The sequence below is a fragment of the Mycobacterium sp. UNC410CL29Cvi84 genome, from assembly GCF_000686745.1.
In the GTDB taxonomy this organism is placed as follows: Bacteria; Actinomycetota; Actinomycetes; order Mycobacteriales; family Mycobacteriaceae; genus Mycobacterium; species Mycobacterium mucogenicum_B.
Genome location: NZ_KK366011.1, coordinates 204,880 through 261,962, shown reverse-complemented (window position 1 = coordinate 261,962; position 57,083 = coordinate 204,880). Strand labels below are relative to the sequence as shown.

Sequence of the window (57,083 nt, the reverse complement as noted above, 5' to 3'; positions counted from 1 at the left end):
CCCTGGCCGCACTGGACCTCGACGACGTCGTCATCGTCGGCAATGACACCGGCGGTGTGGTCACGCAGCTGGTCGCGGTCCACCACCCGGAGCGCATCGGCGCCATGGTGCTGACGAGTTGCGATGCGTTCGAACACTTTCCGCCACCGATCCTCAAGCCGCTGATCCTGGCGTCGCGCTCCAAGGCAGTATTCCGGGCGGGCTCGCAGGTGTTCCGGATCCCCTTGGTCCGCAAGCGCGCCTATGACGGACTCGCGTACACCGACCTCGACGCCCTGACCCGGGAGTGGGTGCACAACACGCAGTCCAAACCTGCTGTCGCCGAGGATCTTCGAGTGTTCACCAGCTCCCTGCGCACCGAGGTCACCACCGGCGTCGCAGCGCGGCTGCACGAATTCGACAAGCCCACGCTCATCGCGTGGTCGGCCGACGACCTGTTCTTCGAAGTCGGCGACGGCGAGAAACTGGCGAAGATCATCCCGAACTCGCGCCTCGAAATCATCGACGGCGCACGGACATTCTCGATGCTCGACCGCCCGGACCGCCTCGCCGACTTGATGTCGACCCTCGCGGTGCGTGCCTAGCTCGCGAGAGAACTAGATGGTGACGACGTCGTAGGCGCCGTCGGCGTACCGGGCGCGGATGGTCTTCTTGTCGTACTTGCCGACGCTGGTGCGCGGCACCTGGTCGATGAACGTCCACCGCTCGGGCAGCCACCAGCGAACCACCTTGTCCGCCAGGAACTCTCGAAGTTCATCAGGTGTCGCCGAGGCGCCCTCGTGCAGCACGACAGCAACCAAAGGCCGTTCCTGCCAGCGATCGTCGGGCACCGCGACCACGGCGGCTTCCAGCACCGCGGGGTGCGCGATCAGGTGGTTCTCCAACTCGACCGAGGAAATCCATTCACCGCCGGACTTGATGACGTCCTTGGCCCGGTCGGTGAGCGTGACGAACCCGCAGTCGTCGATGCGTCCGACATCGCCGGTACGCAGCCAGCCGCTGTCGAACTTGCTCGCGTCGTAGCCCAGGTAGTAGCTGCCGGTGATCCACGGGCCGCGAATCTCGATCTCCCCGACCGCTTCTCCGTCGTGCGGCAGCGGGCTGCCGGCGTCGTCGACGATCCGAATCTCGACACCGCACATCGGACGGCCGGCGGTCGCGCGGGAGGCCCAGTACTGCTCCTCGGACACGTTCGGCAGCGGCTTGGCGGTGGTGGCCAACGGCGAGGTCTCGGTCATCCCCCAGGCCTGGCGGATGTGCACGCCGTAGCGTTCCTGGAAGATCCGCATCATCGACACCGGCACCGCCGAGCCGCCGCAGCCCACGATCCGCAACGACGAAATGTCGTGTCCCGGATTCTTTTCCAGGCAGTTCATCACGTCGTTCCAGATGGTCGGCACCGCGCCGGCGATGGTCGGGCGGTGCGTCTCGATGAGGTCGATCAGGGAAGCGCCGTCGAGGAACCGGTCCGGCATCACCAGGTCGGCACCGGCCATCAGGGCGGCGTACGGCAGCCCCCAGGCGTTGGCGTGGAACATCGGCACGATGGGCAGGGTCACGTCGTCGCTGCCGACGTCCAGCGCATTGCTGGTACACGTCGCCATGGCGTGCAGAAAACTCGAACGGTGGCTGTAGACAACGCCTTTCGGATTCCCGGTGGTGCCGCTGGTGTAACACATCGCCGCCGCGGACCGCTCGTCGATCTCCGGCCAGTCGAACTCGACGGGCTGGGCGGCCAACAATTCGTCGTACCGCAGTACCGTTTTTCCGGAGGCTTCGAGCGGCGCCAAATCCCCTGCGCCGATGGCGATCACCGTGTGCACCGTGTTCATCTGCGGCAGTACCGGGGCCAACTGGGCGGTCAACGAGAGATCGGCGATGACGACGGAGTCCTCGGCCTCGTTGGCGATGTAGGCGATCTGCTCCGGCGACAACCGGATGTTGAGGGTGTGCAGCACCGCGCCCATCGACGGGATGGCCAGATAGGCCACCGTGTGTTCGGCGTTGTTCCACATGAACGTGGCGACCCGCTGGTCGCCGGTGATGCCGAGCCCGCGCAACGCGTTGGCCAGCTGCGCGGACTGCCGGCCGACTTCGCCGTAGGTCGTGGTGCGGTACTGCCCACCGCCGAGCGCCGTGGTGACGGTTCGGCGGGAATTCTGACCGGTCGCGTGCCGCATGATCGTGGTGATCGTGAGCGGGGCGTCCTGCATCGTACTGAGCATCGTGAATGTCGCCTCTGGGTTGCTGCCGCTGGGATGTCGAGATGCTAGCCGACCCTGCCAGGTAGGAGGATGATTAGCGTTGGCACGACAGGAGAAAATCATGCGCAGAAATTGGACGCTCGCCGCGGCGACTGTCGGCGGGGTGGCCGCGATGCTGGCGCCGGCCGGATTGGCCGCGGCCGAATCGGCGCAGGACACGATCAACCGGCTGCAATCCGAGGGCTACGTGGTCACGATCGACAAGCTCGGGACGGCACCGGTGTCCGAGTGCACGGTGACCAGTGTGCGCAATCCACAGCAGACGACGCAGTTGGTGCCGTGGGTCGGCCCCGGGCTGGGCCGCAACAGCAATTCCATCCTGCTGCCGCAAACCAGCAGGACCATTTCGGTGTCACTCGACTGCACGGGCAGGCAGTAGTCCCCGGATACCAAAAACGCCCCCGCCGGCCGGCGGGGGCGTTTTTGTGGACTGACTAGACGGTCGCGGGCTCCAGCGCGCGCACCTCGTTCATGGCGACGGACTTGGTTGCCATGAACTGCGAGTAGAGCAGCGGCTTGGGGGCCTCGACGGCGACCGCGGTGACGTCACCGACGACGTCCGCGACGTACAGCCGCGAGCCGTCACGGCTGACGGTGACGCACGACGGCTGAACGTCGGCCGCGATGGTGTCGACGACCGTGTTGGTCTGGGTGCAGAACACCGAGACGCGGTCGTAGTCGACGACGTAGGCACGGGTGCCGTCGGCGCCGAGCACCAGCTGGGTCGGGGCGTCGCCGACGGCGAAGCGGCCGGTCACGCGACCGGCGGCCAGGTCGACGACGTGCACCTCACCGCGGGCGGTCAGGTCCGAGGTCAGCACGTAGGCGGTGTTGTCCGGGCCGAGCGCCAGGCTGCGGATCGGGGCACCGATGACGATGGTGTTGCGGATGCGGGTGGTCTCGGTGTCGACGACGACCAGCTGGCTGCCCACCTCATCGGTGGTGGCGACGTAGAGCCGGCGACCGGTGTGGTCGACCGCGAGGGCGTCGATGCTGATGGCGGCGCCGGTGGCGATCTCGATGGTGCCGACGCGGTCGGCGGTGATGTCGATGACGGCGACGTCGATGTAGGTGTCGCCGGCGCGGCCCGCGAACACCCGCTTGCCGTCGGGGCTGACGGCGAGGGCACTCACGCCCGAGGCCAGCGGGTAGGCGGCCAGCTCGGCACCGGTGGCGACGTCGATGACGGCGACGCCGTCGAACTCGGCACCGGACACGGCGACGTACGCCCGGTCGGCGGTGGCCACGACCGCGAACGGCTCGCCGTCGACGGCGATATCGCGGATGCTGCGGCTGCGCGGCTCGATCAGCGACACCATGTTGTCGGCGTAGCTGGTCGCGACCAACTGACCCGCACTCTCGGCGATGTCGGCGATGGTGCCGCGGCCAACCTGCGCGATGTCCATGGTTCCGCGCAGCGCCTGGGCGCCGGCCCGCTTCGCTTTTGCACGAGCGTTATTATTTGCCACGATCTTCGGTACCTCCGCCAGCGCGGCAACGCGCCGGTAGTCGATTGCCCGTCCGGGTGCGCCCGGATGAGCGCTGCTTTCAAGAAGTGTAGTGATCCCCACCGACATTCCGGACGGCTTCAGCGACGCCTCGTCACGAATTGATCAGAAGCTCTTAGGAGTTACTTATGTTGTGAATTGTTATGCACTTGTTATCAATGGTGATCGATGCCCCGACCTGCGTAAACAACGGTTGAATTCAAATTGAGCAAACATAGGTCCGCCTCATTCCTGAGGGTTTCCAAGCAGCGTTTCCTGGCATTCCCTGGCAAAGTGAGCGAAACATCACACCGCGACACGAACGCAAACAATCCCATCCGTCTCACCCGCACGATAAAACCCAGGTTCCACTTCCGTCCATCAAGATCACGACAGCCCGGAGGCCCGCCTGAGCGGGCCCCGAGATTCGCTGTTATCGACGAATTCACATTTTGTTCATGATGTGAGTGCCGTCACACCGGTGTTGCCCGACGGGTGCTCGACACCCGAATCGAGCATCGTCAGCTCATCGAACGGATCGGCGCCGTGCAATACGGCTGCGGCCTTTGCCCGGTCGAGTGTCCCGGTCCACGATCCGATCAGCACCGTGGCGACGGCGTTGCCCGAGAAGTTGGTGACGGCCCGCGCCTCCGACATGAACCGGTCGATGCCGACGATCAGCCCGACGCCGTCCAGCAGGTCCGGCCGGTGGCTCTGCAGGCCACCCGCCAGCGTCGCCAGACCCGCGCCCGTGACGCCGGCAGCACCCTTGGAGGCGACGATCATGAAGGCCAGCAGCGCCAACTGCTCCCCGATCGCCATCGGCCGCCCCATGGCGTCGGCGATGAACAGCGCCGCCATCGTCAGGTAGATCGCGGTCCCGTCGAGGTTGAACGAGTAGCCGGTCGGCACCACGACGCCGACGGTGCTGCGGTCCACACCCAGGTGCTCCATCTTGGCGATCAGCCGAGGCAGCGCCGACTCCGACGACGAGGTCGAGAAGATCAGCAGGTACTCGCGGGCCAGGTAGCGGACCAGCCGGAAGATCGACATCCGGGTCACCGACCACAGCAGCACCCCGAGCACGCCGAAGACGAAGACGACGCAGGTCACGTAGAACCCGAGCATCAGGGTCAGCAGCTGGGTGACGGCGCGCCAGCCGGTCTGGCCCACGACGCCGGCCATGGCACCGAACGCGCCGATCGGCGCCAGCCACAGGATCATGATCAGCACCCGGAACACCAGCTTCTGCAGGTGCTGGACGCCCCGCAGGATGGGTTCACCGGCCGTACCCATGGCCTGGACGGCGAAGCCGACGAGCAGGGCGATGAACAGGGCCTGCAGCACGTTTCCGCTGGTCAGCGCCGACAGCAGCGTCTCGGGGATGATGTGCGAGACGAAGTCCATGAGGCCGCCGGCCTCGTGCGCCTTCTGCGCCAGTTTCGCGCCCTGACCGGTCGCCTGCGCCGACAGGTGCAGGCCCGATCCCGGGCTCAGCAGGTTGCCGACGACCAGCCCGATCGCCAGCGCCACCGTCGACATGGCGAGGAAGTAGCCGAGCGAGAGGCCGCCGATCTTGCCGACCGTCGCGGCTTTGCGCACCGAACCGATGCCCAGGACGATCGTGCAGAAGATGACCGGGGTGATCATCATCTTGATCAGGTTGACGAACAGGGTGCCGAGGACCGCGATGTCCTTGCCCACCCCGGGCGCGATGAGGCCGACGGCCACACCGCCGACGACGGCGACGAGCACGGCGATGTACAGCCAATGGGTGCGGTCGCGACGGGGCGCTTGATCAGTCATGTCGGGCAGTCCTCCGGCCTCGTTGTCGAAAACTTCTGCAAGGATGTTTGTCCAGAACGTGAGGCACGTCACGCATATGTTCATTTCGTTCACCGAAGTTCACCGCCGACGCGAGCAGGCGGACTACAGAAGGACGCAGTGATGCGCAGTTGGCCGGCCGCGCCACGCTGGTCCCTGGCCGGCCAGATCGTCGCCCTGCAGATCGCGATCATCATCGTGGTGGTGGCGGCCGGTAGTGCCCTGGCCGTGGTGCAGTCCCGCCGCACCAACGACGCCGCCGCCAAACAGCTGCTCACCGGCATCGTCACGGCACTGGCCGACGCACCGTCGACGGCTGCCGCCATCCGGGCGGGCAACGCCACGGAAGTCCTGCAGCCGGTCACCGAAACCGTTCGGGCCCAGACCGGCATCGCCTTCATCACCGTCATGGCGCCCGACGGCACCCGGTTCACCCACACGGACCCGCGCCAGATCGGCGGCCACTACCTGGGCACCACGGAGCAGGCCCTGAAAGGCCAGACGCACACGGAGTTCTACACCGGGACCCTGGGCCGGTCGGTGCGCACCATCACCCCGGTGCGGGACGGCTCCGGACAGATTGTGGGCCTGGTCGCCGCGGGCATCACCGAGACGACGCTGACCGCGCAGTGGCGCCATCAGATCCCGATGATCGCGGTGATCAGCCTTGCCGCCCTTGCCCTTTCGCTGCTGGGTACGTGGTTCATCCGGCGCCGGCTGCTTCGTCAGACCCACGGGCTGCGGCCGGACCAGTTGCGCGTGATGTACGAGCACCACGACGCCGTCCTGCATTCGGTGTCCGAGGGCCTGCTGGTGCTCGAGAAGGGGCGCGTGGTGCTGGCCAACGACGAGGCACGGCGCCTGCTGGCCCTGCCACCGGGCGCGGTGGCCCTGTCCGACCTGCCGGAGTTCCTGCGCGCGGCCGATCCCGGTGTGCGCGACGAGGTCCACGTGACCGATGACCGGGTGCTGGTGGTCAGCCGCTCCCCGGTGTCGGGCCGGGCGGGTTCGGAGGTCGTGACGATCCGGGACCGCACCGAATTGCAAAGCACCCTGGGCGAACTCAGCTCGCTGAAGGTCCTCACCGACTCGTTGCGGGCGCAGGCACACGAAGCGGCGAACAAGTTGCACACGGTGATCACCATGGTCGAGATGGGCCGCCCGTCCGACGCCGTGGCCTTCGCCACCGACGAACTGGAGCTGTCGCAGCGACTCGTCGACCGGCTGTCCAGCGAGGTCCACGAGCCCGCCCTCGTGGCATTGCTGCTGGGCAAGAGCGCCCAGGCCCACGAACGTGGCATCGACTTCACCGTCACCGTGGACTCACAATTACCTTCGGACACTTCACAGCTACCGCTGAGCGGGCCGGAAATGGTGACGGTGCTGGGCAACCTGATCGACAACGCGATGGACGCATGCGACCGCGACGAGCCGTGGGTCGAGGTGACGGTGCGGTGCGAGCCGGGCGCCGAACTGCACATGCGGGTGGCCGACAGCGGCACCGGCATGGACCCGGCGACGTTCGAAAACGCCATGCGCCGTGGTTATTCGACGAAATCGGCGCCGGGACACGGGCTGGGCCTCGCCCTGGTGGCACAGGTGGTCAACCGACACGGCGGCACGCTGTCGTCCGATGTCAATTACGGTTCGGTGGTGTCGGTGACGATTCCGGCGGCAGCCTCATGACCACCGTGCTGATCGTCGACGACGATCCCCTGATCGCCGAGGCGCACCGCACGTATGTCGAACGGCTGGAAGGGTTTTCCGTCGCCGCGGTGGCCCACACGGCACGCGAGGCCATCCAGGCCGCGACCCGGGCGACCACCACCGACGAGCCCATCGACCTGGTCCTGCTGGACCTCGGGCTGCCCGACGCCAGCGGCATCAGCCTGGCGTCGGCACTGTCCGGGCTGCGGCCGGCGCCGGACATCATCGCCATCACCTCCGAGCGCGATCTGGAGATGGTGCGCGCCGCCGTCGCGCACGGCGCACTGGCGTATCTGTTGAAGCCGTTCACCTTCGCGGCCTTCCGGGACCGGCTGGACCGCTATCAGCGGTACCGGACGGCCCTCCCCGCCGGGGTGGACGCCGCCAGCCAGGCCGAGGTGGACCGGGCCCTCGCCGAATTACGCACCAGCGCAGACAAATCCACGGCCCCGAAAGGTGCCGCGACACTGACGAACGACGACATCGCCCGCGCGGTGCGCGACAGCCCCGACGGGCTGACGGCCGACGAGGCGGCCAAAGCCGTCGGAGTTGCCCGGGTGACCGCGTGGCGCTATCTGGAACGGCTGGCCGACGACGGAACCGTCACGCGCCGAAGCGAATACGGCGGGACCGGCCGGCCCAAGACCCGCTACCTGTGGCGTTGAGTTCGCCGGGTGTGACAGCATCGGATCATGAGTCGCGACGACGATCCAGAAGCCCGCATCCGCGAGCTCGAGCGCGCGATGAACGAACAGGCGCGGGCCTCGGAGCTGACGGAGCCCGGCCACGCGTGGTCCTCCCGCGCGGCGGCGCCGAGCAATCCGTACCCCGCCCAGTACCACCGGCCCCAAACGACCTGGCCGCCGCAACCGTTGCCGCCGGGCGTGCCGAGCACCGCGGCACGCCGCATGATCTTGGGCGTCGTCGTCCTCGCCGTCATCGTCGGCCCGGTGGTCGCCGCCATCATCTTCGTCACCAACTTGACCGGCAAGAAGCACCCGACGTTTCTGACGCCCAACCCAGGGGCCCCGCCCAGCGTCTCGGTCGCCGTCCCGACCCCGCCCGGTGACGAATCCTCGGTGGTCGTCAACGGCACCACGGTCATGTCCGGTCCCGGCCTGGTCGAATTGCCGCCGCAGTCCGACGATCCCAACCGGCCCATTCAGGTCGCGGGCGTCCGCGGCCACCGCACCGTCGCGTGCAACGACCGGCCGATCACCATCAGCGGGGTGTCCAACAGCGTCACCATCACCGGGCACTGCTCGACCGTCGAGGTCTCCGGCATCGAGAACACCGTGACGGTCGACTCCGCCGACAAGATCGTCACGTCGGGCATGGACAACCACGTGACCTACCACTCCGGGAATCCGGAAGTTCCTGATCCGGGCCGGTCCAACACCGTCAGCCGCGGCTGACGCGGCCCAGGACGCCGGCCGTCAATTTCCCCCGAATCGGGGGACGACGCGCCCTCGCCGCGTCCATAATCTCGTTGCCATGGCGCACAACGGAAATGACGATTGGACCCAACCCGCAGCTCTGGCCGTCCCGAAGGAGGGCTACTTCGAGCTCACTCGCGGTCGCTACGGGCCGGTCTTCCCACGCACCCCGGCGTGCTACGGCTTCAACATCATCGCCAAGGTGCTCGACGGCCACGAGCAGGCGATCCGCGACTACGGCAAGCAGCTCGAGGCGGCGGTCGCGGCGCAGCCCGACGTGCTGGCCCCGCTGAAGCTGCACTACCTGCGGTGGAACCTGTTCGACGTCGGTTCGGGCCTGCACTTCCAGTACCAGGGCATCTTCGACACCGACTTCGACAAGTACACCGAGGACGCCGTCAAGCTGTTCAGCTCGACGGGCATCACCACGGCGTTCACCCATCTGGAGGGCTTCCCGGCAGATTGGAAGACCAACCCCGAGGCGTTCATCATGTTCGTCCGCGAGCACCAGGTGCCGAGCTTCCTCGAGTACGGCGAGTACCCCTACGTGACGGCCGTCGAGATCAAGAAGGCCCTGCGGCTCAAGGCCGCGTTCTCCGACATGTTGGACCAGATGCAGTGACAGCACTCGAATTCGACGATATTCAGCACATCATGCTGACCGGCACACCCCACCTCACCGGTCGGTACGAGTTCCTGTCGTTCGACACCCCCGAAGCCGGGCAGGCCTGGCTGGCCGAGATGGTTCCGCTCGTACAGTCGGCCACCGACGTCCGCAAGACCGTCAACATCTTCAAGCGGTGGGTGAACCTCGCGTTCACCTGGAACGGCTTGCGTGCGTTGGGACTTGACGAGCAGACGCTGGCCACCTTCCCAGCCGAGTTCCGTGAGGGCATGGCCGCCCGCGCCGACATCCTGGGTGACACCGGCGCGGCCGCACCGGAGCACTGGGCCGGCGGGCTCGCGGGCGACGACCTGCATGCCATCGTCATCCTGTTCGCCCGCGACGAGGACGAACGGGTGCGGTGCGTCGGCGAGCACGACGCGCTGTTGGCCCGGTGCCCCGGCGTGCGGTCGCTGTCGCATCTCGATCTGGCGGCCACTGCGCCGTTCGAGTACGACCACGATCACTTCGGCTACCGCGACCCGGTATCGCAGCCGCAGATGGCCGGTTCCGGTGAGACGCTGATCCCCGGCGCCGGCGGGGCACTGGCCCCGGGCGAGTTCCTCCTCGGCTATCCGGACGAGGAGGGCTTGGTCTCGAATCAGCCTGCCCTCGAGGTCCTTTCACGCAACGGCAGCTATATGGCGTACCGCCGGCTGGAGGAACATGTCGGGACCTTCCGCGACTACCTGAAGCAGAATGCCGAGGACGCCGAGGGCCAGGAACTGCTGGCCGCCAAGTTCATGGGCCGGTGGCGCAGCGGCGCGCCGCTGGCCCTGGCGCCCGAACACGACGATCCGGACCTCGGCGCGGATCCGATGCGCAACAACGATTTCGACTACGCGACGATGGATCCGCACGGCTACAAGTGCCCGGTCGGCTCGCACGCGCGTCGGCTCAACCCACGTGACACCGAACCGAATCCCAATCGGCGCAGGATGATCCGGCGCAGCGGCACCTACGGCCCGGCGCTCCCTGAGGGCGCCGCCGACGACGGTGTCGAGCGCGGTGTCGGGATGTTCCTGATCTGCGCGAGCCTGGTGCGGCAATTCGAGTTCGCCCAGAACGTGTGGATCAACGACACCGCGTTCCAGGAGCTCGGCAACGAACACGACCCCATCTGCGGCACGCAGGACGGCACGCTGGACTTCACCATCCCCAAGCGACCGATTCGCAAGGTGCACAAAGGGTTACCGGCATTCACCACGCTGCGCGGCGGGGCATATTTCTTCCTACCCGGCCTGACCGCACTGCGTTACCTGTCAACACTCGGACAGCAAGGAGCATCATGAGTTCTTACGCCCGCACCTACAACCAGGCCCACATCACCCGTCCCCACAACGGCAACCGTCGCGTCAGCATCTACTGGTCGTGGAGCTACCCGTGGGAGGCCCAGCGGGACCCGGCCCTGCTGTACAACCGGTTCTCCACCATGACCGAGGTGCGCGCGGCAACGTGGCCGGCGTACGAAGGCGCCGAATACAGCGCGCGGGAGTTCCTGCAGGGCGTCGACGGCACGCTGGAGCTGTTCCACCGCTCCTCCCTGTCCTTTCAGGACGTGGCCGGTGCGGCGACCGGCCATCCGGTGGCGGTGTTCCAGCGTGTCGATCAGGCCGGCTACCGGCTGCCGATCGACGAACGCATCCTGAACGACACCGACACCCTGATGATCTTCGGGCTGGACCACCTGCTCGGCGACGAGGAAGCCACCCTGGAAGAGGTGGCCGCGATCCAGCAGTGGCTGAAGCGCGAGGGCACGTGCCTGATGCTGGCCCCGCACCACGACGTCGGTTTCACCGACGACAAAGCGCAGCAGCAGATGGAGTACCTGCATCACGGTGACCCGCTGACGCCACGCGTCCAGAACTTCAGCGGCTTCGCGCGGTCGCTGCTGAAGGGACTGAACATCCCGGTGCACAACACGTGGGGTCTGCGCCCGGCGACGGTCGAGGGCACCAAACAGATCGTGCCGCTCACCGCTTTCCGTGATCTGGATTCGGCGGGCCTGCTGCGCGACGTCACCACCCTGGCCCTGCACCCGCACCTGCCGCACTACCAGCTCACCGCCCCGGAGAGTGCCGACCTTCGGGTGCTGGGCCGCCAGTTGATCGACCAGACCCGGCCGCACCCGTTCACCCTGGCGGGCAACACCGAGTTCAACGCGCTGATCCACATGCCGCCGACCGGTGACCGCGCCGGCGACATCGTGCTGGTCGACTCGACGCACTTCACCACCCTGTTCGGTGCCAGCGACAGCCTGAAGTCGTTCTGGCGCAACCTGGTGACGATGTGACGGTTGCCGATCTGGCGGCGCGCAGTTCCAACATCGCCGTCGTCCTGTTCGTGGTGTCCAGCACCCTGGGTGTGGGGCTGAGCCTGACCCCGGCCCAGATTCTGGCGCCACTCAAGGACATTCGGGTGGTGAGCCTGACCCTGGTCGCCAATTTCGTTGCGGCGCCGCTGGTTGCGCTCGCGCTGTGGCGGCTGCTCGACCTCGACGAGCCGCTGGGCGTGGGCCTGCTGCTGTGCGGACTGGCCGCGGGCGCACCGTTCCTGATCAAGCTCGCCGAGTTCGCCAAGGCCGACACCGGGTTGAGTGTCGGCCTGATGGTGCTGCTGATGATCACGACGGTGGTCTATGTGCCGATCGTGCTGCCGATCTTCCTCAAGGGGTCGGCGGTCGATCCGCTCGCGATCGCGTCCTCGCTGGTGATTCTCATGCTGATCCCCTTGGCGATCGGGCTGTTCTGGCGCAAGCAGGCTGAAGCGTCGGCAGCGCGCGTCAGGCCGGCCATCGGGTTGCTGAGCACCGTCAGCATGGTGCTGGTGGTCGTCCTGACCATCGTCGCCAATTTCCGGGAGGTGCTGTCGGTGTACGGCACGCGGGGCATCCTGGCGGCCATCGTCTACACCGCAATCTGCGCCGGAATCGGCTGGGCCCTGGTGTTTTTCAGCGCCACCGCGCGGCCCGTACTCGCGTTGGGCACCGCGCAACGCAATGCGGCGGCCGCCTTCGTGGTGGCCGGCCAGAACTTCGGCGATCCGCGCGTCACGGTGATGATCACGGTGGTGCTGATCGCCGAGTTCACGATGCTGATCCCGTTCGCCCGCTTCCTCGCCCGCAAGGCCTGACGGGTCAGGGCTGGTCGAGCAGACCGAGGCGCGCCGCCTCGGCGACGGCCTCGGCGCGCGACGACACCGACAGCTTGCGGTAGATCGCCTTGGCCTGACTCTTCACGGTTTCCCGCCCCAGGTGCAGTTCGCCGGCGATCTTCTGCAGGGACAGGTGGGTCGCCAGGTGCGGGAGCAGACGCAGCTCGGCCGCGGTCAGCGATGGCCGCGGCCCGTGCCGCGCGTGTGCGGCAAGCAATTCCCGAACGCGCGCCAACCGTAGGTGCACCGACGCCGCATCGGGCTCCCGCCGGGCGGCCAACAGCCCCGCGTCGAGATGCCGCCGGCACAGTTCCGGGTCGTCGATCTCGAGGGCGGTAGCCGCCGTCAGCGCATGTCCCAGTGCCGCCGTGCGCGCCGCCAGGTCGCCCAGCCGGTCCAGCAGCCGTTCGGTGCCCCGCACCGCATCTCGCGCCCCGGCGACGTCGCCGCGGTGGCTCCGCACCAACCCGTCCACCGCGTACACCAAGACGATGGGCACCAGGTCGCACAGGTCGCGGGAGTCGACGATGCTGCGGGCCTGGGCGCTGCGCCGCGCCGCGGACTGCGGGGCCCCGTCGTCGAGGTCCAGCAGGGCCAGATGTGCCAGCGCCACGGCCCGGAAGCCGGGAAGGTCGTCGAGCACCGGGAGCGACGATTCCAGTGTCGCCCTGGCACTTTCCGCGTCACCGGCCATCGACAGTGCACCGCCCTTGACCGAGGCCGCCGCGCCCCACCACGGGTTCACGAGGTGATTGCCCGCGGCGCAGACCGTGTCGGCATGCCGGACCACCTCGAGCACCCCGCCGATGCCGACGAGTGAACCGACCAGGGCGGCAGCCACTTTCACCGACGGTGCACCGTCCGCCAATGGCGCACCACGGTCGGCGGCCGCGGCCAGCAACAGGGACCGCTGGATGAGATCGGCGTCCCCCAGCGTCAGCCCGAACCAGGCCCGGGCGATCGCGGCATCGGGATGCTCGGCGAAGACATGCTCGTCGAGCAGGCTCAGCCGGCGCTCCAAGATGCCCGCGCGGCCGTCGAATCCGAGACGTACGGCATCGCGTTCCACCAGTGCCGCGGCGTGTGCCGGGTCGTCGGCCGCCAGTGCCTGCAGGAGGGCACCGTCGGTGTCGCCGGACCGCTCGAGATGCTCGGCCGCCCGGGACGCCAGGGCGCGGAACCGCTCCGGATCGCGATTGCGCAGCCGCGCCCGCAGCAGATCGGCGAACAGCCGGTGGTACCGGTATTCGATGCCGTGCGCGTCGAGTGAGATCAGGAACAGGTTGCCGGAGGCATGGATCGCGCTCAGCATGTCAGCTGAATCTTCGCGCTGCAGAACGTAGTTCAGATCGTCGTCGGTGAAGTGGTCGAGCACCGCGGATTCCACGAGGAATGCTTCGACGGCCGGGTCCAGCCGGCCCAGTACTTCTTCGACGAGATAGTCCGCGACCAGGCGGTGACGTCCGGTGATCGCGTCGGCAGACGAACCGTCACGCAAGGCCATGGCCGCCATCACCACGCCGGCTGCCCAGCCCTCGCAGCGGTCGACCACGAGCGCGGCCGTCGGACCGACCGGTCCGCCGACCGAGCCGAGGGCCGATTCCGCCTCTGTCACCGAGAGTTTCAGCTCCTCGGTACCGACATCCAGCACGCCGCCCTGCAGCCGGCGCCGCGCCAGATCGAGCTGCGGCGCGGTGCGGCCGATCAATGTCAGCGTCGTCGATTCCGGGGCGAGTTGGACCAGGGCGCGCAGGGCCGACACCGCCGCTTCGTGTGTCAGCTCATGAATATCGTCCAGCACCAACACAATCGGCCCGGCGGACTCCAGCGCCGCGATCGCCGCGGGAACCAGTTGGGTATCGACGGCCCGGCCGGCGCCGCGCAGGTACTGGAACGTCGCGGGATCGACTGGGGCAACCTGGTCCACGGCGGTCACCAGATGCAACAGCAGGTGAGCAGGGTCGTTGTCGAGATGGTCGAGCCGCACCCAGGCGAACTGCCGGGTGTCGGCGTCATCCCAGAGCGCCACCGCCGTGGTCTTGCCGTATCCGGCGGGCGCGATGACCACCACCAGTTCCGCAGCCGAGCCGGACAGCAATCCGGTGATCGCCGGCCGCGCGATGACCGCACCGCCCAGCCGGGGCGGGCCGTAGGTGGCCGTCGGGATGTGCGCTACCCAGCCTTCCCCTGCCACCTTGGCATCGTAGGTGTGTCCCCCTGGTCCACCCAACCGCGCCATTTTTGACCACAGCGTCGAATACGTTGATACGGTGCGCTCGAGGATGGGAGCGACCATGGGCAACACAATCCGCGCCGTGACAGCGACGGCAGCAGTGCTCGGCCTTGTGGCGGGCTGCGGCGGCAAGGCCGACTCCGGCGCCAAAGGATCGTCGAGCTCCGCATCGACCAGCACCTCGGCACCAGCGCCCGCCGAACTGCAGGCGCTGGTCCCGACACCCGGCGGCACCGCCCAGACCTGGGGCCCAGACACCATCGCGGACAACGGGATTCACCTCAGCTTCAAGGTGACGGGCGCACCCACCGAGGTCGTGACGGCGTACAAGGCCGCGCTCGAGGGCAAGGGCTGGGCCGTCACCACCATCGTGTCGTCCGACGGCGGACCGGGAGGCGGTGGCGGTGCCACCTACACCGGCACGCACGGCGACAGCTACGCCGTCTTCGATGGCGGCGGCATGGGCACCGAGACGTACCTCAACGTGTGCGCCTGGCCGGCCAAGCCGGCCCAGCCGAACTGCAGCCGCAAGCGCTGACCGCGCCGAGCACTCCGACAGTCGGCCTTGTGACCGGGCTGTCTCCAATTTTCCGGTCATAAGGCCCACTGTCGGCGGAATCCAGCAAACCCGTTTCTACCACGCGTCCAGCAAAAGTGACGGCACCGTCAACGACGGTTTCACTCCGCCGTCACCGGGTAGCCATCTAGCGGGGTCGAGATCCCTCGTGACTCGTCCTCATCGAAATCCCCTGAAAGAACTAGACTGAACGCACCGATGCTGGAAGTGAGTGGGCGTGATGGCCGACCGAACGACTCACGGTGGCGGGAGCCGGTGACTGAACCGCTGCATATCAGCGCACCTCTCTACGGCGGGGGTGGCGAGTACACATTGGTCTGCACCGGCGTGCTCGACAGTCTGTCGTATCGCACATTGCGTGACAGGGTGGTCAAGGCGGCGCTCGACGAACCCCGGGTGGTGATCGTCGATGTCAACGAGTTGCGGGTGCCGGAAGCATCCGCGTGGTCGGTCTTCACCAGTGCCCGTTGGCATGTCAGCACCTGGCCCGACGTGCCGATCCTGCTGGTGTGCGCCGACGATGCGGTCCGGGCCGTCATCCGTGGCCGCGGCGTCACACGCTATGTGCCGGTGTTCCCCACGCTGAAGGACGCGACGCAGACGATGGGCAGCGAACGTCCCCGCCGGCGACGACGGGCACGGGCGGACCTGCCGCCCCATGTCAGCAGCATCATCGACGCACAACGATTGGTCGACGGCTGGTTGTCCGGCTGGTCGTGCCCGGCCATGGTCCCGGTGACGGCTGCGATCGCCACGGCGTTGGTCGAAAACGTGTTGCGGCACACCGATTCTTCGCCCACGCTGCGGGTGGAGTACGACGGCCAGGTGGTCACCGTTGCCGTCGAGGACGCCAGTCCCGCACTGGCACAGCGCAAGGAGGACGCCGCGCACGGCGCTGACCAGGTATCGGGTCTGGCGGTGGTGGCTGCGCTGGCGCGAGTGTGGGGAAACCTGCCGAACCCGGCGGGCAAGACCGTGTGGGCCGCCGTGGGTCCGGAGAACGTGCTCTAGCCACGGGTAACGTTCCGGGCACGTGTGATCGACGGACGGGAACCGATGGAAGGACGTCGCGCTTCCACGCCGCGCTCAGGAACGGGCCCTGCCGCTGGTACCGCTGAACGGCTCTAGCGCGGCGGTGGTTCTCGCATCAATGGTCACGGGTTGATGGTGTTTTCGCCGTCCTGGCGACCCCAGACGTACTCGGACGCGAACGGCGATCCGAGACCGAAATGGTTGTACGGCGCGATCGAGGCACCGGTGTCCATCACCATGTACGGCATGGGCCAGATGTCCCGGGTGACGGTCCAGCAGCCGGGCCGGCCCATGGGCCCACCCCGGGCGTTGATGCGAGGCAGATTGTCCGGGTAGACGTACTGGTTCGCCGAGCCGACGAGCGCCGTGTGCGATATCAGCGAGTAACCGTTGCCGCCCACGGCGAACGAGGTAGCCTGCACCGCGCGCGGGAGAGCCCTTATCCCGCAATCGATCTCGGGGCTGTACTTGTCCAGCACCTGGGCCGTGGGAATCAGGTCTTGAGCGCCGCGCACGAGGTATGGCCCGCCACGCTCGAAGATGTCACCGCCGGTGTTGCCGAAGCCGACCGAGGCCATCAACGCCTGATCGATGTTGCCGCGCTGATCATTCAGAGCGCGTTCGGTGGTCACCGCGTTCTTCAGGCCGTCCCACAAATCCGGGGACGCGTTCGCGTAGACCTCGGCGAGATCGGCCAGCGCGCGGTTGTCGTGCCGGATGGACGGCATCCGCTGGTTGAGATCGGCCAGGATGACGTTGCCGTTGACCAGTGACTGACCGAACTTGTCGCCCAATCCGTCGAGGGCCTGGGCCGCAGCGGATAGCGTCGCGTTCAGCTTTATCGGATCGACCTGCTCGGAGATGGCAGTGATGGTCTCGAACAGCGTATTGAATTCCGTGGTGACGCTGACGGCGTTCACGGTGTCTCCAGGCTTGAGGCGCTGCGGCGCCGGGTCCGGCGGCGAGGTCATGGAGATGTACTTGTTGCCGAATACCGTTGTGGCGAGCAGCTTCACGTCCACGTTGCGCGGCAGCACGTTGAGGTATCGCGGATCGACATTGACGATCAGTTTTGCTTCGGCCTTCTCGCCGGGCGCGGCCACCACTTCGCTGCCCGTGAGCCGCCCGATCGGCACGCCGTTGTAGGTGACCTTGGAGCCGTTGTCCATCGACAGCCCGGCCCGGCTGGCCAGCACGTACAGCTGGGCCTTGGTGTCGAACGCGCCGCGGAACTGGAGCCAGGTGAGCATCATTGCCGCGGCGGCGACAACGGCCACGATCACGCCGACGATCTTGTAAGGCGGGGTGCGATCTCGGTTGAGCGGCGCATGGACCTGGCCCGCAGCGACGGGCGGCAACGGCTGCAGTGGCGGCCGTGGTTTCGTCATGGCACTCCAGCGTCAGATCGAGGTGTGGCCGGGCGCCGTTGTCCGGCCTTGATCGCGACTGAAATGCAGGGTACGACTGCGGCCACGCCGGCGGCACGCAAATGACAAACCTCTAGCAAACCGTAAATTGACGCGGCGGATATTCGGTGGCAACCATCTCGCCATCACACGGCGGCTGTTGCCGATGTGATGACGGCCGTCAGCAAATTGGCTGCGACTGTGGACCCGGCCCTGACCTAGGCTCGGCCGACGGCACGTACGCGCAGCAGCTGTACTGCTTCCTGCAGCGCACCAAGGTTCCACGCCAGGGCGCATGTCGTCTTCCTGCGGCCGACACCGGACAACCACGCCACACCCCATACGAGCGACTGAAACGCAGCCCCCACCGCAGCGGGACCCAGCCACCATGGACGGAACTTGTCGAGGACGCGTGCTTCACCGCGGCCGAAATTCCGATACTGAACGAACGCCGCCTTCAGATCGGTGCGCTGCACCTTGCTCACCACAGCATCCGGCACCAACTCCAACATGAACCCGGCTTCGGCTACCCGCCAAAAGAAGTCGACTTCGTCAGCGCCGCCTTTGAACCATTCATCGAAGCCGTGCACCCGGTGGAACAGCTCGCGCGTGAACCCGCAGTTCGTTCCATTCGCGAACACATCCTTGCGGCCCAGCGCCGGATAGAGCCGACGTTCCCGAGCCAGCAGCGTGCCGTCTGCGAGGATGCGGTCAAGTCCACCGCCGACGGCCTGCGCTCCTCCCATGAAGGCCCGGTGATACGCCTCGATCCATCCCGCGTGGACTACATCGTCGGCATCGGTGAGCAGAATGTACTCACCCTTGGACGCCGTAATTCCAATGTTGCGAGCAATATTGGCGCCGGGTGCCCGACTGGCATCCACGACGCGCACACGCGGATCCGAGTAGGAGCGCACCAGGTCGGCGGTGCCGTCCGTCGACCCGTTGTCGGCGACGACGATCTCGAACTCGGTACTGGTCTCCTGCGCCAGTACGGCATCCAGTTGTTTGGCGAGCACGCCGGCACCGTCCCGGCACGGGATGACGACGGAGATCATGAGCCGAAAGGTAGCTGAGAATCATTTGGTACGCGCGTCTTGCAGCGTGCCTGACAGGGATTTGCCAGCTACGGCTGCGATTGCGGTGTCACGAGGAACTTCTCGCCCGTTGCCTTCTTGAGGTAGCTGTTGAACGCCTCGGGTTTGAGCAGACCGGCCAGCGAGACTTCCTGGGTGTAGTTGCTCGCGAAGGTGGTGGTGAGTTCCGCGGCCACGCGCGCCCGGAGCCTGCCGATGACCTCGGCTCCCGCACTGGCGAGGAACGGCGTGAGCAGCCAGCCGCCGATACCCCACGCCATACCGAAGCTTCGGTTGAGGATCGTGGGGCCGGTGTCGAGGCCGCCGTAGATGTACACCTGCTTGTGGACGGCCGACCCGTAGCGGGAGTACTGCGTCGCGGTCGCGTTGGCCGCCTGCTCCATTCCGTTGAGAATCTGACTGGCGAGCGTGCCGCCACCGGTGGCGTCGAAGGCCAGCGTCGCCGAGGTGGCCTTGAGCGCCTCGAGCAGGTCGTGCTCGAATGTCGGTGCGGCCGAGTTACATACGTACTCGGCGCCAAGGTCTCGCAGGATCTGTTCCTGCTCCGCCTTGCGGACGATGTTGACCAGCGGCACCCCGTCGGCGAGGCAGATCTTGACCAGCATCTGGCCCAGGTTCGACGCCGCCGCCGTGTGCACCAAGGCCGAATGTCCTTCGCGGCGCATGGTTTCCACCATGCCCAGCGCCGTCAGCGGGTTGACGAACGACGACGCCCCGTCCTTCGCCGTCGCACCGTCGGGAAGCACCAGGCAGGCCGCGGCTTTCACGACGCGGTACTGCGAATACATGGCGCCGCCGGCGATACCCACCACCTTGCCCAGGAGCGCCTGCGCCGCGGCCGACTCCCCCGCCGCCACCACGGTGCCCGCACCTTCGTTGCCGACGGGAAGTGATTGTCCGACGCGGACGGCCAGCTGTGCCAGTGCTCCGTCCGGCAAGGGCGCGGTGACGACGGGACGCGCCGGGGTGCCCGTGACCGTCGCGGCGGACATGTCGGCGCCGGGAATCAGGAGACCCAGATCCGACGGGTTGACCGGCGACGCCTCGACGCGGACGACGACTTCGTCAGCGGTTGGTTTGGGTATGTCGACGTCCTGCAGCGAGAGTTCGAGCGTGCCGTCCGGAGTCACCAGGGACCGCAATTCCAACGCGGTTTCGGGTACTTCGCTCATCGGTGTGCCTCCGCTCGTCGAACCGTCGCCTGAAGAGTACGCCCGGGCAATTGGCGGCCGCGAAATCAGCTGCCTGCGTGCCTTTTCCGGCCCGCACCAACTGCGGTTCTGTCGATCGACGACGACTTCTAGTGTGGGTACGGTTCCAATTCCCGCATCCGCTTGAGATGCGCTTGCTGTATTTCGTCCGTGCGAGCGAGGAACCCGACAATCAGATCAATCTCCGCCGCGCTGTAATGACGCGACAACATCTTGCCGGCCTGATCCAGCAGTGGGGAGACGAGTTCCGAGAGACGGCTGGCTGCGAGATCGGTGGCAAGCACGGTTACTCGGCGGTGGTCGGTCGGATGTAGCGATCGCCTGATGTAGCCCAACTTCTCCAGGCGGTTGAGCACGATCGTAGTTCCGGCGGCGGTGAGACCGAGCCGCTCGGCCAGAAGTCCGGGCGTCGTAACCGTCTCGCCCGCAAAGAGAATGAGTTCCAGGGCACGTCGATCCGTCTGATTGACGCCGAGCACCCGCACCAACTCACGTGCCAAGTCGTCGACGGAACCGTGCAAAGAATCCATCGTTCTCTTCAGCACTGCTGCGATCCGTGCCAGTTCAGTTGCCATCGGACGAAGACCTCCCCCAAGGTTTTCCTTTGACTGGGCCTGATCATAGCGACGGCCGAGTGGTTCCGGATGGAATTATTGACGCTTTGGCTAGATCTGTCGATGGCCTACTTTGTCACCACCCTGGCCGGCGATACCTGCCGGTCGTGGCACTCAACTTCCCAGCGTGGCACCACTGGAAAATCGCAATGACCCCCGACTGGGCTGATCATTCAGCCCAGTCGAGGGCCATTCACCGCTGCACTTCCCCAGGCCTTGCGCTGAATCTGTCCCTTATCCCACCAGCGCCGCCTATGTACAGCCGGCTACTTCTTGCGCGCCGTCAGGGTTACGTGACGGTCGTGGTGGTGAGCGTCGGAGAGGGATTCGGGTAGCACGCGGTTGCGGTATTGAAGTTGGAACCAATCAATGGTTTCAAGGTAGTGGTGAAGGTCATACCGGGGTTGGAATAGCCGGTGCCGGCATATTTGGTGGTAATCGAGCCGGGAGCGTTGGCCGTCACGTTGATCGTGACGGCAGGCGGGGTATACGTCGAGCCACCGGGAATTGGACCGGGAACAGTGAGTTCGACATTACTGCCCACGAGGGCTGTCGTGCCCGGGACGGATCCACCGGACGCGCTGGAAGAGACATACGTCGAGTTCGCTGGGACCGGGATGAGCATCTTCATTGCGCTGATGCTCACGACCGTAAAGCCGGGGACCGGGTTAAGCGGAACCGTCGATGAACCCGGCGCAATGGTAATGGCCACGGGTGAACCCGCAGTTACCGAACCCGGTGCGGTGGTGGTAACCGACGTTGTCATGCTCGACGTCTGAGTGCCCGCCCCAACTGTTGCCTGACAACTCCAATTCACCGAGACGGCTGCATGTGCCGTCCCGGCGAGACAAAGTGCAGCAGCAAGCGCCATCGGAGTAATGGCGCCGACACGACGCAACATGGACGTATTCGATCGCATTGTTATCTCCAAGAAGTGAAGGTAACGACGTGGGCGGGGTGCCGCGCCGCGGTAATGCGAAGAAAACATAACTCGCCCCCAATTAAATTCCGCGCACATAATCAACACGTTTCGATTGCCGTGTCGCATTCACTATTTGCGATTAGTTATTCGGTATCAGAAATTGAAAAATAGAAAGCTATTTATACAAAGATATTGAGTCCAGAAATAGCGCGAACATGCATCGGCCAACGGCGATGCGACAGCCGAAATGCGCCCTTTGCCCTGCTGCACTGGCCCTGTCTAACGTCAGCAATCGGCCCCTCCCTGGTCGTTGAAGGAGGGGCCGATTGGTCAACTGATGCGGTTACTTGCTGCTGCCGCCTGCGCCGCTTGCACCTGTACCGCTTGCGCCGGCGCTGCTGCCGCTGCCGCTCTTGCTGGGCTTGGTGGGCTTGGTGGGCTTGCCGAAACCGTTCTTGAGGCCGGCGCCGAACTTATTCAACGAGGACTTCAGGTTCTCCCCTGCTGAGTTGATCGCCTTCGTCAGGCCGTTCCCAGCCCTGCCAGATGTACCGGGTTTCGGGCCGGTTGACGTACCACCGTTTGGTGTGGTGGTGTCGCCCGAACCGGTCTCGTTCCCCGTCGATCCGCTGGGCTTCGTGGGCTCACCTGTCGTGCCAGGTGTACCGGCCTTGGTTCCGCTGGTCGTTTCGGTGCCACCGCTCGGTGTAGTGGTGCTGCCCGCGGTCGAACCCGAATCGGGCTTCGTTTCGGTTGCGGTGGAAGGTGTTTCGGGCGAAGTCGCGGCGGGTGCCGCAGCATCTGGTTTCGTGGCGGCTGGCGCCGTCGCGGCGGGTTCTGCCGCGGTGGTCGTCGTCGCCGCAATCTTCGGGGTATCGGTCGTCACCTTCTCGGCGCCCAGCGTGACCGTCGCACCCGACACCGCGCCCGACGGAAGAGCGGCCGGTCCAACATCGGCCAACTTCGCCGCTGCTGGCGCCGGTGCACCCAACGCTTGCGCGATGAGGCCGCGAATGGCGACCATCACGGGGACAAGTCCCATTCCGACGTTGAGCGGGGTCAGAATCCCACCCAAGGGTCCCCCTGCCGGTGCATACCCGTTGAGGAAGGCGTTGGTGAGCACGGCAGGTGCATTGACGATCGCGTTCAGGGCCGCCCCCAAGTTGCCGGCGCGCACCCCGTCGTACACCGCTTGCGCGGTGTCCCCAAACGCGCTCTCGACGCCGGAAACTGTGGCGAGCAGAGAAAAGCCCACAGTGCCAAGAAGGGTGGGGGCCAACTTGACGACGTTGGTGATGTTCTGCATGACCTGGCCGGGGATGTTGAGCATCTGGCCCTGTATCAGCGCGAAGCCGGGGTTTATCACCAGCGCGAGCACGGCGCTGAATGCCGTGGTGGTGCCCCCGCTGACCTGACCGGCGGCCAATTGTTGAGCTGCCTGCCGGAAAGCCGGTGGAAGTGCCGTCAGGGCCGTGACGAAGCTGTTGCCGGCATTGCGCAGGTCGGCGGCGATGGTGTTTGCGTAGCCAATCTGGTTGGCGATGATCTGCTTCAGAATGGGAGCGGGGTCGGCCCACACCTGCTGGCCGAGGGCCGAAATGTTGTTGAACGATGTCGCGAGGACCTTCCCCCATTCGCTGATGGGATTGACCGACGCGGTCAACGTCGTCGCGAGGCTCGACACCGGGACCGCCGGCAGGTGCACCTGCTGCGGTGCCACCACTATCGGTGACAACGCAATGGCACTCGCTCCGATCAGCGCCACACCGCTGGTCATACCGGCCCGGACACACGTTTGCATAACTCCCCCTCAGTAATCGGTAACCTGCACCCGCAAATTACTTCACACCGATCACCGCGTGGGGCGAATTGCGCCAGGAATATTCGTTATTTCATATTGAAATTTATCAACAGAAAGTTAATCACCGAAAGTAATCAAATGCATAAAACTATTGCCGCAAAGATATTGCACTAACGAATATCAACCATCCTGAAAATCCGCGAGACGCCAGACCTCGGAACCGAGGATGCAGGCATGCCGAACCGGCCTCGAAACGCAAGCCCACCAGCCGCGGGTGGCGCTTGGGTGTGCCCCTTTTAGAGTCGGCCGGCCGCGAAATCAGCTGCCTGCGTGACCTTTCCGGACTGCACATAAGAACCGTGGGCACCGACGTCGAAGCCGCCGCCCACCCAGCAGATCGGGTCGCCTTCGGCGCACTGATCGATGGCATTGGCGACGTACTGCGGCGCCAACTCGGGCAGCGGTCCGCCTGCGAGCATGCCCGCGAAACCGGTCCGCGGCGCACCGAACAGCGCGGTGGCGGCGACCCGACTGGCAGTCTGCGGTGACGTCGAGTTGGTGGCCCCTTCGATGACGGCCGCCCCCTGCGAGTAGCCGCCGAGCACCATCTTGGTCTTCGGGCAGTTGGCCGCGGTGGACTCGATGACCGACCGCGCGGCGTCGATGCCGGCGGGGGTGCTGACGGCGAAGTCGTTGCTCGCCGGGTAGTCGACCGGCGTCGCTTCAACGGTGCGCGGCGCCACCCGGGCACGCAGGTCCTCGACAAAGGGACGACCGACACTGCCCAGGCCCGGCGGCTCGGTGGTGCCGCGAGCGAACACGACCTGGACGTCGGGGCACGGTGCGGCGATTGCGGCTGGTGCGTAGGTCGGGATGACGGGGGCCAAGGCGGCGACGGCGGAGAGCAACGCGAGCTTGCGGGTCATACCGACCGATCGTAGGACGGCGGCGCAGCTTCGCAATGGGTTTGGTCCGTCATCAGAGTGGCCGCGAGGTGATCTCCAGCCAGGCTTGGAATTCCATCTTTACGCGGCGCCGTTCCATCCGCCGGGCATGCGAGCGTTCCATGGCCAGCCGCAGTCCCTTCGGCGGGGCCGAAGTGCCGGTCCGGTAAACCGTTGGTGCCGAACGGGTTCCATGAGCTTTCGATAACGGCGGCGCCGCTTTTCGATCCGGCAACCGAGCGAGGTGGGCGCGGCGCAGGTGGGTCGCCGTCACCTCGCACGCGGCGCCAACGAGTAGCACCAACACTGCCGCCACTTCGTACTCTGCGTACATCATGATGGCGCCTTCTCTCCCGTGCTCACCGCACCGGCGCACGGCCTGGGCCTTCGTCGGCTGAGAATATGAACTGTTGACGCTCTCTACGATTGTCCGTCAAACCGCACCGCGATATAGGCCGAAGAGCGATCTTTAGTGCGAGATGGATCGAGTTCTAGCGCAACCCACCAGTGAGGGGCGATCAGTGATCAACGTGCCGACCGTCGGTTCGCAGCGAGCACGCTGTCGACGCCCCGCGGCCCGGTCAGCGACCCGCTACCAATCGTTGGTCAGCAACTGCAGCGGGTCCGGCCAGAATCAGGCCATGGCCGAGGGAGATTCGAAGGCGCAAGTCGAACCGAGCCTGGCGTTTGATGACTTCGGCCCCCGCAATCTGCAAGGCACCGGCGATGGTGCAACGGCCGGATTCGACGGCTGTGATCCGGCCCTGCTGAACGACGAGAACGACTAAGTCCATGTCGAAGCAGACGGTCAATTCCACCTCGACGGTGCCGGCCGACCTGCCATTGACGAACACCTCCACGGTCCAAGGGTGGCTGAACTCGATCTTGTGCGTCGCCAGCTTCACGGTCTCCCGGGCCGCCGAATTGTCGCGCGTACGGCGGGCGGCCGCCACGAGCTCGTCGAACTTCTTCCATCCTTCGACGGCCAGATCGAGCAGGCTCAGCGAGAGTTGTTCATCAGTCTGTCTGGCCACCTCGCCCTCGACGAGCGGTGTCACCCCAGGGAACCGCGCAACGAGGTTGTTGACGGTGCCGCTCTGGTGCAGCGAGTCGGTCAGCGCCCGAGTCGGTTCGACCGCCGCATCGCAATACAGGAGGTCTCGAACGGTCACCGTCTCAGTCAACTCGGATGCGATCATCATCCACCTCTCTCAAAGTCACGACATCAGGCTTGGAATGCACCGCCACGTGCACGGCGTACGTCGCCTCGCCGGCTGCCGGCGTCTCACGCAACGTGACAGCCGCGGGGCCACCGAGCCGCGTGATTACTCGGACCTGCGGGGTGCGAAGTGCACGGCGACCGACGTGAACGGCCGCAGCCAGCAGGAGCACCGCGATAACGGCGGCGACCAGGACGAGCGGCCACCATTTGTGCGGCGGCGGTGGCGGGATGATGGGAGGCGGTGGCGCCGTCGGCGTCGTAACGGGTGGCGGCACCGGCAGACCTACGGTCACAATGGCGAAATCCCCAGTGTCCCAAGCCGATCCATCCGCGCACGAGGCACGCACTGTGTGACTGCCCACTGCGGCATCGGATGGGACGGCAAACCATGTCGCGAAGTGGCCGTTCCCGTCGAGCGCTACCTCAAATCGGGGCGGGGCACCATCCCACGACAGCGTCACCGTCCGCTCGTGGTCGGCACAGAGGAACTGCGAGCCGACGATGTGCACCGCATCTCCCCCATGCCCTTGCGTGGGGTCGAGCGCGATCGACGCCACCGCGGCTCCCTGGTTCGTCACTGGGCTGACGACAGTGAACTGCTCACTGGCCGCGACGTCGGGATCGTCGGCGCAGGCGGCCAGCACCGTGTACTCGCCAACGGGCGCTGTCGCGGGAACGGTGAACGGGACACGGAAACTGAAGGGCGAGGCCTTGGTCGACGGAGACTTGTCCCCGTCCCAGAACAACAGCACGTCGCCGCTGTCCGGACAGGCAAAACCTGTACCCGTCGCCGTCACTTGCGATCCCGCCGTTCCCTTCGGGGTGCTCAAAGTCAAAGTGGGCTTCGGGGTTTCGACCACTGCGAAGGGCGCAGATGCCGCCACTGGCAATTTGCGCAGGGAGCCGCATACCGCGGTGACGGTGTGTCCGGTTGCCGGGCCATCCGGAACGGTGAACGCCAGACTGCCGACGGCGGGGTCTACGGCCTTGACAGTCAAAGGCTGGCCGTCCCACTGGAGACGCGGGGCGTCGAGGCACCGCCCGAAGCCTTTGGGGGTAGCCGTCACCTGCGAGCCGGCGGGCCCTTTGCCGGGATCCAGTGTGAGGGTTGGCTTCTCGGTCACATCGATCGTGAACGACGCCGGAGCCACCGTGCGGGCCCCATCCAGGAGTCTGCACACAGCGGTCACCCGGTGCGCACCGGCCGGACTGTCCGGCACCGTAAACGTCAGATCGCTACCGGCGGACAGTGGCCCGCCATCCCAGAGCAGGTGTGGGGAGTCCAGGCAGTAATCGAAGCCTGTGATGGTGGCCGTGACCTGAGTTCCCGAGCCGCCGTGCGATGGCGCAAGCGTGAGGGTGGCTGAGTCGGCGGCCGGTGCGGGTGCCGCGATCACCGGAGGTAACGCCTTCAGCGCGGGCGAAGCGGTCGTTGTGGGCGCGGTCGACGTCGTCGGTGTCGACCCCGTATCGGCGAACACCACGCCGGCGCCCCCGAACAGGATCGTCAACGAGATCGCGCAGCCGAGGGCCGGCACACCCGCATAGCGGCGAGGAAGTAGCGCACCCATGGCGGCCCACCTCCTCTCACGAGGAAGCATCACGCGACGGCGCACAACCATCACGAGTACCGCGCTACTCGTTTCTGCGGTAGGTCGCTCAGGGAGGTGGAGTGATGCACCCAGGGCAGGCAACGTGTTTGTGCCCCCAGTCGGACTCGAACCGACACTTGGCGGATTTTAAGTCCGCTGCCTCTGCCAATTGGGCTATGGGGGCGGGCACCGACTCAACCGGCGCCGCCATGACGGTAGCGCCCGCCAGTCCGACCGTACGCAGCGGTCCGGCCGAGATCGCGAGATCAACCGAACGTTGAATTTCGCGAGAACACTCGTCTACGAGTTGAGGCCCGCTGATTTCGGTGCTTCACTGGGCAGATGGCGACTTCGCCGACCACACCGAACAGCCAGCCCGTCGCGCCCGATGCACACGACGCCGGTGACAGCCTGGCTGAGCGGATCAACGCGCTCTTCGATGCCCATCGGCGCCCCGATGGCCGGATGTGGACCAACGAGGAAGTCGCGACCGCCCTCAAGAAGGCCCATCCCGACATCAAGGTCGGCGGTGCTTATCTGTCCGCGCTGCGGACCGGCAAGCGGGCGCGCCCGGGCATCGACCTGCTCGGTGCGCTGGCCGACTTCTTTCAGGTGCCGTTGTCGACCATCACCGATCCGGCGCGGTCGCATTCACTCGACGAGCGGCTCGGCGCACTCGATGAATCCGTCCGCGACGACGTCGAACTGATTGCGTTGCGTGCCATCGGCCTCAACAAGGAGAGCCTGGAAACCGTTGCCGCCGTGCTGGATCACGTGCGCGCGCTGCAAGGCCTGCCGACCATCGCCCCCGCGAAAGCCGAACGGTAGTCATGGACGCGTCGTGTGACGCAGCATCAGTTCTGCGATCGACGCGCGAGCTCAAGGCGATTCACCGTGACTGCACACGCAAGCTGGTGGATTTGGGGCTGGACAAGCTCACCACGGTCGATGACATCCGCGCGATCGCCAGCATGATCAGCGGGCGTGACATCCAGCTGCTGCCGTATCGCTTGTCGGGAAGCGGTGTGCACGGCATGTTGGTGCGGACGGGTCCCACCGACTACGTGGTCTTCGACAGCGAGACCACCACGATGCACCGCGAGCACATCATCCTGCACGAGCTCAGCCACGTGCTGTGCGGCCACTCGGCTGCCGGCCAAACCGGCCCGGCCGAAGTGCTGCGCCGGGAGAACTACATGGACCGCCAGGAGATCGAGGCCGAAACACTCGCCTCCATCATGGGGCAACGGGTCAGACGCGGTGCGCCGCAAACCGTCTCGCTATCAAACGCCAACTTGGGTCGCATACTCGCGTCGCTGAGACTCGAGGTCAATCCGGCGACCCCGTGATGTCTTCGGTGGCCCAGATGCTCGAGAACACGGCCTTCAGTTATGCGGTCTCCGCAGCGTTCATGTGGGGCGCCGTCATCGTGGTGGCCCTGGCCATCAGCCGGTCCCCCGTGCGGCCGCCCGCGTCGATCGCGCTGCTGATGTCGTTCCTGTTCAAAGGAATTGCGGTCACGCTGTCCATTCCGAGCGTATCGGCATGGCTGGACCGCGCGATCGGGGTGCACAACATCTGCCGGCTCATCCTGAGCCTGACCGGGGGCATGGCCTGGACTGCGTGCGTTCTCGCCGTCATCACCTTCTGGGGCGAGTCCGGCCGACGCGCGTATCGCCAATTGCGCTTGTGGATCGTTCTGGCCTGCCTGGCCGCCGTGGCGCTGATCGTCTGCTGGATCGCCGCGCCGGAGGCCGAACTCCCCGTCGATTTCTACGCCGCGCACGGCGGCGAACCCGTCTGGGTCACCTACATGCTGCTGTACCTGGGCACGTATGCCCTTGGCGCAGTGATCATTATCGTGCGGTGCCTGCAGTACGCCCGCTACCACGAGGTGGCCTGGCTGCGGCGCAGTCTGCTGCTCACCGCCGCCGGCGCCGCCTTGTGTCTGGTCTTCTGCCTGCTGCGCGCGGACTCGGCCATCTACGGCCTGCTCACCAACCGCAGCATGTCCTGGCAGCACCTGGCACCATTCGTCGCCGCGGTGGGGCAGGTACTGATCGTCATAGGTCTTGCGGGACCGTCCTTTTCCCAGCTCGCCCGCGCAGCAGCCCGCCGCGTGCGGATCTACCGATGGCACCGGCAACTGGGGCCGCTGTGGACCGCACTCTACGAAGGCAATTCGCACATCGCTCTCGCGCCGCCCCGGGCCCCGATCGGCGACCACGATTATCGGCTGTACCGCCGCATCGTCGAGATCCGCGACGGGCTCAGCGCCATTCGCCCGTATGTGTGCGATGACCCGGCAAAAACCTCAGCGGCGCAACAAATCCGCAGCGCCATTCAGCATCAGCGCGCACGGCAGCTTCCGGCCGGCGATTCGCATGGCCAGATCGCCGGCGAACCGTGGGGAACCGAGCAGACCAACGAACTCAGCTGGCTCCTCGAGGTGTCCCGCGAGCTGAGGACACCGGCGATCTCGCGGCGGTGAATCAGCCAACGGCACTGAGCTTCTCGATGTCCGGGAACTCTGCCAGCCGGAAGAATGCCTCGGCCCGGTCCAGAATGCGGTCACGCATCGCGATGGTCTGACCGTGGTCGGCGCCCTCGAGCAGCGTGAAATACGCGCGTGGCATCACTGCCGCCGCATGGCGGGAATCGGCCAACCGCAACATGTCTCGGGAACCGGCGAATAAGAGGGACGGCGTCTGGACCTGCGCCAGCACATCCTCGGCGACACCGGGTTCGGCATCCCACTGCCGCATCAAGGCGACCAGACCCCGGGCGCCGAGGGCGTCGACCGTGGCGCGAAATCCCGAGCCCATGGTGGTGCCACGATGCTCCTGCCAGCCCTGCACGAATCCCTCGATGCCCCATTCCTCCGTCACCGCAATGGCATCGGGGAACATCACCACGTTGACCGCACCGCGTTGCGGCCGGGACGACGAGCCGGCGACCACCAGGGACGCGAGCCGTTCCGGCGCGACCGCCGCCAGGGTCAAGCCGATGCGACCTCCCAGCGAGTACCCCAGGTAATGCGTCTGGGCGATCCCGAGGTGGTCGAGCAGCGCGCACACGTCGCGCACCGACGCCTGAATGTCGTACCCGGCGGCATGTTCGGGCTTATCGCTGCGCCCATGGCCACGCACATCGATGGTGATGACCCGGTAGCGCTGCGCCAACTGCGCCACATAACCATGCTTGGACCACACTTTCGACGACTGCAACGACCCGTGTACGAGCAGCACATCACCGCATACCGCACCCGGACGTCGCCGACCCCAGGTCTGATACGCAACTCGGGCACCATCGGGACCATAGCGCCGCAGGAAACCTGTTTCAGTGGCCGTCATTTCGACGGGAACGGCTGTGGATGTGAGCGTGGACATGAGTGAGGGCGCCTTCCCAACACAGTGAGCACTGCCGGACGTAACCGCGCGCGACGCTGCGCATCACTCAACTGACCGTTACCAGATTGAGTAATAAATCAACTGTCCGTTGAAATCTCTCTGGCGTCAAGTCGAGAGCCCCAGAAAGTGGCAACTCAGAACGTGGCCCGAGCGCCGGCACTCACCACACCGAGGACTTCGGACGCCTGCAGAGGCGGGCTGAGGAAGAATCCCTGCAGCACATCGCACCCGAAATCCCGTAACTGCGCGGCTGATTCAGCGCTCTCGATGCCCTCGGCGACGATCCCGAAACCGAGCCGGTGCGCGAGGTCGATGATGGTGCGCACCACCAGCGCGGCGCGATCGTCGACCGTGACCCGCGCGATGAAGTCGTGGTCCAGCTTGATCTCGTCGATCGGCAGGTCGGAGAGATAGGTGAGTGCGGAGTACCCGGTGCCGAAATCGTCGAGGGCGATCCTGATGCCGCGGTCGAGCAGGCCCGTCAGCACCGTCCGGGTGTCTTCCATATTGTCGACGAACAGGTCTTCGGTGATCTCGACCGAGAGCGCCGACGGCGGCAAACCGCGGTCGTTCAGCGCCTGACACAGGTGGTCGGGCAGGTTCAGATCGCTCAGCAACGGCGCGAAAAGGTTAACGGCCACAGGCACTTCCGCTCCGGCGGCGTACCACCGCAGCGCATCGTCGAGTGCCATGTTGACGACCAGACCCGTGGCCTGTTCCATCAGGCCGTGCTCGCGCACCAACGGCAGGAAATCAGCGGGCCGCAACAAACCGCGGTCCAGATGACGCCACCGCAACAACGCCTCCACCCCGACGACGGCGGCCGTGTGCGCGTCGAATTTGGGCTGATAGACCAGCGAGAGTTCATCTCGGTCGATCGCCTGACGAAGGTCCATGAGGAGTTCAGAGATGGCTTGCTCACCCCCGCCCCGCATCGAAGCACGCGATCACATCAGGCTGTGTCGCTTGAGGCAATCCTGACCCAATGTCTCGCGCTGGTCAATCATTACGCTCTCGGTCAAGCAGGCCGCGCCGCCTCGCGCCACCGGCCCTGACGTGTAGTTGTTCGGCCTGACCGCCGTGCACGTCCCAGCTATTCGGCCCGACGGAGCAGCAGCGACCGTTCCGCCTCATTGGTGCTGAGTTCGGCGGCGCGCGTGAACGCTGCCGACGCCTCGGCGGTTCGGCCCAAGCGCTCCAACAGATCTCCGCGCACCGCGTGCGGCAGCGGCGATCGGGGCAGCGGATCAGGCCCGAGCGCATCGAGCACCGCCAGCCCCGCCGCTGCCCCGTAGGCCCGCCCATGTGCCACCGCTCGGTTCACCTCGATCACGGGTCCCGGGGCGGCGACCGCCAGCACGTCGTACAGGTCCGCGATCCGCTGCCAATCGGTGTCCTCAACCCGGATCGCGCGCGCATGACACGCAGCGATGGCCGCCTGCAAGAAGTAGGTCCCGACGGGCGCACCCGCCTCGGCGAGCTGCTCGGCGCGGGCCAGCACCTGCAGCCCACGGCGGCGGAGCAGGTGGTCCCACCGGGCCCGGTCCTGATCGTCCAGCAGCACGGGCGCACCGTCACGGTCCACACGGGCGGGAATCCGCGATGCCTGAAGTTCGACAAGCGCTTGCAGCCCAAGCGAATCCGGGATGTCCGGCACCATGGCGGCCACCATGCGAGCCAGCCGGACGGCTTCGAAACAGAGGTCAGGGCGCGTCCAGTCAGCGCCGGCGGTCGCTACATATCCCTCGTTGAAGGTGAGGTAGATGGCGGCCAGCACGTCATCGAGACGGGCGACGCGCTCGGCCCCCACCGGCAGCTCCATGTCCGCACCGACGAGGGTCTTCTTCGCGCGGCTGATCCGTTGTGCCATCGTCGGTTCCGGCACCAGGAAGGCACGCGCGATCTCGGCGGTACTGAGCCCCGACACCAGCCGCAGCGTCAATGCCGCACGCGACGCCGGGGCCAGGCTCGGGTGACACGTCAGGAACATCAGCCGGAGCACGTCGTCCTCGATGAAGTCGACCTGCCCTGCGAAATCGGGCATGTCGACCTCCTCCAGGCGGTGTCCGATCTCCTCGGCCTTGCGGCGCAGCGTCTCAGCGCGACGGATGTGGTCGATCGCGCGGCGCTTCGCCGCCGTCATGAGCCATGCGGCGGGGTTGGAGGGAATCCCACTCGCGGGCCATTCCTCCAGCGCCGCGACGAGCGCGTCCTGCGCGGCGTCCTCCGCGAGCTCGATGTCGCGGGTCATGCGGGCCAGCGCCGCCACGAGGCGCGCCGATTCGGCGCGCCAGGCGGCGGTCACTGCCTCGGCGCCGGCCAAGCCGGCACCTCCGGTATCGGTCACCGCAAGATCAAGCACCCGGTTCCGGCGCGGTGGCGGGACATCCGGTGCCCTCGGGGCCTTCGATCAGGTGCAACTCGATGCGGCCTTCCCACTCAGGCCAGTGCTCCCGATGCAGCTCGGTAAAGGACCGCGCGCCCTCGACGGCCTCGGCGTGGTCGCGGTACTCCAGCATGGCGTACCCGCCGATGATCTCCTTGCCCTCGGTGAATGGCCCATCGGTCGTGCTCAGCTGGCCGGACCGGACCTGGTAGCCGATGCGGTTCTCCCCCTGCCCCAGACCGCCACCGTCGAGATAGATGCCGTTGGCCGCGTTGTTGCCGACGTAGCCTTCCATCGCATCCATCAGTGCCTGCGGGGGCGGACCCTGGTTGGGATCCATGATGACCAAACCCATGTAGCGCATTGCCTGACCTTTCGTCGTTGTGTCAATCCTTCACACACACGTCGAACGGGTGGGGCGGATTTCGACACGACTCGAGAAAAAGATTTTGGCGACACAACGTCCGCCTGAGAGCGTCGCTGAGGATATATAGGCTCAGCGACGCTCTCAGAGTCAGCGCCGAACGGCGACAGCCTTGGTCAGGCCACGGGAACGACGGCCTGGCGCACCGGCTCGCTGCGGTAGCGCGAGGACGGACCGTCGATCCGGAACAGCCGCCACAGCACCTTGGCAACCGGGTTCATCAGGCCGGCGTCCTCGGCGAGCATGCGCACATCGCCGTAGAACTCGCGCAGCATCGTCCTGGATTCGGGCGCGCGCCAGAAGATCTCTTTCTTCACTGACTTGGGGATGTCGAATTCACGCCAGAAGACGCGGGGCGGCTTGGCGATGAGCGAGGCCGCGACCCGGAAGCCCAGCGGATAGAAGAGCGACAGCACGAAGCGGTTGAACGGCCGCATCTCCGGGATCCGCCGGCGCAGGAACTCGTGGGCGAACGAGATGTGCCGCGCTTCCTCGGCGACGTGGATCGCCATGACGCGCTCCATGATCGGGTGTATCGAACTGCCTTCGCGCAGAATGGATTTCTGCATGTGGTCGATGGGCTCCTCGCCGCAGAGCACCATCATGAAGAAGAACGCCGGCATCGGGCTCGCGAACAGCGGGAAGAGCCAGTTGATCCATTTGACCCAGCGCGGCAGGCCCGGGACGTCCACGCCGACGTGATTCACCATCTCCTGGAACATCAGGGTGTGGTTGCCCTCTTCGATCGCTTCATGCAGGCAGTAGCGGTACTCGGGGCTGCCGTTGGGCACCCAGAACGTGTAGCTGAGGAGCCCGCGGATCAGCATGCTCTCGAACTGCTGGCCGGCCTTGGCGACGTTGGCCTGGCGCCACATGCCGATCGCGATCTGCTTGTCCAGCGGCTGCGCCTGATACCACGCGCTCATACCGATGGGGTCGCTCTTGGCCAGCACCCAGCGCGGATCGTTCTCGGCCACCCGGAACTCGGGCGAATCCCACGAAACGTCCAGATAGGGATTGAAGTTTCGGCGCACCGAACCGGCCGACAGCGTCTCCAGGTTCGCGCAGTAGTCGACGTCATCACGTACGTCCATACCGGCGCGCCACCGGCCGATCATCTTCGTAGCTGCCATGACATCAACCTCCCACGCGAGCACCGTTGCCCGACCAGTTATATGGGACCTCCGGTCCCACATGATTGTCAAGGGTCGCTCCACCGCCGAGCGTGAAGAAGATCGTCAATCGTGACCATCGAGTCCACGTTCGGCTAGCGGTCTCCCAAACCGAGATGCTGCCGGACCGCGCCGGTCTGGACGGCGTGCCACCCGAGGCGCGTCAAACCGACGTCGAAGCTGGAATGGCTCGACGGGACCAGGACCCGAAGCAGCAGACCCGAGCGTTCGAGCAACTGCATGGCCTCCGCGACGGCCCGCAGGTCGGGATTCTGGAAGACGTCACCGCGCGTGGAGACGCCCGCGGAGAACGCGCTACGGGGAGCGCGGGCGCCGGTGCGCAGCCATGACACGACGTCCGCCATCGCCGCCCGCTCACTGTCGAACGACGACTGCCCGAACATCGGCAAGATGGCGGCCGCGAGCTCAGCAACGGGCGCGGAGATCCACCACGGCTGGTCGCTCGTCATGGCGGCAGTGAATCACGAATCGCGTGCCTGCGCGGGCACACCGCCGAACGCGAGCCGGGACTAGCCGACCGGCGAACGTCCCTTCGCGGCGCGCAGTGCCGCCGCCAGCAGGGCGTCACGGAACTGCGGGTGGGCGATCGCGGCCAGTGCCTCACCGCGCTCCCGGACGGTCCTGCCTTCCAGTTCCGCGGCGCCGTATTCGGTGACGATGACGTCGACCTGCTGCCGCGGCGTGGTGATCACGGCTCCGGGTCCGAACCACGGCACGATCCGCGACCGCAATTCGCCGTCTTTCACGAAAGTCGACGGCAGACAGATGAGCGAGCGGTCCGACAGCTCCAGCCCGGCCCCGGCCACGAAGTCCTCGGCGCCGCCGATCCCGCTGAACTGTCCCCCGTCGATGGTGTCGGCGATCACCTGTCCCTGAATGTCCACTGCGAGTGCGCCATTGATGGAGATCATGTCCGTGTTCGCGGCGATCACCTCCGGCGAGTTGACGATGTCGACGGGCAGGAACGCGACGTCTCGGTTGTCGTCGAGCCACGAATAGAGCTCCTGCGACCCGAACGCGAAAGTCGTGACGCTGACACCGTCGTACTGGCCCTTGCCGGTGTTGGTGATCTTGCCCGCGCGGTGCAGGTGCATGCAGCCGTCGGTGAACATCTCGGTGTGCAGGCCGTACCCGGTGCCGTCGCCCTCGGCCAGCAAGGTGGCAATCTGGTTGGGAATTGCGCCGATTCCGGTCTGCAGCGTCGCCCCGGAACCGATGAAGCCGACTGCGTGCCGCGCGATCGACCGCTCGACCTCGGTCGGCGGCACATCGCCGCCGGGCAGGGCCAGCGGCCCGTCGGTCGAGCGCACGAGGATGTCGATCTCGTCGACGTGCAGGGCGTGCCGCCGCGAGCCGTACCCGAAAGTCCTTGGGTAGGAGTCGGATACCTCGACGATGAGGAGGCGCTCCGGATCCGCCCCGGCCCGGCGCAACTCGCCGACCGTCCCGCCGGCATGCAGCGACAGCGAGCACCAGCCGTCGGCATCGGGTGGTGTGGCGACGGTCGTCATCACCCGCGGTGCCTGCCGTTCCAGCAGTGGCGCGAACCGGCGGAAGTCCGCAGCGGCGAACTCGATGTCGGCGCCCATGTCCCGCAGCGCCCGCTCGATCGGCCCGTAGAAGCCGGAGACGTAGTGCACGCCCGGCCGCGAAAACAGTTCGGTCCCAACGGCCAGCAGCGCCCCGAACACCCGCAGATTCGACCAGTCCTGGCGTGCACCGAGCGCCCTCAGTAGCGCCGGAGGCTGGCCCGGGCCGAGCGTGATGCCCAGGGTGTCGACAGGCCCCAGCCGGGCAGCAGCCTGCTCGGCACTGAGTTCGGTTGGCATTGCCGCCCTAGACGTCCATCTCGATCAGCACGCGGCGCAGCAGCTTGCCGGTGGTGTTGCGCGGCAGCTCGTCGATGAACACCACGTCGCGCGGCACCTTGTGCCGAGCCAGGTTGTTCTTGACGAACGCCTTGATCTCATCGGCGTCCTGCGCAGCGCCCGGTTTTGAAACGATGAAGGCCCGCAACCGCTTTCCCCACTCGACGTCGTCGACCCCGACGACGGCCGCGTCGAAGATGTCGTCGCGCTCGGCCAGTAGTTCCTCGACTTCCTGCGGGAACACGTTCTCGCCGCCGGAGACGATCATGTCGTCGTCACGGCCGTCGACGAACAACAGCCCGTGGTCATCGAAGTGCCCCATGTCGCCGCTGGACATGTAACCGTCGATGATCTGCTTTGACCGGCCATCGGTATATCCGGCAAATGGGGCGCCATTACGGACGAAGATGCGGCCGCGCTTGTTGTTGCCGGTGATGCGCTTGTCGTTTTCGTCGTACAGCACCACCTCACACGTCACCGGCGCCCGTCCCGCGGTACCCGGGGCGAGCCGCAGTTCGGCCGGGGTGGCGACGCTCGCGATGGCGCATTCGGTTGAGCCGTACAGGTTGTGGAGCACATCGCCGAAGGTGTCCTGCACCCGGTTGGACAGTTCGGGGCTCAATGCCGACCCGGCGATCAGGATCGTTTTCAGCGACGAGGTGTCGTACTTGCCGATGACCTCGGGCCCCAGTTCGACGATCCGGTGCAGCATCGTGGGCACCGCGACGAGCATGTCGGCCTTGTGCTCGGCGATGAGCTGCAGGGTCCGCTCGGCGTTGAACCGGCGGGCGGTCACCACCTTGTTGCCCAACGCCGCGCCGACGGTGTAGGTCGCCCACCCGGTGCTGTGGAAGATCGGCGAGACGATCACCATGGTTCCCTTGCGCGGGAACGGAATTCGGTCGATGATCTGTGCCGTCGCCAACGGCGACACCGAGCTTCGCGGTGCACCCTTCGGCAGGCCCGTCGTCCCGCTGGTGAGGATGACGGAGCCACCCGCCTTGCTCGGCGGGGGCAGCGGTTCGGTGGAGTTGGCCGCGACGATCGCGTCGAGGGTCTGCGCCGACGCGGGCACGTCATGGCCCTCGTCCACCCAGGTCAACACGCGCGGCATGTCCGCCGGCAGCGCGTCGAGCAGGCCGAGGAACTCACTGTCATGCAGGACCACCTTGACGCCCTCGCGCTCACAGACCTGGGCGAACTGCGGCTTGGCGAAGCCGGTGTTCATCAGCACCAGCCGGGCCCCGAGCTTGCCGCACGCCACCATGGCCAGGATCAGGCCACGATGGTCGCGGCACAGCAGGCCGACCACGGAGCCTTCCGTCACGCCCAGGCTCTGCAGGCCGCGCGCGAGCGCCCAGGACTGATCGTTCACCTGCCGGTAGGTCAGCGTGCCACGTTCATCCACCAATGCCGGCAGACCCGCGTACTTACGTCCACCCTGAATGGCCATGGTCGCCTGCGGGCCGAATATCGGCGCATTCTTCGCGGTCTCGATCATGGCCCCGGGGTTGGCGAGGTCCAGGAAGCCGGTCTCGAACAGCCTGCGTACCGCGGTTGCGGATTCCGCTATGCGGCCCAGCTTCTGCTGCACTCCACCGACGACGTCCAACACCACATGCCTCCCGAGGTTTGAGGGGTGATCGGCCCCACACGCATGGCACGTTAGCCGGTTGTGCGCTCACGCGACATCAACTGCTTTCGACTCCCACCGGCCGGGCTGCCCGTAAATGCCCTGGCACCACCCGCTCGCGCTGTGCAAAACATCACATGACCAGGCATTTGTCGCGCCGCGCGCATCCTGGCCCCGGCGCTCGAAGCGGAAATCCGTAAAGGAAGCCGGGCAGGCCGTAAAGAAGGCGTCAAGATCGCCGGAAGCCCTCTCCCACGGGTCGATGCTGGCGAGGTCGCCGAGGGCCGGTGACCCGTTTACGTGTGGGAGAACCCATGTCTGTAGTGGTGTTCGTGGTGCTGACAGTGGCGATCTTCGCCCTGCTCGGCGTAATCCAGAAGGCGGTGGAACGCCTGTGAACTACGCCAACGCCATCGGCCTGGTGCTGTGTCTGGTCATCGCACTGTTCCTGGTCGCCGCACTGCTGTTTCCGGAGCGGTTCTAGTGAGCCCCACCGCCGCGGGAATCGCGTTCCTGCTCTCGTTGATCGTTGCGCTCGCCGCCGTCCATGTGCCGTTGGGCGACTACATGTTCCGCGTGTACACGTCCGAAAAGCACTCGCGTGCAGAACGTCTCATTTACAAGGTGATCGGCGCCGACCCGGAGGCCGAGCAGAACTGGGGCGCGTACGCCCGTAGCGCGCTCGCGTTCTCGGCCGTCTCACTGCTGTTCCTCTTCTCCTTCCAGCTGGTGCAGGGTGTACTGCCGCTGCACCTGCACGATCCGGCCACCCCGATGACGGCCGACCTGGCGTGGAACACCGCCGTCAGCTTCGTCACCAACACCAACTGGCAGGCCTACTCGGGTGAGACCACCCAGGGCCACCTGGTGCAGATGGCCGGTCTGTCGGTGCAGAACTTCGTGTCGGCTGCGGTCGGCATGGCCGTCGCGGTCGCACTAGTGCGCGGGTTCGCCCGCCGGCACGCCACCGAACTGGGCAACTTCTGGGTCGACCTGGTGCGCGGCACCATTCGAATCCTGTTGCCGGTGGCCGTCATTGCCGCGCTGATCCTCATCGCCGGCGGGGCCATCCAGAACTTCCACCTGCACGACCAGGTAGCAAGCACCCTGGCCGGTGCGCAGCAGACCCTCACCGGTGGTCCGGTGGCCAGCCAGGAAGTGATCAAGGAGCTGGGTACCAACGGTGGCGGTTTCTTCAACTCCAACTCGGCCCACCCGTTCGAGAACCCGACGGCCTGGACCGACTGGGTGGAGATCTTTCTGTTGCTGGTGATCTCGTTCTCGCTGCCGCGCACGTTCGGCCGCATGGTCGACAGCCGCAAGCAGGGATACGCGATCGTCGCCGTCATGGCGGTCCTGGCAATCATCAGCACCAGCCTCATGCTGGTGTTCCAGAACCAGCACCACGGCACCGTGCCCACCGCCATCGGCGCATCGATGGAAGGCGTGGAACAGCGCTTCGGCGTGGCCAATTCGGCAGTGTTCGCCAGCGCCACCACCCTGACCTCCACCGGTGCGGTGAACTCGTTCCACGACTCGTACACGTCCCTCGGCGGCCTGATGACGATGTTCAACATGCAGCTCGGTGAGGTCGCGCCGGGCGGTACCGGCTCCGGCCTGTACGGCATGCTGATCCTCGCGGTGATCACGGTGTTCGTGGCCGGCCTGATGGTCGGGCGCACACCGGAATACCTGGGCAAGAAGATCACCCCGCGGGAGATCAAGCTGGCCGCAAGCTATTTCCTCGTCACGCCGCTGATCGTCTTGACCGGCACCGCATTTGCGATGGCCCTCCCGGGTGAGCGCGCGGCGATGCTGAACTCGGGCCCGCACGGCCTGTCCGAAGTGCTGTACGCCTTCACCTCGGCGGCCAACAACAACGGCTCGGCGTTCGCGGGTCTGTCGGTCAATACCGTCTGGTACAACACGGCTTTGGGCCTGGCGATGCTCTTCGGCCGCTTCCTGCCGATGATCCTGGTGCTCGCTCTCGCCGGTTCACTGGCCAAACAGGGCAGCACGCCCCCGTCGATCGGCACGCTGCCGACGCACCGTCCGCAGTTCGTCGGCATGGTCGCCGGCGTGACGCTGATCCTCGTCGCCCTGACCTTCCTGCCGGCGCTGGCGCTCGGCCCCCTTGCTGAAGGAATCCACTGATGTCCGATACCGCTGTAAAGGGCGGCCTGCTCGACCCGAAGATGCTGTGGAAGTCCATGCCGGACGCCCTGCGCAAGCTGGACCCCCGCACCCTGTGGCGCAACCCGGTGATGTTCATCGTCGAGGTCGGCGCCGTCTGGTCGACGGTCCTGGCCGTGCTGAACTCCAGCTGGTTCGCCTGGCTGATCGTGTTCTGGCTCTGGCTGACAGTCGTTTTCGCCAACCTCGCCGAAGCCGTCGCCGAGGGACGCGGCAAGGCCCAGGCCGCCAGCCTGCGAAAAACCAAGTCCGACACCATGGCCCGCAAGCTGGTCGGGTGGGCGCCGGGCGGTGCCGGTACCGAAGAGGAGATCGCCGCTCCCCTGCTGCAGCAGGGCGACATCGTCGTCGTCGAGGCCGGTCAGGTCATCCCCGGTGACGGTGACGTCGTGGAAGGCATTGCCTCCGTGGACGAGTCGGCGATCACCGGCGAATCGGCGCCCGTCATCCGGGAGTCCGGCGGCGACCGGTCAGCTGTCACGGGCGGCACCACGGTGCTGTCCGACCGCATCGTCGTGCAGATCACCCAGAAGCCGGGCGAAAGCTTCGTCGACCGCATGATCGCTCTGGTCGAGGGCGCCAACCGCCAGAAGACCCCCAACGAGATCGCACTCAACATCCTGCTGGCCGCGCTGACGATCATCTTCGTGTTCGCCGTCGCGACGCTGCAGCCGCTGGCCATCTACTCGAAGGCCAACAACCCGGGCGTGCCCGACACCGAGGCGCTCGACGGCTTCGGCGTCACCGGCATCGTGATGGTCTCACTGCTGGTCTGTTTGATCCCCACCACGATCGGCGCACTGCTGTCGGCGATCGGCATCGCCGGCATGGACCGGCTCGTGCAGCGCAACGTGCTCGCCATGTCGGGTCGGGCCGTGGAAGCCGCCGGTGACGTCAACACCCTGCTGCTCGACAAGACCGGCACCATCACGCTCGGCAACCGGCAGGCCGCGGGCTTCATCCCGGTGCCCGGTATCACCGACGAGCAGCTCGCCGACGCCGCGCAGCTGTCGAGCCTCGCCGACGAGACACCTGAGGGCCGCTCAATCGTGGTGTATGCCAAGGAGACCCACGGCTTGCGGGCGCGCACCCCGGGCGAGTTGACCGACGCCACGTGGGTCGAGTTCACCGCACTGACGCGCATGTCCGGTGTCGATCTGCACGACGGCCAGAAGCTGCGCAAGGGCGCGGCCAATTCCGTCGCGGAGTGGATTCGGGGTCAGGGCGGCACCGTGCCCATCGAATTGGGCGACATCGTCGACGGCATCTCCGCGGCCGGCGGCACCCCGCTGGTGGTCGGTCGCGTCCAGGACGACAAGGCCGAAGTGCTGGGCGTCATCCATCTCAAGGACGTCGTCAAGCAGGGTATGCGTGAGCGGTTCGACGAGATGCGCAAGATGGGCATCCGCACCGTCATGATCACCGGAGATAACCCGTTGACCGCCAAGGCGATTGCAGACGAGGCCGGGGTCGACGACTTCCTGGCCGAGGCCACGCCCGAGGACAAGCTGGCGCTGATCAAGAAGGAGCAGGCCGGCGGCAAGCTCGTCGCGATGACCGGCGACGGCACCAACGACGCCCCCGCGCTGGCCCAGGCTGACGTCGGCGTCGCGATGAACACCGGCACCTCGGCGGCCAAAGAGGCCGGAAACATGGTCGACCTCGACTCGGACCCGACCAAGCTCATCGAGATCGTCGAGATCGGCAAGCAGCTGCTCATCACCCGCGGCGCCTTGACCACGTTCTCCATCGCCAACGACATCGCGAAGTACTTCGCGATCATCCCGGCGATGTTCGTGGCCCTGTTCCCGGGGCTCGATCTGCTGAACATCATGCGGTTGCACAGCCCGCAGTCGGCGATCCTGTCGGCGGTGATCTTCAACGCCCTCGTCATCATCGCGCTGATCCCGCTGTCTCTGCGGGGTGTGAGGTACACGCCCAGCAGTGCGTCAAAGCTCTTGAGCCGCAACCTTTACGTCTATGGCCTGGGCGGCATCATCGCCCCGTTCATCGGCATCAAACTCATCGACCTGCTCATCCAGTTCATCCCGGGGATGTCTTAATCATGAACATCGGCAACCTGATTCGCGTACACAGTGCCGCCCTGCGCGCGCTGCTCGTCCTGACCGTCATCACCGGCCTGGCCTACCCGGTCCTCGTCTGGGCCATCGCCCAGCTGCCTGGACTCAAGGACAAGGCCGACGGCTCACTCGTCACGGTCAACGGCAAGGTCGTCGGCAGCTCCCTGATCGGCCAGCTGTTCACCGATGCCAAAGGCAATGCGCTGCCGCAGTATTTCCAGAGCCGGCCGTCCAACGCCGGCACCGGGTACGACCCGATGGCCAGCGGCGCGGGCAATCTCGGCCCCGAGAGCATCGTCGATGCGCCCAACAAGCCGAGCCTGCTGACCCAGGTGTGCACCCGCAGCTACGCCGTCGCCGAGGCCGAGGGCCTGGATCACGCGGCCGGCGCCCGCCCGTTCTGCACCGCCGACGGCGTGGGCGCGGTGCTGTCGGTGATCGGCCCGCGGGACGCCACCGGCAACGTCTCCCACCCCACCAAGGTGGTCAGCGTCAATCAGCCGTGCGCCACCACCAAGGTGCCCTTCCTGGCGACGTACGAGAGCGTGCGCGTCGAATGCGCCACGGACGGCGCGGATTACACCGCCGGGCAGATCGTCGCCATCCGCGGCGCTGCCCCGGCCGATCCGCAGGTGCCGGCCGATGCCGTCACCGCCAGCGGCAGTGGCCTGGACCCCGACATCTCGACCGACTACGCCGACCTGCAGGTGGACCGGGTCGCGAAGGCGCGACACCTTTCCGCCGACCAGGTCCGGGCGTTGGTGCGCGACAACACCGCCGGCCGCGCTCTGGGCTTCATGGGTGAGCCGCGGGTCAACGTCCTGCAGCTGAATCTCGCGTTGGACCAGAAGTACCCAGCCCGTATTGGATGATGGGAGACATGGGAACGCCGGACAAGCGGGGCGAGCTACGCATCTACCTGGGTGCGGCCCCTGGCGTGGGCAAGACCTTCTCGATGCTCGGCGAGGCGCATCGTCGCCTCGAACGTGGCACCGACGTCGTCGCGGCTGTGGTGGAAACGCACGGCCGCAAGAAGACGGCCGAGGCGATGGAGGGCATCGAACGGATCCCGCCGCGGTTCATCGACTACCGCGGCGGGACGTTCGCCGAGCTGGATGTCCCCGCCGTGCTGGCCCGCCACCCCGAGGTGGTGCTGGTCGACGAACTGGCGCACAGCAATACGCCCGGCAGCAAGAACGCCAAACGCTGGCAGGACGTCGAAGAGCTGCTCGACGCCGGCATCACCGTCATCTCCACCGTCAACGTCCAGCACCTGGAAAGCCTCAACGACGTCGTCGCCCAGATCACCGGCATCGAGCAACAGGAGACGGTGCCGGACTCCGTGGTGCGCAGCGCCGCCCAGATCGAACTGGTCGACATCACGCCGGAAGCCCTGCGCCGCAGGCTCTCCCATGGCAACGTGTACGCACCTGAACGCGTCGACGCAGCGCTGTCCAACTACTTCCGGCAGGGCAACCTCACCGCCCTGCGCGAGCTGGCACTGCTGTGGCTGGCCGACCAGGTCGACGCCGCGCTCGCGAAATACCGCGCCGAGCACAATATTTCGGACACCTGGGAGGCCCGCGAACGCGTCGTCGTGGCGGTCACCGGCGGCCCCGAATCCGAGACCCTGGTACGGCGCGCGTCGCGCATCGCCTCTAAATCCAGCGCCGAACTGATGGTGGTGCACGTCGTCCGCGGCGACGGCCTCACGGGCGTCTCCGCCCCGCAGATGGGCAAGGTGCGTGAGCTGACGGCCAGCCTCGGCGCCACGCTGCACACCGTCGTCGGCGGCAGTGACGGTGACGTCCCCAGTGCCCTATTGGATTTCGCGCGCGAGATGAACGCGACCCAGCTGGTGCTGGGCACGTCACGGCGGTCGCGGTGGGCCCGGCTGTTCGACGAGGGCATCGGCGCCAAGACCGTCCAGAACTCCGGCAAGATCGACGTGCACATGGTCACCCATGAGCAGTCCCAGCCCGGCTGGTCGTGGTCGACGGCGACCCGCGGGCAGCGGCACCTGGCGTCGTGGCTGGCCGCCATCGTTGTGCCCGCCGTCATCACCGCCGTCACCGCGCTGCTGGATCCGTTCCTGCACATCGGCGGCGAGAGCGCGGTGTTCTTCATCGGCGTGCTGGTTGTCGCGCTGCTCGGTGGCGTCGCCCCGGCCGCCCTGTCGGCCGTGCTGTCGGGCCTGCTGCTCAACTACTTCTTCGTCGCGCCGCGGTACAGCTTCACCATCGCCGACCCCGACAGCGCCCTGACCATCGTGGTGCTGCTGGCCGTCGCGGTCGCTGTCGCCGCGCTGGTCGACGGCGCCGCCAAACGGTCCCGGGAAGCCCGGCACGCGTCGCAGGAAGCCGAGCTGCTGGCCCTGTTCGCCGGCAGCGTGCTACGCGGCGCCGACCTGACCACGCTGCTCGAACGCGTCCGCGAGACGTATGCGCAGCGGGCCGTCAGCCTGCTGCACGAAGAGGACGGCATCGTCGCCTGCGTCGGCAAAGACCCCTGTGTGACAGTCGATTCCGCCGACACCGCCATCGAGGTCAGCGACGATGAATACTGGCTGCTGATGGCGGGCCGCAAGACCGAGGCCCGCGACCGCCGGGTGCTGGGCGCCGTCGCGCGGCAGGCGGCGGGACTGGTGCGCCAGCGCGCCCTGGCCGAGGAAGCCGGCCGCGCCGAAGCGCTGGCCAAGGCCGACGAGCTGCGCCGCTCCCTGCTGAGCGCCGTCAGCCACGATCTGCGCACCCCGCTGGCCGCGGCCAAGGCGGCGGTGTCGAGCCTGCGCAGCGAGGACGTCGGGTTCTCACCCGAGGACACCGCCGAACTGCTGGCCACCGTCGAGGAATCGGTCGACCAGCTGACCGCCTTGGTGGGCAATCTGCTCGACTCGTCGCGACTGGCCGCCGGGGTGGTGAAACCGGAGCTGCGGCGGGTGTACATGGAAGAGGTCGTGCAGCGGGCGCTGCTCGGAATCAGCCGTGGAGCAACCGGTTACGCGAACCGTGGGCTCGACCGGGTCAAGGTCGAAGTGGGCGACGCCGTCGCGCTCGCCGATGCGGGCCTGCTGGAGCGGGTGCTGGTCAACCTCATCGACAACGCGCTGCGGTACTCGGCGGGCAGCGTGGTGCGCGTGAATGCCGGACAGGTCGGCGAGCGGGTGCTCATCACCATCGTCGACGAGGGGCCCGGCATTCCGCGCGGCGCCGAGGAGGAACTGTTCGCGCCGTTCCAGCGGCTCGGCGATCATGACAACAGCACCGGTGTGGGACTTGGCCTTTCGGTGGCGCGAGGTTTTGTCGAAGCGATGGGTGGCACCATTTCTGCCACCGACACCCCCGGCGGCGGGCTGACCGTCGTGGTTGACCTGGCAGCCGCCGGAAAGGATCGGGCGTGACACGGGTTCTGGTCATCGACGACGAACCACAGATTCTGCGGGCCCTGCGCATCAACCTGTCGGTGCGCGGTTACGACGTCTCTGTCGCCGCCACCGGCGCCGAGGCGCTGAAGTCGGCCGCCGAGCACAAGCCCGACGTGGTGATCCTGGACCTCGGCCTGCCCGACATGTCCGGCATCGACGTACTGGCCGGGCTGCGCGGCTGGCTCACCGCGCCCGTCATCGTGCTGTCGGCGCGCACCGACTCGATGGACAAGGTCGAGGCCCTCGACGCGGGCGCCGACGACTACGTCACCAAACCGTTCGGCATGGACGAGTTCCTGGCCCGGCTCCGCGCCGCGGTGCGCCGTGGGGCGGCAGCGTCCGAGACCGACGAGCCCGTCGTCGAGACGTCTTCTTTCACGGTCGATCTGGCGGCCAAGCGGGTCACGCGCAGCGGCAACGAGGTGCACCTGACGCCCACCGAGTGGGGCATGTTGGAGATGCTGGTGCGCAACCGCGGCAAGCTCGTGGGCCGCGAGGAACTGCTCAAGGAAGTGTGGGGGCCGGCCTACGCCAAGGAGACCCACTACCTACGGGTGTATCTCGCGCAGCTGCGTCGCAAGCTCGAGGTCGACCCGTCACACCCCAAGCACCTGCTGACCGAAGCCGGGATGGGCTATCGCTTCCAGGAGTAGGTCAGCGTTTCACCGCTTGCAGGGTGTAGGTCATCGGCACCCGGTCACGCCCGTGGGCGAGCACGTACTCCTCCGCGAAATCAGGGCTGGGAATCATCGCCTCGCCCAACGGGTTCCATGGCACCTCGCGGTGTTCCTCCAGCGCGGTGACGGTAAGTCCGGCCGCGGTGAGGGCGGTGAAGATCTCCCCGAGACCGTGGTTGAAGTTGACCGACTCCGGCGCCGCGATGACACCCGAGCCCGCGTAGCTCTCGTCGTCGACGAAAACCGTTCCCGCCGTCTCGAAGTACGGGTATTCCAGAACCAGCAGTCCGTCGGGTCGGGGGTCGCACATCGCCCACAGCACCGGGTGGCCCTCACGCATGAACAGCCGGCCTCCCGGCCGCAGCAGATCAGCGACGACGGCCGCCCACTGGCGGATGTCGGGCAACCAGCACAGGGCGCCGATGCCGGTATAGATCACGTCGCAGCACGCCGCACCGAGCGCGCTGACCGCCCCGTCTACATCAGATTCGACGAAGCGCACGTCCGCATCGGCCCGACGGCTCAGGGCGCGGCCCGCGTCGAGCGCGGCGGGCGAGAAGTCCAGGCCGGTGACCGACCGGGCGCCGAGCCGGGCCAGCGACACCGTGTCGGTCCCGATGTGGCACTGCAGGTGCACCACGTCGCTGCCGTCCAACCGCCCGAGCCGCGGCAGGTCGTAACGCACTACGGCCGAAAGGTATTCGGGGTCGTCGAAGGCCGCCAGATCGTATCCGTCGGGCGCCGTGTGCAGCGGTACCCGCGCCTCCCAGTTCGCCAGGTTCATGCTGTGCCAGTCGTCGATCACGGCTTCATCCTCACAATTCGGCGCACACAGTTCGACTGATTTTTATCCGCCACCGGGTCCACCAACCGCGCTTCCCGTGGCGCGAACGACGACACCCTGATTTGCGCGGCCCGAGGCCAACGCATCAGAGCCCGCAGATCATCCCCGATGCTTAGTTGCCCTACGTATGCGGTACGTCACACCGCCCGCCGGAATCGCAGCTCGCTCGTTCGGCTTATACCAGGCAACTGGTACTTCCAAGGGACGGGGAAAACAACATGAGCGCCATTCGTAACGCGGCCGGCAAGGTGGCACTGACCGCCGTGGCCGCCTTCACGATCATCGCCGGCGCCATCGCCGGCCCGGTCGCCACGGCCAACGCCGCCGACGACTCCTGTGCCAACGTCGAGGTCGTCTTCGCCCGCGGCACTTTCGAAGGCCCTGGCGTCGGTGCCACCGGCCAAGCCTTCGTCGACGCATTGAACGCCCGGATGCCCGGCCGCAACATCGACGCCTACGGCGTGAACTACCCGGCCTCGCTGGACTTCGGTGCAGCCGCCGACGGCGTCGCCGACGCCACCAACCGCATCGAGTCCATCGCGGCCTCGTGCCCCGCCACCAAGATCGTGATCGGTGGTTACTCGCAGGGCGCGGCCGTCGCCGGCTACAGCACCATGAGCAGCGTTCCCGCCGGATTCGTCCTGCCCGCCGGCATCTCCGGCCCGATGCCTGCCTCGGTCGCGTCGCACGTCGCCGCCGTCGTCCTGTTCGGTACCCCCAGCCCGTTCGTGCTGAGCGTCGCCGACCGCACCGCGCCCGCCATCAACATCGGCAGCGCCTACGCCGGCAAGACCATCCAGCTGTGCGCCCCCGGCGACCCGATCTGCGGCGGCGGCCTGGATCGTTCCGCCCACAGTGCCTACAAGTTCAACGGCATGGCCAACCAGGCCGCGGACTTCGTCGCCCGCCAGCTGGGTGCGCCCGCCGCTCCGGCAGCCCCGATGGTCCAGGCGTCGGACGACACAGCCAACTGAATCACCCCCCTGCCGACGGCCGGAAGTCAGTCTCACGAGGACTGGTTCCGGCCGTCGGTCTGTCATGGCACCGTCCAGGCCCCTCTGCGACCTTCACTCCGCCCCGCGATCGAACTATGGTGAGGTAGTCATATCTCGATAAGCCGAGACAACAGGGGTGATCAGTAATGAAGGTTTCCACCAAGAACGTGTCGACCTGTGGCTGTCAGTGCAACGCCTGCCGCGACGGACACCACTGCCACAACCGCCCGAACTGCAAGGTCTAGCTACCACTTCTATCCCAACGCGACGAGCTAGGACGCACGTCGTGTTGCGGTAGAGGCCAGTCGTTTACGAATCCCCCTTTGGTGCGAACTTGACGCGCCGGAGGGGGATTTTCGTCGTTCGACTGCGTGTGTCTGGCATCAGCCACCTGAAATTTTGGCGCAGGGGCCGGCCCGTCGCTTCTCTTAAGATTGTTGAGGGGACTTGTCTTTGACGCCAATAGGGGCGCAGTGAAACAGCTGACGGTAGATACCGACGCGGCTTTGAACGCGGCACAGGGCGTGAGCACTGATGCGGCGGAACTCAGACAAGAGCTGGCACGCCTCGAGCGCGAATGGCAGGACATCGCACACGGCTGGAAAGGCTCAGCCGCGAGTGCCTACACCGCGCTATGGGAGCAGTGGCACGACGGAGCCACCAAGGTCGTTCAGTCGGTGACCGAGTCCGCACAAAAGCTGAATCAAGCGGCCGTGCTCTACACACAGCAGGACGAAGAATCCGGCCACGTGGTGCGGTCCGCATCACCCCATCTCACTGCAGAAATGGGTCTGTGATGCGGTACAAGGTCGAGCTGAACGAACTCGAGCGATTCGTCGAAAAGCTGCAAGCGTTCGAACGGCATGCCGAGACCGTCACCGCGCGGATCGACGGACAGGTCGCTCACCTACACACCAGCTGGTCCGGCGATGCCGCCGACGCGCACCGGGCCCAGCACGATAAATGGGTCGCGGCGGCAGCAGAAATGCGGGAGGCGCTGACCGGCTTACGTGAGGCCGCGCACAACGCTCACCGCAACTACACCGAGGCGGCCGCAATGAACGTGTCGATGCTGACGTGACTCAAGACGTCGATCCACAGACCTACTACGACGTTGGCAAGGGCCTTTATGAAAAGGCCGGCACTGTCTACAACGCGTTCAAAACCAGCGTCGCAACGCTGGGCGAGACAGGCTCGATGGCCGGAAGTACCGATGACGGAAAAGCCTGGGCCCAGTCCTACGACAGCCGGGCCGCCGATGTGCTCGGTGCGGTCAACGACCTGACGAAAGCACTGGAGAACTACGGCGGCGTCATCATCCAGGCGGGCTACAACCACGCCATGGCCGAGTACAACGCGAACCCGACTCGAAAGGGCGCGCCGCCGGTGCGTCCCGCCGACCCAGCAAGTGTCGCCGGCGAACTGACTACGCCACCGTCGGCGGGCGGCCCCGGAACCGGTTTGATCGAGAACATCGGCGTACTCGAGCACATTGGCATTCCCGTGCCCGACGGTGACACCGACAAGCTCGACAAGGCATCGACTGCCTGGAATCAGCTCGCCACGGGCCCAGGCACGACAGCAGTCGTAACGGCACTCAGCGGTAACGCTGCGAAGTTCCGGGATACCAAGTCGCCCGAGGTCGACTACATCGTCAAAGACCTCGATGAACTGCACCGAGCCGCCGATGCGATCCTCGGTAGCTGCGCTGAACTGGCCCAGTCATGCTCCGAATACAAGACGTCGCTCGATGAGCTCCGCACCAAGATGAAGGAGACCGTCGAAGACCTCGTTGAAGAGCTCGCGATCAGCGCCGCCATCGGCATCGCGACGGCATTTCTCAGCGCGGGAGTCGGTGCCTTCGCCGCCACCGCCAAAGCCGCCGCGTCGATCAAGAAATACGCCGGGATCATCCGCGGGTTCATCGAAACCTGGAAGATTTCGAAGAACATCAAGTCGGGCGTGAAGAAGGTCCACGACGTGCAGGGCGTCCGAAAAGGCCTGGAACGCATCAAGAATCTTGGGAAGAAGGGAAAGGGCGAGGAACCAAAACCCGCTCCGAAGCCAGTCCCGAAAGGTAAACTCTCCGAATACTTTGAAGGCGGAAACACTCCGAAAGCGAGCGAACTCGAAGACTATGCGCTTTCGCAGGGCTGGACAAAGACCCAAACACCCAATGGCCCTCCTAAGTATGTCGATGAAAATGGCGTTGTCCGGATGACCATCAAGCAGGGAAGCCCGCGCACCCCAGGTAGCGAAATGCCACACGTCGAGCTCCGGGACGCAACCGGGCAACGAATCGATCCGTCCGGAAACCCGGTAACAAGAAATAGTCCAGATAACCACACTCCGATCCAATGGGACTGGTGACACCATTACCGAATACAGCCAAATTCCCGATCTTCGCAACGTCTACCTCGAAGACAGTTATGTCCTGGCAATTAAGGAACAACCCGACGCCATTACATTTCAACTCGATGCGGTACTAACTCCAGGACATCCTGATTACCGTGAACCCGGCCCCAACGAGCAGTACTGCTACAGAAAAGGGCACCTCAAGTTCACGAATGTGACGAGAGTTGAGTGGAAACAGCGATCATTCAATACATATGTCGACGCGACGGGCGAGGAGGATCTGGGCAACATCGACAGCCTGACAATTGATGGACCGATTTTCACCGTCGAGGGCGACTGGGGAATCGTCGAAATTGAAAGCCAGTCTGAACCCGGCTTTGAACTCGACCCCACGTAACCGCTTAGTTTCGGCCGCACACTCGGATACGGTTGCTGAAGGAGTCGCAGGAACTCAGACCGACAGCGCGATGCCGTCCAGGATGTCGTGCTCGCTGACCACCAATTCCGTGATCCCCGCCCGCTGACCGAATTCGCGGGCCAATTCCTCGACGACGATCGATCCGCCGCCGATCACCGGCACCCGGCCCGGGTGCATGGGGCCGAGTTCGGCGCGTTGCGCCCGCGGCATCGCGATCAGCTCGTCGCACACCTTGACCACGTCGGGAATTCCGATGCGGGACAGATGAATCACCTCGGAGTCGTACTCCGGTAGCCCCAGCGCCAGGGCGGCAACCGTGGTGAACGTGCCGGCCACACCGACCCATGTCCGGGCACCTTCGATGGGCACGACGCCCAGAGCCTCCGCCAACTTCTCGCGAACGACGGCACGCGCGGCCGCGACCTCGTCGGCGGTGGGCGGGTCGGTCTGCAGGCAGCGCTCGGTGAGACGCACGCAGCCGATGTTGGCCGAGAAGCTGGCCACCACGTCGGCGGCCTCGGCACCGGAACCGCCGAGCACCACCTCGGTCGAGCCGCCACCCAGGTCGACGACGACGAAAGGCCCTGTGGCCGGGTCCAATTCGCCGACGGCGCCGCGGAACGACAACGCGGCTTCCTCGGTCCCGGTGATGACTTCCGCGACCGCACCCGGCAGCACGCGGCCCAGTTGCCGTGCCGTCATGGCGAAGAACTCGTCGCGGTTGCCGGCATCGCGGGCCGCGGAGGTCGCGACCATCCGCACCTTGGACACGTCGTGCGCCAGCATCACCTCGACGTAGTCGTCCAGCGCCGCTTCAGTGCGGGCCAGCGCGGCGGGCGCGAATTCGCCTGTGGCATCGACACCTTCACCGAGGGTGACGATCCGCATCTCGCGGTGCACGTCCTGCAACCGGCCGTCGGTGACGTCCGCGATGAGCAGACGGATCGAGTTGGTGCCGCAGTCAACAGCAGCGACGCGCGAACTCACACCCACACCTTCGGATCCAGAATCCCGGCCATCGCCGGTTCGACTGCCAACAATGCCAGCGCCTCGTCACCAAAGGGGTTGACGCCCGGGCCTTTTGCGAGCGAATGCGCCATCACGACGTGCAGGCACTTGACCCGGTCGGGCATCCCGCCGCCAGAGAACGTCGTGCCGAGCGACTCGATGGCGTCCCGCTCGGCGAGGAACGACTCGTGCGCGCGCCGGTACGCCGCCGCCAGTTCCTCGGAGGCCTGCAGGCGTTCGGTCATCTCGCGCATCAGGCCCGACGACTCCAGGCGACTGGCGGCAGCCGTCAGCGCCGGATGGGTCAGGTAATACAGCGTCGGGAACGGGGTTCCGTCGGGCAGCCGCGGCGCGGTCTTGACCACGCCGGGTTCACCATTGGGACAGCGGTAGGCGATCTCCAGGACGCCACGCGGTTCCCGCCCCAGTTGGGCCGCAACGGCTTCGAGATCAGCAGCGTCAACCACCGGGCGGCGCCTGAGGTGCGGGCACATCGGTCGGGGGTACGTCAGGGTCCGGGGTGACCCCGTCCGGACCGGGCGGGACGACGGCCGGTGCCGGCGTCAGTCCGTGGGGCTGATCGGCAATGGTGTGCCACAGCGCGGTGTACCAGGGCTGGTTGCTCTTGGCGGTGGGCGACGGCGCGGGCGCGACGGGTGCCGTGACGGCGCCGGGAGGCAGTTGCACCTGATACGGGATGTCGCCCGGCATCACGAAGCCCAACCGCTCACGGGCCTGCGCGGCGATGTACACCGGGTCGGCCAACTTCACCTTCTGCTGCTCCAAATTGGCTATCTGCGAACGTAATTGGGACTCGGCGGTGGCCAACTGCTGCATCTCGGTGCGCTGCGCGAAGAAAGTCCGCACCGGCCCGGCGATGGTCAGGGTCAGCACGCACACCACGACGGCGAGAATCGCCGCGCGCCGCGCCGCCGACCCCAGCCGCTGCTCGGCATGGTGCTCGACCGACTCCGCATAGGCCTGCCGGATGGGCTCGGTGACCGGAACCGGCAGGTTCTCCGGGACGCGCCGCGGCTCAGCCTTGGGCCGGTTACCCGCCTTGGCCGCCGACGTGCCGGCCCCGGCACGCCCCCGCTTCGCCTCGCCGGGTTTGGCGGGGCGAGAGGCGGGGGAACGCCGTTTGGGATCGGCCATGTCGGTAGGTCAGACCCGCGAAACTACTTGGCTTCCACCGCAAAACGCGGGAACGCCAGGTCGCCGGCGTACCGCGCGGCGTCGCCCAGGGTCTCCTCGATGCGGAGCAGCTGGTTGTACTTGGCGACGCGCTCGCTGCGGGCCGGGGCACCGGTCTTGATCTGGCCACAGCTGCAGGCGACGGCCAGGTCGGCGATGGTGGTGTCCTCGGTCTCGCCACTGCGGTGGCTCATCATCGACTTGTAGCCCGCGGCGTGCGCCAGGGCGACGGCGTCCAACGTCTCGGTGAGCGTGCCGATCTGGTTGACCTTCACCAGCAGCGCGTTGGCGGCGCCCTTCTCGATGCCTTCTTCCAGCCGCTCCGGGTTGGTGACGAACAGGTCGTCGCCGACGAGCTGGACGCGGTCACCGATGGCGTTGGTCAGCGCGACCCAGCCGTCCCAGTCGTCCTCCGACAGCGGGTCCTCGATGGACACCAGCGGGAACGCATCGAGCAGCGAGGCGTAGAACTCGGCCATCTGCTCGGCGGTCCGGGTCTGCTTCTCGAAGGCGTAACCGGTTCCGTCGGTGTAGAACTCGGTGGCCGCGACGTCCAGGGCCAGCGCCACGTCGCTGCCCAGCTTGAGGCCGGTGGCGTCGATGGCGGTGCTGATGAGCTCGAGCGCGGCGTGGGTGCCGGCGACGTCGGGCGCGAAACCGCCCTCGTCACCGAGGCCCGTCGCCAGGCCCTGCTTCTTGAGCACCGACTTGAGCGAGTGGTAGACCTCGGCGCCCCAGCGCAGCGATTCCTTGAACGTGGGGGCACCGATCGGGGCGACCATGAACTCCTGGACATCGACACCGGTGTCGGCGTGCGCACCACCGTTGAGGATGTTCATCATCGGCACCGGCAGGATGTGGGCGTTCGGGCCGCCGATGTAGCGGAACAGCGGCAGGCCGGCGGAGTCGGCGGCGGCCTTGGCCACGGCCAGCGAGACGCCGAGGATGGCGTTGGCGCCGAGGCGCGACTTGTCCGGCGTGCCGTCCAGGTCCAGCAGGGCCTGGTCGATGATGCGCTGGTCGTCGGCGGCCTGGCCGATGACGGCGGGAGCGATCTCGTCGAGCACTGCCTCGACGGCCTTCTCGACGCCCTTGCCGAGGTAACGAGCGCCGCCGTCGCGCAGCTCGACAGCCTCGTGCTCACCGGTCGACGCACCCGACGGCACCGCCGCGCGCGCGAAGGTTCCATCGGTCAGAGCGACCTCGACCTCGACCGTCGGATTTCCCCGAGAGTCGAGAATCTCGCGGGCTCCGACCTGTTCGATGATTGGCACTTGGGTCTCCCTCTGGCGTCACGGACTCGTGCGAACGCCCATCAGCCTAAACGGTGCCCGTAGTAGAAGTGCGGCAGCTACCGGTACCTATCGCAACCTATCGCTGGTGCCCGTTGGCGTACGCCGTCGCCCAGTCCCGCACGGCGCGGGCGTAGTCGTCGGACATGTTGTAGGCGTGCAGCGCGTCCATCCAGCCGTGCGGGCTGGATAGATCCTTGCCGCGGTAGCAGAGATAACCCGCCGCCGACAGCGCCGCGTCGTCGATGTTGTCGGGGCTGGCGAAGCCCGTGTTGTTTGCGTCGACGCCGTACAACCGCCACGTATCCGGGATGAACTGCATGGGCCCCATGGCGCGGTCGACGGCGTCGTCGCTGTCCAAGCCGCCGGAGTCGGTGTCCGGAATGCGCAGGTTGTTCATGGTGCCGTCGAGTGGCACGCCGCGGATCGGGGGCGTGACGTCGCCGTTCGGGGCGATGGTCGCGCCGCGGTAGGTGCCGTGGTGGCTCTCGACCATGCCGATGCCCGCCAGCGTCGTCCACGCGATGTGGCACTTGGGGTTCTCGACCTCGGCCACGCGCGCGGCGTACCCGTAGGCCTCCAGCGCCATGACCGGAATGCCGAGCGGCGGTGCCAGATGCTCGGCCCAGTCACGCAGCTGATCGGCGCCGCGGCCCTTCACATGGGTGTTGATCGGGGGCACTGCAGGCCCGGGCGGCGGCGGCACTCCGCGCAGGTAGCCGGGCTGAAATGAGCAGCTCGAGGCCATCAGGAGCGCCGTCGCGGAGACAACAGCGCTCGCCCGCAGCCAACGCGCTCGCAACACCGGTACTCCCCTATACCCAGAGATTCTCGACGGATTCGTCGTCCCGCCATCGTCGCATGCCGCGCTGAGTGCACTCCGAAGCACAAGCTTTCCGGCACGACAGTACGACGGTCGCCCATCCGCTGATAAGGTTGGCTTGCCTTCCTTTGGCAAGGCAAACCTGTGTTGCCGTTTAGTCTATCTAAGGATTGCGAATGACCACCACTTTCGCGGTCTCGACAGCGCTGGTCGCCGCGGGCCCCGGCATTTCCTCACAGCTATTTGGCAGCTTGCTGATCGGGCTCCGTGAAGGCCTCGAAACTGCGATTGTCGTCACCATCCTCATCGCCTTCCTCGTGAAGTCCGACCGGCGTGACGCCCTCAAGTGGGTCTGGCTCGGGGTCGCGGGCGCCATCGCGATGACCATCGCTGTCTTCCTCTCCATCCAGCTCAGCGAGAACACCATCTCCGGCCTGGCAGCTGAGGCCATCGCCGGCGTCGCGTCCCTGGTCGCGGTGATCATCGTCACGACCATGGTGCTGTGGATGCGAAAGGCCGCCGCCACCATCTCCGGCGAGCTGCGCAGCGATATGGCGCGCGCCCTGGAGACCGGCGGGATTGCCGTCGCCACCCTGGCCTTCCTGGCCGTCGGCCGCGAGGGCGTCGAAACGGCACTGTTCATGGTCGGCTACGCCAACGCGTCGACCGCGTGGCCGTTGGCCGGGCTCGTGATCGGCCTGCTGATCGCCGTCGTCGTCGCCTACGGCATGTACGCCGGAGCGGTACGGATCAACCTGGCGAAGTTCTTCAAGTACACCGGCGCGTTCCTCGTCGTCGTCGCCGCGGGCATCCTGTCGTACGCCATCCACGCGCTCCAGACCGTCGGCTGGCTGCCCGGGCTGGGCGCCAAGGCCTTCGACATGACGGGCGCGTTCAACTGGTCGTCGTGGTACGGCCAGGTGATCCAGGGCGTCTTCAACATCAGCCCGGCCCCTTCGATCCTGCAGTTCGTCTGCTGGCTGGCGTACCTCGTGGTCGTCCTGACGCTGTTCCTGCGACCCGTCGCAGCCAAACCCGCCCCTGCTGCCACCCTCGAAAGGTCCGCCAAGTGAATCTCGCTGCCCTGAACGTCAAGACCGGCCTGGCCGCCTCCGCGGCCCTGCTCGCCGGTCTGACCGCGGTCTCCGCGTGCTCCTCCAAGACGGACGAGAACAAGTCCGCCTCGGGCGAGATCACCGTGACCGCCACCGACGACGCCTGCAAGCTGTCGGCGACGTCGGCCAAGACAGGCACGAGCACCTTCGTCGTGACCAACAACGGCACCAAGGTCACCGAGTTCTACGTCTATGGCCCCGGCGACAAGGTCATGGGCGAGATCGAGAACGTCTCCCCCGGCCTGCAGCGCAAGCTGATCGTGCAGCTGCCCGAAGCCGGCACCTACAAGACCGCGTGCAAGCCCGGCATGGTCGGCGACGGCATCCGCGGTGATTTCACCGTCACCGGCGACACCGTCAAGATCGACGACACCGGCAAGTTCAAGGAAGCCGCGGACTTCTACAAGAAGTACGTCGTCGAGCAGACCACCGCCCTGGTGCCCGCCACCGAGGCGTTCGCCGCCGCCGTGAAGAAGGGCGACGTCGCCGGCGCCAAGGCGCAGTACCCCAAGGCCCGCACCTTCTACGAGCGCATCGAGCCCGTCGCCGAGTCGTTCCCGGACG

At 66.4% G+C, this 57,083-nt stretch carries 56 protein-coding genes and 1 tRNA gene (2 of these 57 only partly in view); 29 read left to right on the top strand and 28 right to left on the bottom strand.

What is annotated here, in order from left to right:
- A protein-coding gene (locus BR47_RS0128230) for an alpha/beta fold hydrolase (protein ID WP_029121536.1) crosses the window boundary here: on the top strand, window positions 1–584 show its 3' portion. 247 nt of this gene lie to the left of the window's left edge; 584 of the gene's 831 nt are visible here — the last part of the coding sequence; its start codon lies beyond the left edge, outside the window; its stop codon occupies window positions 582–584.
- A 12-nt stretch (window positions 585–596) separates the two neighbouring features.
- On the opposite strand, the gene BR47_RS0128225 is transcribed toward BR47_RS0128230, so the two are convergent.
- Window positions 597–2,225, bottom strand: a complete 1,629-nt coding sequence (locus BR47_RS0128225) for a fatty acid--CoA ligase (RefSeq protein WP_029121535.1) — start codon at window positions 2,223–2,225, stop codon at window positions 597–599.
- Between the two features lie 100 nt (window positions 2,226–2,325).
- On the opposite strand from BR47_RS0128225, the gene BR47_RS0128220 reads away from it, so the two are divergent.
- Window positions 2,326–2,643, top strand: a complete 318-nt coding sequence (locus tag BR47_RS0128220) for a hypothetical protein (RefSeq protein ID WP_029104705.1) — start codon at window positions 2,326–2,328, stop codon at window positions 2,641–2,643.
- 55 nt (window positions 2,644–2,698) lie between these two features.
- On the opposite strand, the gene BR47_RS0128215 is transcribed toward BR47_RS0128220, so the two are convergent.
- Together BR47_RS0128215 and BR47_RS0128210 are read right to left on the bottom strand one after the other, a co-directional pair.
- Complete coding sequence (locus BR47_RS0128215) at window positions 2,699–3,733, bottom strand: MmpL3/TtfA transport complex stabilizer (protein ID WP_029121534.1); 1,035 nt, start codon at window positions 3,731–3,733, stop codon at window positions 2,699–2,701.
- A 474-nt stretch (window positions 3,734–4,207) separates the two neighbouring features.
- The gene (locus BR47_RS0128210; protein ID WP_020099161.1) at window positions 4,208–5,557 is read right to left on the bottom strand and encodes a C4-dicarboxylate transporter DctA; all 1,350 of its coding nucleotides are present in this window, start codon (window positions 5,555–5,557) and stop codon (window positions 4,208–4,210) included.
- A 141-nt stretch (window positions 5,558–5,698) separates the two neighbouring features.
- On the opposite strand from BR47_RS0128210, the gene BR47_RS0128200 reads away from it, so the two are divergent.
- The 7 genes from BR47_RS0128200 (at window position 5,699) to BR47_RS0128170 (ending at window position 12,514) form a co-directional block, all read left to right on the top strand.
- Entirely contained in the window at window positions 5,699–7,261 is a 1,563-nt protein-coding gene (locus BR47_RS0128200) for a sensor histidine kinase (protein ID WP_020099159.1), read from the top strand.
- A complete protein-coding gene (locus tag BR47_RS0128195) occupies window positions 7,258–7,947 on the top strand; it encodes a response regulator (protein ID WP_020099158.1) in 690 nt (229 codons plus the stop codon). Before BR47_RS0128200 ends, BR47_RS0128195 begins: the two co-directional genes overlap by 4 nt.
- A 27-nt stretch (window positions 7,948–7,974) precedes the next feature.
- Window positions 7,975–8,697 (top strand): DUF3060 domain-containing protein, encoded by a 723-nt coding sequence (locus BR47_RS32345; RefSeq protein ID WP_029121533.1) that lies wholly within the window; start codon window positions 7,975–7,977, stop codon window positions 8,695–8,697.
- A gap of 79 nt (window positions 8,698–8,776) precedes the next feature.
- Entirely contained in the window at window positions 8,777–9,340 is a 564-nt protein-coding gene (locus BR47_RS0128185) for a hypothetical protein (protein ID WP_029121532.1), read from the top strand.
- Complete coding sequence (locus BR47_RS0128180; RefSeq protein ID WP_029121531.1) at window positions 9,337–10,674, top strand: Dyp-type peroxidase; 1,338 nt, start codon at window positions 9,337–9,339, stop codon at window positions 10,672–10,674. The genes BR47_RS0128185 and BR47_RS0128180 overlap by 4 nt, the downstream gene beginning before the upstream one ends.
- Window positions 10,671–11,675 (top strand): hypothetical protein, encoded by a 1,005-nt coding sequence (locus BR47_RS0128175; protein WP_029121530.1) that lies wholly within the window; start codon window positions 10,671–10,673, stop codon window positions 11,673–11,675. Before BR47_RS0128180 ends, BR47_RS0128175 begins: the two co-directional genes overlap by 4 nt.
- Window positions 11,672–12,514, top strand: a complete 843-nt coding sequence (locus BR47_RS0128170) for a bile acid:sodium symporter family protein (RefSeq protein ID WP_029121529.1) — start codon at window positions 11,672–11,674, stop codon at window positions 12,512–12,514. Before BR47_RS0128175 ends, BR47_RS0128170 begins: the two co-directional genes overlap by 4 nt.
- Window positions 12,515–12,518: 4 nt before the next feature.
- Here BR47_RS0128170 and BR47_RS0128165 read toward each other — a convergent pair whose 3' ends face one another.
- Window positions 12,519–14,831: a winged helix-turn-helix domain-containing protein gene (locus BR47_RS0128165; protein WP_353583009.1), complete on the bottom strand. Its 2,313-nt coding sequence runs from the start codon at window positions 14,829–14,831 to the stop codon at window positions 12,519–12,521.
- On the opposite strand from BR47_RS0128165, the gene BR47_RS0128160 reads away from it, so the two are divergent.
- Window positions 14,830–15,306 (top strand): hypothetical protein, encoded by a 477-nt coding sequence (locus BR47_RS0128160; protein ID WP_029121527.1) that lies wholly within the window; start codon window positions 14,830–14,832, stop codon window positions 15,304–15,306. The genes BR47_RS0128165 and BR47_RS0128160 overlap by 2 nt on opposite strands.
- A 237-nt stretch (window positions 15,307–15,543) precedes the next feature.
- Window positions 15,544–16,356 (top strand): STAS domain-containing protein, encoded by an 813-nt coding sequence (locus BR47_RS0128155; RefSeq protein ID WP_020099150.1) that lies wholly within the window; start codon window positions 15,544–15,546, stop codon window positions 16,354–16,356.
- Between the two features lie 143 nt (window positions 16,357–16,499).
- On the opposite strand, the gene BR47_RS0128150 is transcribed toward BR47_RS0128155, so the two are convergent.
- The 5 genes from BR47_RS0128150 to BR47_RS32340 all read right to left on the bottom strand — a co-directional run bounded on the left by BR47_RS0128150 (window position 16,500) and on the right by BR47_RS32340 (window position 21,336).
- Window positions 16,500–17,765 carry an MCE family protein gene (locus BR47_RS0128150; RefSeq protein ID WP_051635062.1) on the bottom strand — a complete coding sequence of 422 codons (1,266 nt, stop codon included), beginning with the start codon at window positions 17,763–17,765 and terminating at the stop codon, window positions 16,500–16,502.
- Window positions 17,766–18,001: 236 nt separating this feature from the next.
- Window positions 18,002–18,841 carry a glycosyltransferase family 2 protein gene (locus BR47_RS31720; protein WP_051635060.1) on the bottom strand — a complete coding sequence of 280 codons (840 nt, stop codon included), beginning with the start codon at window positions 18,839–18,841 and terminating at the stop codon, window positions 18,002–18,004.
- A 68-nt stretch (window positions 18,842–18,909) separates the two neighbouring features.
- Window positions 18,910–20,052 carry a zinc-binding dehydrogenase gene (locus tag BR47_RS0128140; protein ID WP_029121525.1) on the bottom strand — a complete coding sequence of 381 codons (1,143 nt, stop codon included), beginning with the start codon at window positions 20,050–20,052 and terminating at the stop codon, window positions 18,910–18,912.
- 128 nt (window positions 20,053–20,180) lie between these two features.
- Window positions 20,181–20,666: a MarR family winged helix-turn-helix transcriptional regulator gene (locus tag BR47_RS0128135; RefSeq protein ID WP_036427948.1), complete on the bottom strand. Its 486-nt coding sequence runs from the start codon at window positions 20,664–20,666 to the stop codon at window positions 20,181–20,183.
- Between the two features lie 328 nt (window positions 20,667–20,994).
- Window positions 20,995–21,336 carry a hypothetical protein gene (locus BR47_RS32340; RefSeq protein WP_141772205.1) on the bottom strand — a complete coding sequence of 114 codons (342 nt, stop codon included), beginning with the start codon at window positions 21,334–21,336 and terminating at the stop codon, window positions 20,995–20,997.
- Here BR47_RS32340 and BR47_RS32880 point away from each other — a divergent pair.
- Window positions 21,323–21,484, top strand: a complete 162-nt coding sequence (locus BR47_RS32880) for a hypothetical protein (RefSeq protein ID WP_155987083.1) — start codon at window positions 21,323–21,325, stop codon at window positions 21,482–21,484. The two genes, BR47_RS32340 and BR47_RS32880, sit on opposite strands and share 14 nt — an antisense overlap.
- A 486-nt stretch (window positions 21,485–21,970) precedes the next feature.
- On the opposite strand, the gene BR47_RS0128120 is transcribed toward BR47_RS32880, so the two are convergent.
- The 5 genes from BR47_RS0128120 to BR47_RS0128095 form a co-directional block, all read right to left on the bottom strand.
- The gene (locus BR47_RS0128120; RefSeq protein ID WP_141772204.1) at window positions 21,971–23,311 is read right to left on the bottom strand and encodes a hypothetical protein; all 1,341 of its coding nucleotides are present in this window, start codon (window positions 23,309–23,311) and stop codon (window positions 21,971–21,973) included.
- Between the two features lie 413 nt (window positions 23,312–23,724).
- Window positions 23,725–24,354 carry a cutinase family protein gene (locus BR47_RS0128115; protein ID WP_020099142.1) on the bottom strand — a complete coding sequence of 210 codons (630 nt, stop codon included), beginning with the start codon at window positions 24,352–24,354 and terminating at the stop codon, window positions 23,725–23,727.
- Between the two features lie 599 nt (window positions 24,355–24,953).
- Complete coding sequence (locus BR47_RS0128110) at window positions 24,954–25,571, bottom strand: hypothetical protein (RefSeq protein WP_029121520.1); 618 nt, start codon at window positions 25,569–25,571, stop codon at window positions 24,954–24,956.
- Window positions 25,549–27,105, bottom strand: a complete 1,557-nt coding sequence (locus BR47_RS0128105) for a hypothetical protein (protein WP_141772203.1) — start codon at window positions 27,103–27,105, stop codon at window positions 25,549–25,551. Before BR47_RS0128105 ends, BR47_RS0128110 begins: the two co-directional genes overlap by 23 nt.
- A gap of 191 nt (window positions 27,106–27,296) precedes the next feature.
- A tRNA-Leu gene (locus BR47_RS0128095) sits at window positions 27,297–27,370 on the bottom strand.
- 158 nt (window positions 27,371–27,528) lie between these two features.
- On the opposite strand from BR47_RS0128095, the gene BR47_RS0128090 reads away from it, so the two are divergent.
- The 3 genes from BR47_RS0128090 to BR47_RS0128080 are packed head-to-tail and all read left to right on the top strand — an operon-like array spanning window position 27,529 to window position 29,677.
- A complete protein-coding gene (locus BR47_RS0128090; RefSeq protein ID WP_029121517.1) occupies window positions 27,529–28,014 on the top strand; it encodes a hypothetical protein in 486 nt (161 codons plus the stop codon).
- Window positions 28,015–28,016: 2 nt separating this feature from the next.
- Window positions 28,017–28,535, top strand: a complete 519-nt coding sequence (locus tag BR47_RS0128085; RefSeq protein WP_029121516.1) for a hypothetical protein — start codon at window positions 28,017–28,019, stop codon at window positions 28,533–28,535.
- A gap of 8 nt (window positions 28,536–28,543) precedes the next feature.
- Entirely contained in the window at window positions 28,544–29,677 is a 1,134-nt protein-coding gene (locus BR47_RS0128080) for an MAB_1171c family putative transporter (protein WP_177127361.1), read from the top strand.
- Between the two features lies 1 nt (window position 29,678).
- On the opposite strand, the gene BR47_RS0128075 is transcribed toward BR47_RS0128080, so the two are convergent.
- From BR47_RS0128075 to BR47_RS0128040, 8 genes are all read right to left on the bottom strand, one after another.
- Entirely contained in the window at window positions 29,679–30,575 is an 897-nt protein-coding gene (locus BR47_RS0128075; RefSeq protein ID WP_029121514.1) for an alpha/beta fold hydrolase, read from the bottom strand.
- Between the two features lie 155 nt (window positions 30,576–30,730).
- Window positions 30,731–31,531, bottom strand: a complete 801-nt coding sequence (locus BR47_RS0128070) for an EAL domain-containing protein (protein WP_081831422.1) — start codon at window positions 31,529–31,531, stop codon at window positions 30,731–30,733.
- A 158-nt stretch (window positions 31,532–31,689) separates the two neighbouring features.
- Entirely contained in the window at window positions 31,690–32,943 is a 1,254-nt protein-coding gene (locus BR47_RS0128065; RefSeq protein ID WP_286154338.1) for an RNA polymerase sigma factor, read from the bottom strand.
- Between the two features lie 7 nt (window positions 32,944–32,950).
- A complete protein-coding gene (locus BR47_RS31710) occupies window positions 32,951–33,346 on the bottom strand; it encodes a YciI family protein (RefSeq protein ID WP_036427941.1) in 396 nt (131 codons plus the stop codon).
- A gap of 176 nt (window positions 33,347–33,522) precedes the next feature.
- Complete coding sequence (locus BR47_RS0128055; protein ID WP_029121511.1) at window positions 33,523–34,539, bottom strand: AurF N-oxygenase family protein; 1,017 nt, start codon at window positions 34,537–34,539, stop codon at window positions 33,523–33,525.
- Window positions 34,540–34,673: 134 nt separating this feature from the next.
- Window positions 34,674–35,048 carry a hypothetical protein gene (locus BR47_RS0128050; protein WP_029121510.1) on the bottom strand — a complete coding sequence of 125 codons (375 nt, stop codon included), beginning with the start codon at window positions 35,046–35,048 and terminating at the stop codon, window positions 34,674–34,676.
- A 60-nt stretch (window positions 35,049–35,108) separates the two neighbouring features.
- Window positions 35,109–36,428 (bottom strand): acetyl-CoA hydrolase/transferase family protein, encoded by a 1,320-nt coding sequence (locus BR47_RS0128045; RefSeq protein WP_029121509.1) that lies wholly within the window; start codon window positions 36,426–36,428, stop codon window positions 35,109–35,111.
- Window positions 36,429–36,435: 7 nt separating this feature from the next.
- The gene (locus tag BR47_RS0128040) at window positions 36,436–38,082 is read right to left on the bottom strand and encodes an acyl-CoA synthetase (RefSeq protein ID WP_029121508.1); all 1,647 of its coding nucleotides are present in this window, start codon (window positions 38,080–38,082) and stop codon (window positions 36,436–36,438) included.
- A 305-nt stretch (window positions 38,083–38,387) separates the two neighbouring features.
- Between BR47_RS0128040 and BR47_RS33950 the strand changes: the two genes are divergently transcribed.
- From BR47_RS33950 to BR47_RS0128005, 7 genes are read left to right on the top strand one after another with little or no spacing between them, the layout of a single operon-like run.
- Entirely contained in the window at window positions 38,388–38,498 is a 111-nt protein-coding gene (locus BR47_RS33950; RefSeq protein WP_231506798.1) for a potassium-transporting ATPase, read from the top strand.
- Entirely contained in the window at window positions 38,495–38,584 is a 90-nt protein-coding gene (locus BR47_RS33945) for a K+-transporting ATPase subunit F (RefSeq protein ID WP_020099126.1), read from the top strand. The genes BR47_RS33950 and BR47_RS33945 overlap by 4 nt, the downstream gene beginning before the upstream one ends.
- Window positions 38,584–40,254, top strand: coding sequence for a potassium-transporting ATPase subunit KdpA (gene kdpA / locus BR47_RS0128025; RefSeq protein WP_029121507.1), 1,671 nt, complete (start codon window positions 38,584–38,586; stop codon window positions 40,252–40,254). The genes BR47_RS33945 and kdpA overlap by 1 nt, the downstream gene beginning before the upstream one ends.
- The gene (kdpB, locus tag BR47_RS0128020) at window positions 40,254–42,356 is read left to right on the top strand and encodes a potassium-transporting ATPase subunit KdpB (protein WP_029121506.1); all 2,103 of its coding nucleotides are present in this window, start codon (window positions 40,254–40,256) and stop codon (window positions 42,354–42,356) included. Before kdpA ends, kdpB begins: the two co-directional genes overlap by 1 nt.
- A gap of 2 nt (window positions 42,357–42,358) precedes the next feature.
- Window positions 42,359–43,246, top strand: coding sequence for a potassium-transporting ATPase subunit C (locus tag BR47_RS0128015; protein ID WP_029121505.1), 888 nt, complete (start codon window positions 42,359–42,361; stop codon window positions 43,244–43,246).
- Window positions 43,246–45,774, top strand: coding sequence for a DUF4118 domain-containing protein (locus tag BR47_RS0128010; RefSeq protein WP_020099122.1), 2,529 nt, complete (start codon window positions 43,246–43,248; stop codon window positions 45,772–45,774). The genes BR47_RS0128015 and BR47_RS0128010 overlap by 1 nt, the downstream gene beginning before the upstream one ends.
- Window positions 45,771–46,451 carry a response regulator gene (locus BR47_RS0128005; protein ID WP_020099121.1) on the top strand — a complete coding sequence of 227 codons (681 nt, stop codon included), beginning with the start codon at window positions 45,771–45,773 and terminating at the stop codon, window positions 46,449–46,451. Before BR47_RS0128010 ends, BR47_RS0128005 begins: the two co-directional genes overlap by 4 nt.
- A 1-nt stretch (window position 46,452) precedes the next feature.
- Here the strand turns inward: BR47_RS0128005 and BR47_RS0128000 are convergent, their stop codons facing one another.
- Window positions 46,453–47,280, bottom strand: coding sequence for a class I SAM-dependent methyltransferase (locus BR47_RS0128000; RefSeq protein ID WP_029121504.1), 828 nt, complete (start codon window positions 47,278–47,280; stop codon window positions 46,453–46,455).
- A gap of 257 nt (window positions 47,281–47,537) precedes the next feature.
- Here BR47_RS0128000 and BR47_RS0127995 point away from each other — a divergent pair, with 257 nt between their 5' ends.
- The 5 genes from BR47_RS0127995 (at window position 47,538) to BR47_RS33935 (ending at window position 51,066) form a co-directional block, all read left to right on the top strand.
- The gene (locus BR47_RS0127995; protein WP_020099119.1) at window positions 47,538–48,293 is read left to right on the top strand and encodes a cutinase family protein; all 756 of its coding nucleotides are present in this window, start codon (window positions 47,538–47,540) and stop codon (window positions 48,291–48,293) included.
- 494 nt (window positions 48,294–48,787) lie between these two features.
- Window positions 48,788–49,111, top strand: a complete 324-nt coding sequence (locus tag BR47_RS0127990) for a WXG100 family type VII secretion target (protein WP_029121503.1) — start codon at window positions 48,788–48,790, stop codon at window positions 49,109–49,111.
- Entirely contained in the window at window positions 49,111–49,395 is a 285-nt protein-coding gene (locus BR47_RS0127985) for a WXG100 family type VII secretion target (RefSeq protein ID WP_029121502.1), read from the top strand. Before BR47_RS0127990 ends, BR47_RS0127985 begins: the two co-directional genes overlap by 1 nt.
- Window positions 49,392–50,684, top strand: a complete 1,293-nt coding sequence (locus BR47_RS33940) for a WXG100-like domain-containing protein (protein ID WP_051635058.1) — start codon at window positions 49,392–49,394, stop codon at window positions 50,682–50,684. Before BR47_RS0127985 ends, BR47_RS33940 begins: the two co-directional genes overlap by 4 nt.
- 199 nt (window positions 50,685–50,883) lie before the next feature.
- Window positions 50,884–51,066, top strand: a complete 183-nt coding sequence (locus tag BR47_RS33935) for a hypothetical protein (protein WP_231506797.1) — start codon at window positions 50,884–50,886, stop codon at window positions 51,064–51,066.
- A 54-nt stretch (window positions 51,067–51,120) separates the two neighbouring features.
- Here the strand turns inward: BR47_RS33935 and BR47_RS0127970 are convergent, their stop codons facing one another.
- The 5 genes from BR47_RS0127970 to BR47_RS0127950 form a co-directional block, all read right to left on the bottom strand.
- Entirely contained in the window at window positions 51,121–52,080 is a 960-nt protein-coding gene (locus BR47_RS0127970) for a Ppx/GppA phosphatase family protein (protein ID WP_029121500.1), read from the bottom strand.
- On the bottom strand, window positions 52,071–52,562 hold the full coding sequence (locus tag BR47_RS0127965) for a DUF501 domain-containing protein (RefSeq protein WP_029121499.1): 492 nt from the start codon (window positions 52,560–52,562) through the stop codon (window positions 52,071–52,073). Before BR47_RS0127965 ends, BR47_RS0127970 begins: the two co-directional genes overlap by 10 nt.
- The gene (locus tag BR47_RS0127960) at window positions 52,555–53,250 is read right to left on the bottom strand and encodes an FtsB family cell division protein (protein WP_029121498.1); all 696 of its coding nucleotides are present in this window, start codon (window positions 53,248–53,250) and stop codon (window positions 52,555–52,557) included. Before BR47_RS0127960 ends, BR47_RS0127965 begins: the two co-directional genes overlap by 8 nt.
- A gap of 23 nt (window positions 53,251–53,273) precedes the next feature.
- Window positions 53,274–54,563, bottom strand: a complete 1,290-nt coding sequence (eno, locus tag BR47_RS0127955) for a phosphopyruvate hydratase (protein WP_020099115.1) — start codon at window positions 54,561–54,563, stop codon at window positions 53,274–53,276.
- Between the two features lie 97 nt (window positions 54,564–54,660).
- On the bottom strand, window positions 54,661–55,386 hold the full coding sequence (locus BR47_RS0127950; protein WP_036427938.1) for a lytic transglycosylase domain-containing protein: 726 nt from the start codon (window positions 55,384–55,386) through the stop codon (window positions 54,661–54,663).
- 194 nt (window positions 55,387–55,580) lie between these two features.
- On the opposite strand from BR47_RS0127950, the gene efeU reads away from it, so the two are divergent.
- Window positions 55,581–56,477, top strand: coding sequence for an iron uptake transporter permease EfeU (gene efeU / locus BR47_RS0127945; RefSeq protein ID WP_029121496.1), 897 nt, complete (start codon window positions 55,581–55,583; stop codon window positions 56,475–56,477).
- Window positions 56,474–57,083 carry the 5' portion of an iron uptake system protein EfeO gene (gene efeO / locus BR47_RS0127940; protein ID WP_081831421.1) on the top strand. Its footprint extends 551 nt past the window's final position, so the window shows 610 of its 1,161 coding nt (coding positions 1–610); the start codon lies at window positions 56,474–56,476; the stop codon falls past the right edge of the window. The genes efeU and efeO overlap by 4 nt, the downstream gene beginning before the upstream one ends.

Bases quoted from the DNA above. Each gene is read 5' to 3' on its own strand.
- BR47_RS0128090 (WP_029121517.1), top strand. From the start codon at position 27,529: ATGGCGACTTCGCCGACCACACCGAACAGCCAGCCCGTCGCGCCCGAT.
- BR47_RS0127995 (WP_020099119.1), top strand. From the start codon at position 47,538: ATGAGCGCCATTCGTAACGCGGCCGGCAAGGTGGCACTGACCGCCGTG.
- BR47_RS0128225 (WP_029121535.1), bottom strand. From the start codon at position 2,225: ATGCTCAGTACGATGCAGGACGCCCCGCTCACGATCACCACGATCATG.
- BR47_RS0128140 (WP_029121525.1), bottom strand. From the start codon at position 20,052: ATGAGCGAAGTACCCGAAACCGCGTTGGAATTGCGGTCCCTGGTGACT.
- BR47_RS0128045 (WP_029121509.1), bottom strand. From the start codon at position 36,428: ATGCCAACCGAACTCAGTGCCGAGCAGGCTGCTGCCCGGCTGGGGCCT.
- BR47_RS32340 (WP_141772205.1), bottom strand. From the start codon at position 21,336: ATGAAGATGCTCATCCCGGTCCCAGCGAACTCGACGTATGTCTCTTCC.
- BR47_RS0128165 (WP_353583009.1), bottom strand. From the start codon at position 14,831: ATGGTCGCTCCCATCCTCGAGCGCACCGTATCAACGTATTCGACGCTG.
- BR47_RS0128075 (WP_029121514.1), bottom strand. From the start codon at position 30,575: ATGTCCACGCTCACATCCACAGCCGTTCCCGTCGAAATGACGGCCACT.
- BR47_RS0128015 (WP_029121505.1), top strand. From the start codon at position 42,359: ATGAACATCGGCAACCTGATTCGCGTACACAGTGCCGCCCTGCGCGCG.
- BR47_RS0128150 (WP_051635062.1), bottom strand. From the start codon at position 17,765: ATGACGAAACCACGGCCGCCACTGCAGCCGTTGCCGCCCGTCGCTGCG.
- BR47_RS0128175 (WP_029121530.1), top strand. From the start codon at position 10,671: ATGAGTTCTTACGCCCGCACCTACAACCAGGCCCACATCACCCGTCCC.
- BR47_RS31710 (WP_036427941.1), bottom strand. From the start codon at position 33,346: ATGCGCTACATGGGTTTGGTCATCATGGATCCCAACCAGGGTCCGCCC.
- BR47_RS0128050 (WP_029121510.1), bottom strand. From the start codon at position 35,048: ATGACGAGCGACCAGCCGTGGTGGATCTCCGCGCCCGTTGCTGAGCTC.
- BR47_RS0128160 (WP_029121527.1), top strand. From the start codon at position 14,830: ATGGGCAACACAATCCGCGCCGTGACAGCGACGGCAGCAGTGCTCGGC.
- BR47_RS0127960 (WP_029121498.1), bottom strand. From the start codon at position 53,250: ATGGCCGATCCCAAACGGCGTTCCCCCGCCTCTCGCCCCGCCAAACCC.
- efeU (WP_029121496.1), top strand. From the start codon at position 55,581: ATGACCACCACTTTCGCGGTCTCGACAGCGCTGGTCGCCGCGGGCCCC.
- BR47_RS32880 (WP_155987083.1), top strand. From the start codon at position 21,323: ATGAGCATCTTCATTGCGCTGATGCTCACGACCGTAAAGCCGGGGACC.
- BR47_RS0127985 (WP_029121502.1), top strand. From the start codon at position 49,111: ATGCGGTACAAGGTCGAGCTGAACGAACTCGAGCGATTCGTCGAAAAG.
- BR47_RS0128155 (WP_020099150.1), top strand. From the start codon at position 15,544: ATGCTGGAAGTGAGTGGGCGTGATGGCCGACCGAACGACTCACGGTGG.
- BR47_RS0128110 (WP_029121520.1), bottom strand. From the start codon at position 25,571: ATGATCGCATCCGAGTTGACTGAGACGGTGACCGTTCGAGACCTCCTG.
- BR47_RS0128220 (WP_029104705.1), top strand. From the start codon at position 2,326: ATGCGCAGAAATTGGACGCTCGCCGCGGCGACTGTCGGCGGGGTGGCC.
- BR47_RS0128055 (WP_029121511.1), bottom strand. From the start codon at position 34,539: ATGGCAGCTACGAAGATGATCGGCCGGTGGCGCGCCGGTATGGACGTA.
- BR47_RS32345 (WP_029121533.1), top strand. From the start codon at position 7,975: ATGAGTCGCGACGACGATCCAGAAGCCCGCATCCGCGAGCTCGAGCGC.
- BR47_RS0128185 (WP_029121532.1), top strand. From the start codon at position 8,777: ATGGCGCACAACGGAAATGACGATTGGACCCAACCCGCAGCTCTGGCC.
- BR47_RS0128070 (WP_081831422.1), bottom strand. From the start codon at position 31,531: ATGCGGGGCGGGGGTGAGCAAGCCATCTCTGAACTCCTCATGGACCTT.
- kdpB (WP_029121506.1), top strand. From the start codon at position 40,254: ATGTCCGATACCGCTGTAAAGGGCGGCCTGCTCGACCCGAAGATGCTG.
- BR47_RS0128200 (WP_020099159.1), top strand. From the start codon at position 5,699: ATGCGCAGTTGGCCGGCCGCGCCACGCTGGTCCCTGGCCGGCCAGATC.
- BR47_RS0128010 (WP_020099122.1), top strand. From the start codon at position 43,246: ATGGGAGACATGGGAACGCCGGACAAGCGGGGCGAGCTACGCATCTAC.
- BR47_RS0128195 (WP_020099158.1), top strand. From the start codon at position 7,258: ATGACCACCGTGCTGATCGTCGACGACGATCCCCTGATCGCCGAGGCG.
- BR47_RS0128115 (WP_020099142.1), bottom strand. From the start codon at position 24,354: ATGACCCGCAAGCTCGCGTTGCTCTCCGCCGTCGCCGCCTTGGCCCCC.
- BR47_RS0128210 (WP_020099161.1), bottom strand. From the start codon at position 5,557: ATGACTGATCAAGCGCCCCGTCGCGACCGCACCCATTGGCTGTACATC.
- BR47_RS0128135 (WP_036427948.1), bottom strand. From the start codon at position 20,666: ATGGCAACTGAACTGGCACGGATCGCAGCAGTGCTGAAGAGAACGATG.
- BR47_RS31720 (WP_051635060.1), bottom strand. From the start codon at position 18,841: ATGATCTCCGTCGTCATCCCGTGCCGGGACGGTGCCGGCGTGCTCGCC.
- BR47_RS0128085 (WP_029121516.1), top strand. From the start codon at position 28,017: ATGGACGCGTCGTGTGACGCAGCATCAGTTCTGCGATCGACGCGCGAG.